The 56,066-nt window shown below is 51.9% G+C and carries 52 protein-coding genes (1 of these 52 running past the window's edge); 22 read left to right on the top strand and 30 right to left on the bottom strand.

All coding sequences use genetic code 11. The features are described 5' to 3' along the window. The 4 genes from PsAD37_RS27430 to PsAD37_RS08335 all read left to right on the top strand — a co-directional run. Positions 1-142: integrase core domain-containing protein (locus PsAD37_RS27430; protein ID WP_153039653.1), on the top strand; the 142-nt coding region annotated here is incomplete at its 5' end. 276 nt (positions 143-418) lie between these two features. After that, the gene (locus PsAD37_RS08345; RefSeq protein WP_063295737.1) at positions 419-739 is read left to right on the top strand and encodes a heavy metal-binding domain-containing protein; all 321 of its coding nucleotides are present in this window, start codon (positions 419-421) and stop codon (positions 737-739) included. Positions 740-881: 142 nt separating this feature from the next. Further along, positions 882-1,880, top strand: coding sequence for a methylmalonyl Co-A mutase-associated GTPase MeaB (gene meaB / locus PsAD37_RS08340; RefSeq protein ID WP_063295736.1), 999 nt, complete (start codon positions 882-884; stop codon positions 1,878-1,880). A gap of 19 nt (positions 1,881-1,899) precedes the next feature. Continuing rightward, the gene (locus PsAD37_RS08335; RefSeq protein WP_063295735.1) at positions 1,900-3,270 is read left to right on the top strand and encodes a TIGR03808 family TAT-translocated repetitive protein; all 1,371 of its coding nucleotides are present in this window, start codon (positions 1,900-1,902) and stop codon (positions 3,268-3,270) included. Positions 3,271-3,307: 37 nt separating this feature from the next. On the opposite strand, the gene PsAD37_RS08330 is transcribed toward PsAD37_RS08335, so the two are convergent. Both PsAD37_RS08330 and PsAD37_RS08325 read right to left on the bottom strand, forming a co-directional pair. Further along, positions 3,308-4,330, bottom strand: coding sequence for an asparaginase (locus PsAD37_RS08330; protein ID WP_057465847.1), 1,023 nt, complete (start codon positions 4,328-4,330; stop codon positions 3,308-3,310). Positions 4,331-4,549: 219 nt separating this feature from the next. Then, a complete protein-coding gene (locus PsAD37_RS08325) occupies positions 4,550-5,722 on the bottom strand; it encodes an aminotransferase (protein ID WP_063295734.1) in 1,173 nt (390 codons plus the stop codon). Positions 5,723-6,698: 976 nt separating this feature from the next. Between PsAD37_RS08325 and PsAD37_RS08320 the strand changes: the two genes are divergently transcribed. Both PsAD37_RS08320 and PsAD37_RS08315 read left to right on the top strand, forming a co-directional pair. Further along, on the top strand, positions 6,699-7,784 hold the full coding sequence (locus PsAD37_RS08320; RefSeq protein ID WP_063295733.1) for a hypothetical protein: 1,086 nt from the start codon (positions 6,699-6,701) through the stop codon (positions 7,782-7,784). A gap of 339 nt (positions 7,785-8,123) precedes the next feature. Continuing rightward, positions 8,124-9,710 (top strand): SulP family inorganic anion transporter, encoded by a 1,587-nt coding sequence (locus PsAD37_RS08315; protein ID WP_063295732.1) that lies wholly within the window; start codon positions 8,124-8,126, stop codon positions 9,708-9,710. Positions 9,711-9,786: 76 nt separating this feature from the next. On the opposite strand, the gene PsAD37_RS08310 is transcribed toward PsAD37_RS08315, so the two are convergent. After that, positions 9,787-10,794, bottom strand: coding sequence for an EF-hand domain-containing protein (locus tag PsAD37_RS08310; RefSeq protein ID WP_063295731.1), 1,008 nt, complete (start codon positions 10,792-10,794; stop codon positions 9,787-9,789). Between the two features lie 274 nt (positions 10,795-11,068). Here PsAD37_RS08310 and PsAD37_RS08305 point away from each other — a divergent pair, with 274 nt between their 5' ends. The 4 genes from PsAD37_RS08305 (at position 11,069) to PsAD37_RS08290 (ending at position 14,832) form a co-directional block, all read left to right on the top strand. Next, complete coding sequence (locus tag PsAD37_RS08305) at positions 11,069-11,797, top strand: response regulator (protein ID WP_063295730.1); 729 nt, start codon at positions 11,069-11,071, stop codon at positions 11,795-11,797. Then, entirely contained in the window at positions 11,794-13,251 is a 1,458-nt protein-coding gene (locus PsAD37_RS08300; RefSeq protein ID WP_063295729.1) for an ATP-binding protein, read from the top strand. The genes PsAD37_RS08305 and PsAD37_RS08300 overlap by 4 nt, the downstream gene beginning before the upstream one ends. A gap of 116 nt (positions 13,252-13,367) precedes the next feature. Beyond that, positions 13,368-14,036: a DUF1906 domain-containing protein gene (locus PsAD37_RS08295; RefSeq protein WP_063295728.1), complete on the top strand. Its 669-nt coding sequence runs from the start codon at positions 13,368-13,370 to the stop codon at positions 14,034-14,036. A 133-nt stretch (positions 14,037-14,169) separates the two neighbouring features. Next, a complete protein-coding gene (locus PsAD37_RS08290) occupies positions 14,170-14,832 on the top strand; it encodes a DUF1906 domain-containing protein (RefSeq protein WP_063295727.1) in 663 nt (220 codons plus the stop codon). Positions 14,833-14,902: 70 nt separating this feature from the next. Here PsAD37_RS08290 and PsAD37_RS08285 read toward each other — a convergent pair whose 3' ends face one another. Next, positions 14,903-17,086: a malate synthase G gene (locus tag PsAD37_RS08285; protein ID WP_063295726.1), complete on the bottom strand. Its 2,184-nt coding sequence runs from the start codon at positions 17,084-17,086 to the stop codon at positions 14,903-14,905. 382 nt (positions 17,087-17,468) lie between these two features. On the opposite strand from PsAD37_RS08285, the gene PsAD37_RS08280 reads away from it, so the two are divergent. Continuing rightward, positions 17,469-18,359 (top strand): DMT family transporter, encoded by an 891-nt coding sequence (locus tag PsAD37_RS08280; protein WP_063295725.1) that lies wholly within the window; start codon positions 17,469-17,471, stop codon positions 18,357-18,359. 224 nt (positions 18,360-18,583) lie between these two features. Further along, complete coding sequence (locus PsAD37_RS08275) at positions 18,584-19,447, top strand: hypothetical protein (protein ID WP_063295752.1); 864 nt, start codon at positions 18,584-18,586, stop codon at positions 19,445-19,447. 7 nt (positions 19,448-19,454) lie between these two features. Here PsAD37_RS08275 and PsAD37_RS08270 read toward each other — a convergent pair whose 3' ends face one another. Next, the gene (locus PsAD37_RS08270) at positions 19,455-20,921 is read right to left on the bottom strand and encodes an ATP-binding protein (RefSeq protein WP_063295724.1); all 1,467 of its coding nucleotides are present in this window, start codon (positions 20,919-20,921) and stop codon (positions 19,455-19,457) included. Between the two features lie 462 nt (positions 20,922-21,383). Between PsAD37_RS08270 and PsAD37_RS08260 the strand changes: the two genes are divergently transcribed. After that, on the top strand, positions 21,384-22,028 hold the full coding sequence (locus PsAD37_RS08260) for a hemolysin III family protein (RefSeq protein ID WP_063295722.1): 645 nt from the start codon (positions 21,384-21,386) through the stop codon (positions 22,026-22,028). Between the two features lie 58 nt (positions 22,029-22,086). Here PsAD37_RS08260 and PsAD37_RS08255 read toward each other — a convergent pair whose 3' ends face one another. Further along, entirely contained in the window at positions 22,087-22,401 is a 315-nt protein-coding gene (locus PsAD37_RS08255) for a cupin domain-containing protein (RefSeq protein WP_063295721.1), read from the bottom strand. A gap of 195 nt (positions 22,402-22,596) precedes the next feature. On the opposite strand from PsAD37_RS08255, the gene PsAD37_RS08250 reads away from it, so the two are divergent. Next, positions 22,597-23,664 carry a dipeptidase gene (locus tag PsAD37_RS08250; protein WP_063295720.1) on the top strand — a complete coding sequence of 356 codons (1,068 nt, stop codon included), beginning with the start codon at positions 22,597-22,599 and terminating at the stop codon, positions 23,662-23,664. 47 nt (positions 23,665-23,711) lie between these two features. Here PsAD37_RS08250 and PsAD37_RS08245 read toward each other — a convergent pair whose 3' ends face one another. Beyond that, entirely contained in the window at positions 23,712-24,206 is a 495-nt protein-coding gene (locus tag PsAD37_RS08245; RefSeq protein WP_063295719.1) for an Lrp/AsnC family transcriptional regulator, read from the bottom strand. 137 nt (positions 24,207-24,343) lie between these two features. Here PsAD37_RS08245 and PsAD37_RS08240 point away from each other — a divergent pair, with 137 nt between their 5' ends. Then, the gene (locus PsAD37_RS08240) at positions 24,344-24,796 is read left to right on the top strand and encodes a DUF2000 domain-containing protein (RefSeq protein ID WP_063295718.1); all 453 of its coding nucleotides are present in this window, start codon (positions 24,344-24,346) and stop codon (positions 24,794-24,796) included. 113 nt (positions 24,797-24,909) lie between these two features. On the opposite strand, the gene PsAD37_RS08235 is transcribed toward PsAD37_RS08240, so the two are convergent. From PsAD37_RS08235 to PsAD37_RS08220, 4 genes are all read right to left on the bottom strand, one after another. After that, on the bottom strand, positions 24,910-26,520 hold the full coding sequence (locus tag PsAD37_RS08235) for an ABC transporter ATP-binding protein (protein ID WP_063293277.1): 1,611 nt from the start codon (positions 26,518-26,520) through the stop codon (positions 24,910-24,912). Positions 26,521-26,529: 9 nt separating this feature from the next. Further along, positions 26,530-27,657 (bottom strand): ABC transporter permease subunit, encoded by a 1,128-nt coding sequence (locus PsAD37_RS08230; protein ID WP_057462784.1) that lies wholly within the window; start codon positions 27,655-27,657, stop codon positions 26,530-26,532. 12 nt (positions 27,658-27,669) lie between these two features. After that, positions 27,670-28,593, bottom strand: coding sequence for an oligopeptide ABC transporter permease OppB (gene oppB, locus PsAD37_RS08225; RefSeq protein WP_063295717.1), 924 nt, complete (start codon positions 28,591-28,593; stop codon positions 27,670-27,672). A gap of 105 nt (positions 28,594-28,698) precedes the next feature. Continuing rightward, a complete protein-coding gene (locus PsAD37_RS08220) occupies positions 28,699-30,285 on the bottom strand; it encodes a peptide ABC transporter substrate-binding protein (protein ID WP_063295716.1) in 1,587 nt (528 codons plus the stop codon). 386 nt (positions 30,286-30,671) lie between these two features. On the opposite strand from PsAD37_RS08220, the gene PsAD37_RS08215 reads away from it, so the two are divergent. Beyond that, a complete protein-coding gene (locus tag PsAD37_RS08215; RefSeq protein WP_063295715.1) occupies positions 30,672-32,492 on the top strand; it encodes an ABC-F family ATP-binding cassette domain-containing protein in 1,821 nt (606 codons plus the stop codon). A gap of 174 nt (positions 32,493-32,666) precedes the next feature. On the opposite strand, the gene PsAD37_RS08210 is transcribed toward PsAD37_RS08215, so the two are convergent. The 5 genes from PsAD37_RS08210 to PsAD37_RS28500 all read right to left on the bottom strand — a co-directional run bounded on the left by PsAD37_RS08210 (position 32,667) and on the right by PsAD37_RS28500 (position 35,787). After that, positions 32,667-32,987, bottom strand: a complete 321-nt coding sequence (locus tag PsAD37_RS08210) for a carboxymuconolactone decarboxylase family protein (protein WP_063295714.1) — start codon at positions 32,985-32,987, stop codon at positions 32,667-32,669. 192 nt (positions 32,988-33,179) lie between these two features. Then, positions 33,180-33,866: a potassium channel family protein gene (locus PsAD37_RS29050; RefSeq protein ID WP_244272495.1), complete on the bottom strand. Its 687-nt coding sequence runs from the start codon at positions 33,864-33,866 to the stop codon at positions 33,180-33,182. A gap of 218 nt (positions 33,867-34,084) precedes the next feature. Further along, positions 34,085-34,606 carry a hypothetical protein gene (locus tag PsAD37_RS28510; RefSeq protein WP_206600060.1) on the bottom strand — a complete coding sequence of 174 codons (522 nt, stop codon included), beginning with the start codon at positions 34,604-34,606 and terminating at the stop codon, positions 34,085-34,087. Then, positions 34,603-35,169 carry an AIPR family protein gene (locus tag PsAD37_RS28505; RefSeq protein WP_206600059.1) on the bottom strand — a complete coding sequence of 189 codons (567 nt, stop codon included), beginning with the start codon at positions 35,167-35,169 and terminating at the stop codon, positions 34,603-34,605. The genes PsAD37_RS28510 and PsAD37_RS28505 overlap by 4 nt, the downstream gene beginning before the upstream one ends. 60 nt (positions 35,170-35,229) lie before the next feature. Continuing rightward, a complete protein-coding gene (locus PsAD37_RS28500; RefSeq protein WP_206600058.1) occupies positions 35,230-35,787 on the bottom strand; it encodes a hypothetical protein in 558 nt (185 codons plus the stop codon). Between the two features lie 503 nt (positions 35,788-36,290). On the opposite strand from PsAD37_RS28500, the gene PsAD37_RS08195 reads away from it, so the two are divergent. From PsAD37_RS08195 to PsAD37_RS08175, 4 genes are all read left to right on the top strand, one after another. Further along, on the top strand, positions 36,291-36,629 hold the full coding sequence (locus PsAD37_RS08195) for a hypothetical protein (RefSeq protein WP_063287419.1): 339 nt from the start codon (positions 36,291-36,293) through the stop codon (positions 36,627-36,629). Between the two features lie 407 nt (positions 36,630-37,036). After that, positions 37,037-37,927, top strand: coding sequence for a GyrI-like domain-containing protein (locus tag PsAD37_RS08185; RefSeq protein ID WP_063295712.1), 891 nt, complete (start codon positions 37,037-37,039; stop codon positions 37,925-37,927). Positions 37,928-38,037: 110 nt separating this feature from the next. Further along, positions 38,038-38,442 (top strand): hypothetical protein, encoded by a 405-nt coding sequence (locus PsAD37_RS08180; RefSeq protein ID WP_063295711.1) that lies wholly within the window; start codon positions 38,038-38,040, stop codon positions 38,440-38,442. A gap of 182 nt (positions 38,443-38,624) precedes the next feature. After that, the gene (locus PsAD37_RS08175; protein ID WP_063295710.1) at positions 38,625-39,080 is read left to right on the top strand and encodes a hypothetical protein; all 456 of its coding nucleotides are present in this window, start codon (positions 38,625-38,627) and stop codon (positions 39,078-39,080) included. A 33-nt stretch (positions 39,081-39,113) separates the two neighbouring features. Here the strand turns inward: PsAD37_RS08175 and PsAD37_RS08170 are convergent, their stop codons facing one another. From PsAD37_RS08170 to PsAD37_RS08160, 3 genes are all read right to left on the bottom strand, one after another. Next, on the bottom strand, positions 39,114-39,812 hold the full coding sequence (locus tag PsAD37_RS08170) for a pseudouridine synthase (protein ID WP_063295709.1): 699 nt from the start codon (positions 39,810-39,812) through the stop codon (positions 39,114-39,116). A 28-nt stretch (positions 39,813-39,840) separates the two neighbouring features. After that, complete coding sequence (locus PsAD37_RS08165; protein ID WP_063295708.1) at positions 39,841-40,884, bottom strand: class I SAM-dependent methyltransferase; 1,044 nt, start codon at positions 40,882-40,884, stop codon at positions 39,841-39,843. Between the two features lie 113 nt (positions 40,885-40,997). Further along, positions 40,998-42,599, bottom strand: a complete 1,602-nt coding sequence (locus tag PsAD37_RS08160; RefSeq protein ID WP_063287413.1) for a peptide chain release factor 3 — start codon at positions 42,597-42,599, stop codon at positions 40,998-41,000. A gap of 175 nt (positions 42,600-42,774) precedes the next feature. Here PsAD37_RS08160 and PsAD37_RS08155 point away from each other — a divergent pair, with 175 nt between their 5' ends. Then, the gene (locus PsAD37_RS08155; protein WP_063295707.1) at positions 42,775-43,593 is read left to right on the top strand and encodes a DUF6058 family natural product biosynthesis protein; all 819 of its coding nucleotides are present in this window, start codon (positions 42,775-42,777) and stop codon (positions 43,591-43,593) included. A 48-nt stretch (positions 43,594-43,641) separates the two neighbouring features. Here PsAD37_RS08155 and PsAD37_RS08150 read toward each other — a convergent pair whose 3' ends face one another. From PsAD37_RS08150 to PsAD37_RS08100, 11 genes are all read right to left on the bottom strand, one after another. Continuing rightward, complete coding sequence (locus tag PsAD37_RS08150) at positions 43,642-44,205, bottom strand: hypothetical protein (RefSeq protein WP_153039692.1); 564 nt, start codon at positions 44,203-44,205, stop codon at positions 43,642-43,644. Positions 44,206-44,275: 70 nt separating this feature from the next. Beyond that, on the bottom strand, positions 44,276-45,061 hold the full coding sequence (locus PsAD37_RS08145; protein WP_063295705.1) for a serine protease: 786 nt from the start codon (positions 45,059-45,061) through the stop codon (positions 44,276-44,278). Between the two features lie 93 nt (positions 45,062-45,154). Continuing rightward, entirely contained in the window at positions 45,155-45,616 is a 462-nt protein-coding gene (locus PsAD37_RS08140) for a nuclear transport factor 2 family protein (protein WP_084407693.1), read from the bottom strand. Positions 45,617-45,885: 269 nt separating this feature from the next. After that, entirely contained in the window at positions 45,886-46,881 is a 996-nt protein-coding gene (locus PsAD37_RS08135) for a LacI family DNA-binding transcriptional regulator (protein WP_063295704.1), read from the bottom strand. 265 nt (positions 46,882-47,146) lie between these two features. Then, positions 47,147-48,787, bottom strand: coding sequence for a signal transduction protein (locus tag PsAD37_RS08130; RefSeq protein ID WP_063295703.1), 1,641 nt, complete (start codon positions 48,785-48,787; stop codon positions 47,147-47,149). Positions 48,788-48,816: 29 nt separating this feature from the next. Then, positions 48,817-50,406, bottom strand: coding sequence for an FGGY-family carbohydrate kinase (locus tag PsAD37_RS08125; protein ID WP_063295702.1), 1,590 nt, complete (start codon positions 50,404-50,406; stop codon positions 48,817-48,819). Between the two features lie 286 nt (positions 50,407-50,692). Next, complete coding sequence (locus PsAD37_RS08120; RefSeq protein WP_057462804.1) at positions 50,693-51,142, bottom strand: ABZJ_00895 family protein; 450 nt, start codon at positions 51,140-51,142, stop codon at positions 50,693-50,695. Positions 51,143-51,154: 12 nt separating this feature from the next. After that, positions 51,155-52,048, bottom strand: coding sequence for a GNAT family N-acetyltransferase (locus PsAD37_RS08115; RefSeq protein WP_208991764.1), 894 nt, complete (start codon positions 52,046-52,048; stop codon positions 51,155-51,157). A 136-nt stretch (positions 52,049-52,184) separates the two neighbouring features. Continuing rightward, entirely contained in the window at positions 52,185-52,952 is a 768-nt protein-coding gene (locus PsAD37_RS08110; protein WP_193778233.1) for a ChbG/HpnK family deacetylase, read from the bottom strand. After that, a complete protein-coding gene (locus PsAD37_RS08105; protein WP_063295700.1) occupies positions 52,945-53,928 on the bottom strand; it encodes a glycosyltransferase family 2 protein in 984 nt (327 codons plus the stop codon). Before PsAD37_RS08105 ends, PsAD37_RS08110 begins: the two co-directional genes overlap by 8 nt. Positions 53,929-53,930: 2 nt before the next feature. After that, entirely contained in the window at positions 53,931-55,484 is a 1,554-nt protein-coding gene (locus PsAD37_RS08100; protein ID WP_063295699.1) for a glycosyltransferase family 39 protein, read from the bottom strand. Positions 55,485-56,042: 558 nt separating this feature from the next. Here PsAD37_RS08100 and PsAD37_RS08095 point away from each other — a divergent pair. Then, a protein-coding gene (locus PsAD37_RS08095) for an MFS transporter (RefSeq protein ID WP_063295698.1) crosses the window boundary here: on the top strand, positions 56,043-56,066 show its 5' portion. The gene runs 1,254 nt beyond the window's last position; 24 of the gene's 1,278 nt are visible here — the first part of the coding sequence; the start codon lies at positions 56,043-56,045; the stop codon falls past the right edge of the window.

The raw sequence follows: 56,066 nt of genomic DNA, 5'->3' as shown, positions 1-56,066 counted from the left end.
TTACTCGTTGCGTGAAGCCCAAATAATCATCGAAAGGTGGAGGATACACTACAATACCAAACGCCCCCATAGTGCGCTGAACTTCCGCCCACCGGCTCCTGAAGTAATCATTCCAGTAGACCAAAGGCCAGTCATGCACTAACTTTCAAACCGGACCACTCAAGTGGGGCTGATCAGCTAAGCTTGACGCGCTTCACGTTGAATTGGCCGAGATGAGACGTGAGTTAAGCAGGCAAAAAGAAAATTCACGCATCTGACTAAGTTAGTTGCCTCTGGCATTTTCCAGATCCTTTCCTACATGAGGTAAGCGCTCATTTGATTTATGGGCTCGGGCACTTCGATCTTGGCTTGTTGGTTTTGATTGAACGGATTGATGTGTGTCTGGCTGAGGGCCATAGCACGGATTTGAGGATGACATATGCTTACTACGACCACTAACTCTCTCGATGGCAAAGAGATTTCCGAGTACAAAGGAATTGTTCACGGTGAAGCAATTCTGGGTGCGAACGTCTTTAAGGATCTGTTCGCTGGTATTCGCGATATTGTCGGTGGTCGTTCCGGCGCCTACGAGGGTGAACTGAAGAAAGCCCGTCAGATTGCGCTGCATGAGATGACTGAGGAAGCATCGCGCTATGGTGCAAATGCTGTGATCGGCATCGACATTGATTATGAAACAGTTGGCAGCAACGGTTCCATGTTGATGGTGACTGCAACTGGTACTGCTGTCACTTATCGCTAACGCATTATTCTTCGCGTATCCTTCCTGAAGAACTGGTGCAGGGTTCTGCCCTGCCCCACAACTTCTCCAAGTCGCTGACTTGCAAAGGGGCGTCATCTGTTCAAGGTTGGCAGAAGAGATTCTTCTGACCGGACTTATTTGAATGAATGCACGCTTCGCTTCTTCCAGAGATAACATTGATGATCTTGCCGAGCGGTTGCTGAATGGGCAGCGTGCAGCACTTGCGCGCGGCATAACGCTTGTTGAATCCAAGAAGCCAGCACACCGGGAGCAGGCCGAAGCGCTGCTGACCAAGGTGATGGGCTCTACCGGGAATGCATTCCGCATTGGTGTGACGGGCGTTCCGGGCGTTGGCAAGTCCACCACCATTGACACCTTTGGCTCCAATCTCACAGCAGCCGGGCACAAAGTGGCCGTGCTGGCTGTTGATCCGTCTTCTACGCGGACTGGCGGTTCCATTTTGGGTGATAAGACTCGTATGGCCCAGTTGGCTATAGATCGTAATGCCTTCATTCGCCCTTCCCCTTCTGCAGGCACGCTTGGCGGTGTGGCGGCTAAGACCCGCGAAAGCATGTTGCTTTGTGAGGCGGCTGGTTTTGATGTCATCCTGGTGGAGACGGTTGGCATTGGGCAATCCGAGACAACAGTTGCGCAGATGGTTGATTTCTTCCTCGTACTGATGTTGCCGGGTGCTGGTGATGAGCTGCAAGGGATCAAGAAGGGCGTGCTTGAGATTGCCGACCTTATTGCCGTGAACAAGGCAGAAGGTGACGGGCTGCTGCGGGCGCGGTCTGCGGCCTCTGAGTATCGTGCAGCTCTCAATATTCTTGCGCCACGTTCCAAGCACTGGTCTCCCCCTGTTCTGACGGTTTCCGGCCTTGCCAATGAGGGCCTTGATGAGGTGTGGGGGCAGCTCGGCATCTTCAAAGAACGGATGCAGGCGAGCGGTGACTGGGACAGTAAACGTGCTGAACAGCAGCTTGCATGGATGTGGGGCTTGCTGAACGAGAAGCTTCAGGCCGCATTGAAGGCAAACCCGGATATTCAAGCGGCGCTGCCTGATGTTGAAAGCGCGGTGAAATCCGGCAATCTGCCTGCAACGGCTGCAGCGAGTAAGCTGGCGAGCTTGTTCGGCATTTAAACCAGCGTTGGGGGACAAGATGACTGAGGATCAAGAGAGACTTTCACGACGTGCCCTGCTTGGTGCTGGTGTCATTGCCGGAGCTGGAACGCTTGTGGCTGCTCAGGACGCGCAGGCAGCAACGCCTTTGAGACCGGTGATCGCGGAGTTTCCTGCACCTCCTTTGCAGCAAGATGTCTCTGATGCGCTGCAAGCCGCAATGAATGAGACCGCAGCGCAAGGGCAGATCCTTCAGCTTGGTGCGGGCAATTTCTTCTGTTCAAACCTCTCTCTGCCCAGTGGGCTGAGCTTACGCGGCGTGCCCGGACATACACGTCTGGTGCTTAATGGAAGTGGCCCTCTTCTGCAGGGTATTCAGGGTGATCGTATTTGCCTGAGCGAACTTGTTTTTGATGGCAACGGCCTGTCACTATCCGACGACGTCTCGGCGCTGCTGTGGTTTTCTCAATGTGAGCGGCTTGATCTCAGTTCCTGTGAGATAACCAAGAGCAGCAAGGCTGGTTTGGTGCTGGAGCAATGTTCAGGGTCTGTTATTGGTAACCAGATCCACGCAATCGGAGATGTTGCTCTTCTCAGCTACAATGCTAGAGCGCTTCAGATTGAGCGGAATATCGTTTCTGACTGCGGAAACGGCGGTATTCTGGTGCATCGGTGGTCTGAAGGGCATGATGGTTCGATCATTTCCAGCAATCAAGTCTCCAACATTCAAGCGCAAAGTGGTGGAACCGGTCAAAATGGCAATGGCATCAATGTGTTTCGGGCGGACAATGTTACCATCTCCAACAACAAGGTGAGCGACTGCACGTTTTCCGCAATCCGCGCCAATGCTGCGTCAAATGTTGAGGTGCTTGGTAATACTTGCCATCGTTCCGGCGAGGTGGCTTTGTTTGTCGAGTTTGGTTTTCAGGGCGCTATTGTCAGCAATAACCTGATTGAGACAGCCGCCAACGGGATTTCCATCACCAACTTCCGTGAGGGTGGTCGTCTGGCCGTGTGCTCCAACAATGTATTGCGCGATATTACTGGCGCTGGGCCTTATGCGAAGGACAATCCGAGTTTTGGGGTTGGTATTGCGGTTGAGGCGGATACCAGTGTGACTGGCAATGTTGTCGAGGATGCGCGGGTTATTGGCATTAATCTGGGTTGGGGCCCGTATATGCGTAATTTGATTGCAGCTCAAAACACTGTGCGCTCTGCCCCGGTTGGCATTGCCGTCAGCTTTGCAGCTGAAGGACAAAGTGCGCTCATTTCCCAGAATATCATTGCGGGCTGCCCCGTGAATATCGCTGGCTTCAAGTGGGATGAGCAGGTGAGCGGGGATCTGGCGATTTCAACGGAGGATCTGCCACACTCCATACGCGTGACAGACAATCTTGTCAGTGCAGCTTAGGTGAGACAGCAGGAAGTGGACTTCCTGCCCTCCATCATCACATGGCGTTCAACAGACGCTTGAAGTCTGCAACGGGGCGCACTTCGCCGACGAGAACATCGCGACGGTTCTTCAGTTGCTGGTGTTCCCAGGCGTTCAGGCCTTTTTCCTCATCATCGGAAATATCCAGAAGCGATCTGATGGTGGATGCCATCATCACTTCTGCACCGCGTACGGAACCGTCTTCACATTTCAACGTTACACCGAAGCCTAGTTCTGGCAGGGCTGCACAGAAGACGCCTTCTGCACCAACTTTCACGAAGACACGACCTTTGAAGATATCCATGATCTCGGTGCAGAAGCGGTTTTTACCTGCGACCATATAAGGTTCGTTGACGCACGCTTCATAGAGTGTTTCTGCTGCACTGGCGCGGACTGGGTCAAGACCAACACCTGTTGCGAAGCGGGCAAAGGCCAGCGCTGTTTTCTGCTGGTCCATGGCGTAGGTCGGGATGGAACACCCATCTGTGCCACATACATCACGTGCCAGGATACCACCGCTCATCTGTTCCAGAACGTTGCGGATCTCCATCTGAACAGGGTGATCAAAATCGATGTAGTTTTCGGTTGGAATACCCAGAGTCTTGGCCATGGCCAGGAAACCGGCATGCTTGCCAGAGCAGTTGTTGTGCAGCTGACATGGGCTGTCATCGGTCTTCACAAGGCCGACGCAATCATCCATGTGCTTTGGCCATTGCGGGCCACACAGCAGGTCTTCTTCTGTCAGGCCCGCTTTGAAGAGCATGATGCGTGCGGAGTTGGCATGGGTCTCTTCGCCGTTATGGGAGGCGCAGGCCAGAGCCAGTTCTGCATCGTCAAAATCGAGGGCTTCAGCCGCGCCGGATTCCACCATTGGAATTGCCTGAAGAGCTTTGATTGCGGAGCGCGCAAAGATGCCCTGCTCCACGTCACCTGCGCTGAATGCCAGCTTACCATCGGCATCAACAATAGCGATTGAACCACGGTGACGGCTCTCGACAGTGGTGCCACGTGTCACTTCAACGAGTACGGGATTATCCATTCACTCAAACTTCCAAGGGTTGGATTACAGGCTAATTGATTATTTGCGGAAGGCTGTCAGTCGTCCTTGCTTGACCAAGCAGCTCCGGTTTGTTGTCGTCTGCATACTCTATTTTTGAGCGCAGAGCTACTTTTGCGAATTTGTCTTTATTTTTACGCGTATTCCCGAAAGCCAGAACTGATTATCAGAGAAGCAGCGTCTTCAGTTTGGTGCGAGCCCTTATGAAACCGCCAGTTCTCCCATCCAGACGCGCAATCGACCCAGAGCTTCTTGCAGGACTTCATCCTTTTTGCAGAAACAGAACCGGACGAAGGTCTGCGGGCCTTTGGTGCCGTAAAATGCTGAGATCGGAACGGCGGCAACGCCTGCCTGTTCCACCATTTTCTGGCAGAACTCCACGTCATTGCCTTTGAAGCCAAGTGGGGAGAAGTCGCAGGTGACAAAGTAGGTGCCTTCGCACGGCAGCACCTTAAAGCCCATGTCTTCCAGTGGTTTGGAGATCAGGTCACGCTTTGCTCTCAGGTCGTCTTCCAGCGAGGTGTAGTAGTCATCTCCTTTGCTCAGACCGTAGGCGACTGCTTTTTGCAGGTTTGGCGGTGTGGTGAAGGTGATGAACTGGTGCGCTTTGGCAATTGGTTCTAACAGGTTTGGAGCGGCTGTGATGTAGCCGACTTTCCAGCCTGTCAGTGAAAACGTCTTGCCCGCAGAGCCGATGCGGATGCAGCGATCACGCATCCCCGGAAGGGTCATGAGTGGTTTGTGCTTGTCGTCGGAAAAGACGATGTGCTCGTAGACTTCATCGCAGATCGCATAGCAATCAAACTCCAGGCACAGGTCTGCGATGAGTTGTAGTTCCTCCGTAGAGAAGACCTTCGCACTTGGGTTCATTGGGTTGTTGAGCAGGATAGCTTTTGTCTTGCTGGAGAACGCCTGGCGCAATGTCTCTTCACGCAGCTCCCAGTTTGGCGGTGTTACCTGCACGAAGACCGGAGTGGCGCCTGCCCCCTTGACCAGCGAGAGATAGCAGTCGTAAAGCGGCTCGATGAGGATGACTTCATCACCCGGCTCAACCAGCGCACAGATGCTGTCTGCCAGCGCTTCAGTGGCACCTGAGGTGACGAGTACTTCGCTCTGCCAATCTACATCCAGATCATAGAAGCGCTTGTTGTTCTCAGCAACGGCTTGTCGCAACGCCGGGACGCCCAACATGGGCGGGTACTGGTTTGGCCCTTCCATCAAGGTGTCAGCCGCAACCTGTCTCACATCCTGCGGGCCGTCTACATCCGGAAAGCCCTGCCCCAGATTGATGGCCTGATGTTCCATTGCCAGACGCGACATGCGCTCAAATACCGTTGTTTCTATTCCGGTAAATACTGAGTTTGTCGGTTTCATCCAGGGTGCTCCTTGCCTGACACGCTTCTTCGCAGGACGACAAGCTAACGATTAGGCGGCATCCTGCAAAGTCTGCATTAGATGCATTTCCTGCGTATTTCCACATAAAGCGGTTTCATCTATTGCGGATTTTTGTGCTCAAACCGTTTCTCAGGTTTCAGCGATACGCTTTGGAAATGCAGAAGCACTAGTAGCACCACATGGCATCCCATGCAGTGGTGAAGCTAGAGTTCCCGATAGTCGGGATGAGCAAGGCGGCAGGCAATGCCTGCGCTATTTGTTAGTAATGAGTCTTCGGCATCAGCTACACGCCTTGCCCGGGCTTTCTTATAATGAACTACGTCGCCTCTTTTGCCTATAAGGCACGATAGCCGGTTTTCCGGAAATACAGTGGCTTATCCAGTCAGGTTTCCCTGCCCGAACAGTTCCTCCGTCTTTGACAAACACATCTGCAAAAGTGGATTTCTCCAACCGGTACATCTGCATCCGTCGCCGCGTGATACCCTATAGTCCTGGGCCCTTCCCCTCAAACCATGCGGTCACGTTTGAAGTTCGGTTCACCGGACCACTGAAAGGTGCGTTACGTCTTCCAATAGCCCCGCCCAACCTACGACAAACTGACGGTCGCTCCGCCAGCAGCCCGTTACGTAGGCATGCGCTTAGTATGGACACGGTTTGAGGCCGGGGGGATAAGTTTTTTTGATTGAGTTGGTGGCATCTGCTCGGCTTTTTCTTCCAAAATCGAGAAGGTGGTGCCTTTGGCTCTGGGTACCGGATCTCCACTCCGTTCCGTCCGGCATGACGGCGGTGGTCCAAGCGAACCTGACAGCTCCCCCTCAGCCGTCTTCCCGCACTTGATGCGGGATCTAGTGAAGCGAGCCAGCAGCTCAACCTTTTGACTTTCAAAAGATTTCCTTGCTCAACATTGGATGGTCAGTTTAGAGTCTACTCGCATTAGTTGTGGGAGCGTATTCTAATGACAGAAACTTCACTTTCAGGATTTGACGATCGCTCAGAGCGTCTGTTTATCCATTTTGATGTTAATGACCACTCTCTTAAGCTCGACACCTTTATTCAAACAGCGGACAGCGTTCGAAACATCATTGATGCGCTAGACGAAACATTCTTCCAAGGTTCTTTACAGTATGAGCTGATCGTCTTCCCCCCTGAAGATGGTAGCTTTCTATCGAAACTGGGCTTCTGTGTGCTCTCCTCTCTTAGCGCTGTGTACGCTTTTATATGCACCGAACCCGGTGCTGCCTTTACAAAAGGCCTTACAGGAGAAACCCCGTCTTATTGGTTTGAGCAAGCAGGGTATAAGGTTCTAGAAGAAGCAAAATGGATTTCAGAGCAACTGACCACCGATGAAGCGAACGCGGCTGAACTAAAAACCGACAGGAACCTTGCAACCATAGCTGATGCATCATCCTGTCAGGCTACCGCACGGGTGGTCATTTCGATGACACGCAGCTTGCTTGAAAAAAACACTGATGAACTAAGCAAACTAGGTATGGAAAGTGGAAGCTTGCCTGATGCCTTGGATGCACGCGCTGATTTTTATGCAGCTTGTATCAATAATAATGTCATCAAACGTATCGGCTTCACACCCAACAATGATTTCCCCATCCACCGCAACTCTTTTCCTGAGCGGGCCCAGAAACCCACACGGAACGATGAAGAGGAAGAGCAGCCTGAATGGTTGATCTCAATCGAAAACATCTATGTCACTTCCCCCAACTGGGACAAGGAAGACCAGAAAACACGACAATGGAAAGGAAAAGATCAGGTTCGCCGCAATTGCTATTTTGTGATTGAAGATGCGGAGTTCTGGCAACTAGTCAAAAAGAAAAACGTGCACGTTGAAGTGTTGAATAATCTCAAAGTGCAATGGGCTCGTCAGTTTATCAATGGCAAGTCTAAGAACCGGCGCGTTCTAAGAGTATTAGAGCTCAATGGGAATAAGCTAGCAGAGCCTCTAACATCAGATGCAATTAAGGCAATACTGGGTGACTACTCATACTCAAATACCCCTCGTGATCAACCATCACTGTTCGATGACTAATACTAGATAGAGCCTCATCAGATAGTGAACGGTCCTTCATCTAAACATGCCTCCATCTTTTACGGATACGCTAATAGCTCCAATGCCCAGTTATTGGATTAACCAAATCCGCACCCCGTGCATAGCTATTATGTGTTGGGGGACTGGTGTTTTTGATGATATTCCCGTATAAGCGCGTCAAAAGGGAGACAAAAACCGCTCAAATTTTAGCGGTCTCCTGGCTGAATAGCTCTTGTCCTTGAGCAGTAAACCTCTTGGTTTCACACGGACTTCACAGTGCGTGCCTAGGATTTGCCCATTACTTTAAAACAGTACCAAGAATCCCATTGGAGGTGCTACTTGCATTCGTCCTCGAAGGCGCACGCGCCCGAAAAGACTGGCTTTACAGCCAATACTATTAAGGTTGAGCTCCTCTCCGGGCTAACCGTTGCTCTTGCTCTGGTTCCAGAAGCTGTTGCATTCGCATTTGTTGCTCAGGTTGAACCGCTTGTCGGTCTGTACGCGGCCTTCATCGTCGGCATTATTACTGCTGTTTTCGGTGGTCGTCCGGGCATGATCTCTGGTGCAACCGGCGCACTTGCCGTTGTTATGGTCTCACTCGTGGTGACCTACGGCGTGGAATACCTGTTTGCGACCGTTGTGCTGATGGGCATCCTTCAGCTGATCTTCGGCGTTATGCGCTGGGGTAAGTTTATCCGCATGGTGCCGCACCCGGTTATGCTTGGGTTTGTGAACGGTCTTGCGATCGTGATCTTTCTTGCGCAAATGGGCCAGTTCCAGACCGTTGATGAAGTGACTGGCACAACAAGCTGGCTTGCAGGCATGGACCTGACGTTGATGCTTGGTCTTGTTGCGTTGACCATGGCTGTGATCTGGTATCTGCCAAAGCTGACCAATGCTATTCCTGCCCCACTGGCAGCTATTGTTGTTGTTTCTGTGATCGTGATTGGCCTTGAGCTTAACGTTCAGACCGTTGGCGATCTGGCTCCGATTTCTGGTGGCCTGCCTGAATTCCACATCCCTATGGTTCCACTGAACCTTGAGACCCTGCAGATCATCCTGCCATACTCCATCATTCTTGCTGCGATCGGCCTGATTGAAAGCCTTTTGACGCTGAACCTTGTTTCTGAAATGACAGATACACGCGGTGGCGCTTCCAAAGAGTGTCTTGCTCAGGGTGCTGCAAACGTTGTGACTGGCTTCTTTGGCGGCATGGGCGGTTGTGCGATGATTGGTCAGTCCATGATCAACGTGAAATCCGGTGGCCGGACACGCCTTGCAGGTATTGCTGCAGCGCTGTTTTTGCTCAGCTTCATTCTGTTTGCCTCTTCTTTAATTGAGCGGATCCCGCTGGCAGCTCTGGTTGGCGTGATGTTCATGGTGGTGATTGGCACCTTTGCGTGGAACACCTTCAAGATCCTGCACAAGATCCCACGGACTGATGCGATTGTTATTGCACTGGTGACTGGTGTGACTGTGTATTCTGACCTTGCTGTTGCTGTTGTGGTTGGCGTGATTGTTTCTGCGCTTGCTTATGCATGGAACGCATCCAAACGTATTGATGCTCACACAACAACTAACTCTGAAGGCCAGAAGATCTACAAACTGGAAGGTCCGCTGTTCTTCGGTTCTGCTGCTGGTTTCCAAGAGATCTTTGATCCTCAGTCTGACCCGGATGATGTGATTGTTGACTTCATCAATTCCCGCGTGGTGGACCATTCCGGTTTGCAGGCAATTGATGCACTGGCAACGCGCTATGAGCAGGTTGGCAAGACCTTGCATCTGCGTCATCTGTCTCCGGATTGTAAAGACCTGCTGCACAAAGCTGGCAGCATGGTTGAGGTCGCCGTTCTGGAAGATCCGCATTACGGTATCGCGGTTGATTATGATGCAGAGATGCAAGAGACCAAACCAGCTACGAGCTGATGCAGGTTTCCTAAGCTGATACAGAAAAGGCGGAGCACGATGGCTCCGCCTTTTTTATTCGCTCAAGCCGTTTGGCTTATCCGCGCTGGCCTTGCGCCTTGCCGTGACCATGACCGTGGCCACCTTTGCGGTCCTTCTGGCCTTTGCGCCAGTCTTTCTTCATCTTCTTGAAGTCTGCGGAGGTGATGACGCCGTCGTTGTTACGGTCCATGCGTTTCATCATCTGAGCAGTTGGTGCAAAGAACTCTTCCTGTGTCACTTTCAGGTCGCCGTCAGCATCCAGACGCTGGAAGGAACGCACGTACATTGGTTCTTTGAACTCAGCTGCGATGGTTCTGAAACCAGCCAGGTCAACAGGGCTATTTGCGAAGAGCTGGTCAGCGAGTTTGTTCAACTCGTCCTTGGAGATCTTGCCGTTCTTGTCCAGATCAACCTTGGCGAACATTGCGCCCATCATTTCACCGCGCATACCTTTGCCTCCGTGCTTGCCAAAGCTCATCATGCCCTGATCGCGTGGGCCATCACCCCAGCCACCTTTGCCTTGCTTGCCGTCGGCTTGCTTACCGCCGCGAGAGCCTTTCTGCCAGCCGTCCTTGCCATCCTTACCTTGTTTGCCATCGCCCCAGCTGCCTTTGCCGCCCTTGCCATCCTGCATCTTGGCCATGCGGTCGCCCATGCGCTTTTTCATCTTGTCCATGCGCGCTGTCATGCGTTCTGCCTTATCAAGGAACTCTTCGCGGGTCACCTGACCATCACCGTTGCTGTCAAAGCGCTGGAAGATGCGGACTGAACGGTCTTTACTGCGCTCGGATGCACGATCTGCGGCAAAGACTTTCCATTCTTCCAGAGTGACTGCGCCTTCGCCAGCTGTGTCTGCTTTTGCAAAGTCTGCTTTGCGTTTTGTTTCAATTTCAGCTGTGGTGACTGAGCCGTCTTTGTTTGCGTCAAAATTTGTAAAGAACTGGGAAGACATCTTCTTGCCAAAGCTTCCGCCAAAACCCGGAGCAGCCATGGCAGGAGACAGAGCGGTACCAGCAATCAATGCAGCTACAGAGCCAGCCATAATAGTTTTTAAATTCATCATGTCGTGTTCTCCTAAAAATCAAAGCCTAAAACGAGGGGAAGGTTTGTGTGAGTGTGCTTCGATAAACAGAAGGTAGGAGCGAAGTGTCGCAAAACTACACCAGAAAACACGCTGTTTTGTCACAGTATTTGCCAGAATATCGGGTTGGGACAGTTTGATACATTTTTGGGTACTGAGAACCTTTCGCAGGCCCCGGGAATACGGCATAAGTTAGGCATCGCATACTATATGGTCTTTCACAGGTAATGGGAGACGAGACTTACAGCGAGGATGCATGTCTCAGAGTACAGCACATATTCTTATCGTCGATGATCATCGGGATATCCGGGAAAGCCTTGCCCGGTATCTGACTAAGAATAATATGCGTACGACCGTGGCAGAAAGCGCAGCTGCTGCGCGTAAAGCTCTGAGGAACTCCTCCATTGATCTTGTGGTGCTGGACATCATGATGCCAGGTGAAGACGGTTTGTCACTCTGCCGGCATCTGGTGGAAACCAATCAGGCCCCTGTGATCCTGCTGACGGCGATGGCTGAAGATACAGACCGCGTTGTAGGCCTTGAGATTGGTGCAGATGATTATGTGACCAAACCTTTCAATCCGCGTGAGCTGCTGGCCCGCATCCGCGCTGTGCTGCGCCGTGCCACCAGTGTTCCGCGGGAACGTGACCCCATCGATACAGAAAAACTGGCGTTTAACGGCTGGGTTCTGGATACTGCACGGCGTGAACTGATTGATCCGGAAGATGTGAGCGTCCCGCTGTCCTCCGGTGAGTTTCAGCTGCTGTTGGCGTTTTTGAAGCGGCCTCGCGTAGTGTTGTCACGCGAGCAGCTGCTTGATCTGACCTCTGGCCGGTCACTGGGTGTGTTTGACCGGTCCATCGACAATCAGGTTTCCCGGTTGCGCCGGAAGATCGAGATTGATCCCAAAAATCCGGAGTTGATCAAAACTGTCTGGGGGGGCGGTTACACCTTTACCGGTGAAGTCAAAGAAGTCACTCAATGAAGTTTCTCAGGTACTTGATCCCGCGCCGTCTCGCACCCCAGCTCATTTTGCTGCTGCTGGCTGCGCTTATCTTTTCGCAGGTCGTCAGTTTTGTTCTGCTGGGACGAGAGCGTCAGGTGGCGCTTGCCAATCTTGCCCGCGACAATGCTTTGTGGCGCACTGCCAATGTGGTGAAGCTGCTCGAAGCGACACCGCCCAAACTGCAAAAGCAGGTTTTAAAAACCGTTTCCAACACACGCACACGCTTTACGATTGGCGACACTCCGGTTGTTGATGAAACAGGCGGTGATGAAAGCATGGAAGCGCGGCTTGCCAATTATCTGAAACGCAAGCTGGATCATGACAGGCAGGCCCGTGTTGCGGTCATTTACAATGAGCGTTTTCAAGGAGACATGAAAGATAAGTGGCGCGAGCGAACTTCTCCGCCTCCAGAAGGACGTGAACGCTCTCCGCATGACTCCATGCAGGCGATGCATGACCGACGGGATGATTATTTCAAAAAATACCGCTGGTTTTCTCTAAAAGGCGTTCAGCTCTTTGCTGCCATTGAGCTGAAGAATGGCCAGTGGCTCAACATCGAGAGCAACTTCCGGCTTCCGAAACCCTCATTTGTGCCGATATTGCTGCCGATCGTCATTATGGCTTTGCTGACCATCCTGATCATCTGGGTCTCAGTGTACCGCCTTACGAAACCGCTTCGAACGCTGGAAGCTGCTGCCAATGATCTTGGCCGCGGTGCTGATGTAAAGCCGCTGAAAGAAGCGGGACCAGCTGAGGTACGAGCTGTGACGCGTTCGTTCAACCAGATGCAGGAGCGTTTGACACGGTTTATTTCTGACCGTACTCGCATGCTGGCAGCAATCAGCCATGATTTGCGTACTCCGATCACTTCACTACGCATTCGGGCCGAGTTTATTGATGATGACGAAGACCGGGAACGCATGATCGCCACGCTGGATGAAATGCAGGCTATGGTGGAGGAAACGCTTGCCTTTACCCGTGAGGATTCCAAGCAGGAAGAACTGCGTTCTGTAGACCTTGGTGGTTTGCTGGAGAGCATCGCCAATGATCAGGAGGACATGGGCAACCATGTGAGCGTTGAGGCGCAAAACCGGGTTGTGCTGAAGTGTCGTCCAATGTCACTTAAACGCGCCTTCCAAAACCTGATTGGCAATGCGATCCGTTATGGTGAGGAGGCTGATGTCTCCTTCCTGATTGATGAGGCTCATGCTGAGGTTCGCATCGCAGACAAAGGTCCGGGCATCCCGCAGAACCGCCTTGAAGACGTTTTTGAGCCGTTTGTTCGTCTGGAGGAATCCAGGAATGAACAGACCGGCGGCATTGGTCTGGGCCTTGCAATCACACGCAGCATCATTCATGCGCAAGGCGGTACTATTCGTCTTGAAAATGGCAAAGAAAAAGGCCTTGTCGCGATTGTGAGACTGCCGCTTTAACACCCACCTTGAGTGAGAGAGATTAAGGCTTCTGTTACCCTAGCAGAAGGCACTCTCTCACGTCACATCTCTCTACTTCGTCACTGCTCTGCATAACAACAAAAAAGCAGAGAACAATGACAGATCCAACCTCTCCTAAACTCTTGCTGCCAGCACTTGATACAGCATCAAATGCCGGTAATTCCGCCGAAACACTTGCTCAAGATGGCTACAAAGCCGTGGGACGTTATTACTCCCAGCACAGCTGGAAACAGTTAACCAGAGCAGAAGCCTCTGAGCTCTTTGCAGCCGACCTGAACATCTTTGTGGTTTATGAAGACAGCAATGATGCTCCGTCCTATTTCTCATCAGAAATTGGAATTCAACAGGCGCTACGAGCACTTTATCAGGCAGATGCCGTCATCCATCAGCCAAGGCAAACCGGCATCTATTTTGCTGTCGATTATGATGCATCAAGCTATGACTACACCCATTACATCAGGCCTTACCTGAGAGCGATCAACGATGTTTTTGCTTCCTTTGGCTATCCCTACCATGTGGGCGTTTATGGCAATGGTCTCGTCTGTTCCTGTGCCAAAGATGATGGTCTTGCCAACCTGACATGGCTTTCTCAGTCAACGGGTTACTATGACTATCAGGAATACAAGCAATCTGGAGACTGGAACATTCTTCAAGGTCCTTACGTGACAATTGCTGGTACTCAATACGATCAGGACACGCTCAATCTGAACCGAGGCTCTTATGGTGGCTTTGGAGGCTTTGCAACTCCTTCCTGCTCCAAATGAGGTCTAAACCTTCCATTGGATCATCCTTCCAAACCCAGCGTATAACTTCGCTAACCATTGGAACTGGTAGGCTCTCACGGTCTTTCTCTCATGTTCGTCATCACTCTGCATAACAATAAGAAGCAGAGAAGCAATGACTGACGATAAAGGCATCAAGACCGAACCTGCCGTTGATACAGCTGAAGGTGTGGAAGTGCTGGCGAGCGCGATCGCCAAGAAAGGGTACAAGGCCGTTGGGCGTTACTACTCTTTTTCCAAGTGGAAGCAGTTGCAGCCAACGGAAGCCCAGCAGTTGATTGCTGCGGGCCTTTCCATCATCACTGTATATGAGGATAGCAACGACAGGCCATCCTCCTTTACGAGTGCTGCAGGAACACAGCAAGCTCAACAAGCGCTGCATCTGGCGCAGGATGTAATCAGGCAGCCCAAAGGCTCTGGCATCTACTTTGCCGTTGACTATGACGCGTCCTATTACGACTACGTGCACTACATCACGCCCTACTTCAAAGAAATCCAGTCAGTCTTTGAAAAGGCCGGAAATCCTTACAAGATTGGCATCTATGGAAATGGATTGGTTGCCGCCAATGCCTTGCAAGACGGCCTTGTGGATCTGACATGGTTAAGCCAGTCACAAGGGTTTCGCGACTACAAGAAATTCCGCGATTCCAGAAAGTGGAACATCCTACAAGGGCCGGCTATAAAAATTTCAGGGACTGAGTTTGATGGTGACACAATCAACCTGACAAACGGCGATTTTGGCGGCTTTACCCACCTTGTACCCAAGGATGACAGCTGAGTTCAGACTCTTAGAGTATCATTTAAGCGAACCCTGCGCAGTTGTTTGGGACTGCGCAGGGTTTTCTCTTTTATGCTGAAACGCCGAACTTGGCTTTTGCTTCCAAACGGCGTTGGTGCAGGACAGGTTCGGTGTAACCGCTTGGCTGGACGCGGCCTTTGAATACCAGATCACAAGCAGCCTGGAAGGCGACAGAGTTGTCGAAGTCCGGTGCCATATTGTGATAGGCCGCATCGCCCGCGTTCTGCTCATCCACCACAGCGGCCATGCGCTTCATTATCTCCATCACTTGCTCTTTTGAGCAGACATTGTGATGCAGCCAGTTGGCGATGTGCTGGGAAGAGATGCGGCAGGTGGCACGGTCTTCCATCAAGGCCACGTTGTGAATGTCCAGCACCTTGGAACAACCAGTACCGTGTTCTACCCAGCGGACAACATAACCAAGGATACCTTGTGCGTTGTTCTCAACTTCCGCCTGAATATCTTCCGGCGTCCAGTTTGGATTGGTCGCAACCGGAATAGACAGAATGTCGTCCAGCTTGGCTGGCTCGCGGCTTGCCAGTTCTTCCTGAACGGCTGGCACACAGACCTGATGGTAATGCATGGCATGCAAGGTTGCTGCGGTTGGAGATGGAACCCATGCGGTGTTGGCACCGGCTTTTGGATGCCCGATCTTCTGCTCCAACATAGCGTGCATCAGGTCCGGCATAGCCCACATGCCTTTACCTATTTGTGCATGCTCTCTCAAACCGCAGGCAAGACCGGTGTCCACGTTGTGGTTCTCATAAGCGTTGATCCATGCTGCTTGCTTCATGTCCGCCTTGCGGATCATCGGGCCAGCTTCCATGGAGGTGTGGATTTCATCACCAGTGCGATCAAGGAAGCCGGTGTTGATGAAGCAGACACGGGCTTTGGCTGCGCGAATGCACTCTTTGAGGTTGACCGTGGTGCGGCGTTCCTCATCCATGATACCCATTTTCAAGGTGTTGCGCGGCAGTTCCAGAACGTCTTCAACGTGGCCAAACAGCTCGTTTGCGAAGGTGACTTCTTCCGGGCCATGCATCTTTGGTTTCACGATGTAAACCGAGCCAGCCACAGAGTTCATGTTGCGGGCTGTTGCACCTTTGCGCAGGCCAATGTCATGCACTGCACAAAGAGCTGTCACCATGGCGTCCATGATGCCTTCGAAGACCTCATTGCCGTCCTCATCAAGGATTGCCGGATTGGTCATCAGATGGCCAACGTTGCGCACCAGCATCAGGGAGCGCCCTTTCAGAGCCAATGCATCACCCTGCGCATCTGTATAGTGGCGGTCAGCATTCAACGTACGGGTGAAGGTTTTGCCGCCTTTTGCGACTTCTTCCTTCAGATCGCCGCTCATCAGGCCCAGCCAATTGCGGTAGGCTAGTGCTTTGTCTTCACCATCGACGGCAGCAACAGAGTCTTCGCAGTCCATGATTGTGGAGATGGCAGATTCTAAAATGATATCGCTGATGCCAGCTTTGTCCGCAGCGCCGATCGGGCTGGAGCTGTCAAACAGAACATCAAAGTGCAGGCCGTTTTTCTGCAGCAGGATAGAGGTTGGCGCGTCTTTGTCGCCTGCATAGCCAACAAACCCGAGCGGATCCTGCAGGCCAGCCATGTCTTCGTTTTCAAGGGTCAGGGCCAGAGAACCACCCATAATGGCGAATTCTTTGACATCAACCCAGCTGCCTTCATCCAACGGCAGAGCTTCATCCAGCTTTTTGCGGGCGTAAGCGATCACTTCTGCGCCGCGCTTTTCGTCATACCCGCCTGCTTGTGGTGTCGTACCCATGGCATCGGTGCCATAGAGCGCGTCATACAGGGAGCCCCAGCGTGCATTGGCTGCGTTAAGGGCGTAGCGCGCATTCATCACTGGCACAACGAGCTGAGGGCCTGCAATCTCTGCGATTTCCGGGTCTACATTGTCTGTCTCAACTTCAAAGCTGTCACCCTCTGGCAAGAGGTAGCCGAGCTCTTTGAGGAATGCCTTGTAGCTTTCAAGATCAATGGTACCGGGATTGGCTTTGTGCCAGTCGTCAATCTTGGTCTGGATATCTTCACGGATCTGGAGCAACTCGCGGTTCTTCGGTGTCAGATCCTTGATGATCTGCGAAAAGCCTTCCCAGAACTGATCGGATGACACACCGGTTCCCGGAAGCGCTTCTTTTTCGATGAAGTCATGGAGCTCTGGTGAAACCTGTAGTGATGCAACACTTACTCTTTGCGACATGGGTCCCCCTCGTATTGTCATTTTTTAGCAGGATATGCCGTCACTTCCTGCCGCTGAGTTTTTCAAACCAAACCCTTGCAAATTCAATCTCAAGTTTCAATGCATCAATTCGTTTCCGGCTCTTTCAAAACACAGGTGATTGAATGACAAGCTTTGGTCACGCGGTCTAATGCTTTGATTTTGGGTGGATTTGCGTGCATTTCAAGACGGCATGCCAAGCAAAACGGCATACTTGATGAAACCTCTACAGCCCTTGCGGAAATTCACCTTGCATTTGTTAGGGGGACGGTGAAGGGTGGCTGCTCCTTTTCAGCGGTGCCTTCTGCCCGCTCACCGACGGACTTTTTACATGCCTATTTTCACCTCGCTGTACAGCAGGCCTATGCTGCTTCTGGTGTTGACCACACTCATGTGGAGCGGCAACGCCGTGGCCAGTCAGCTTGCTGTGGGGCATGTTTCACCTATGGTGATCGTGTTCTTGCGATGGGGGATTGTGGCCGCGCTCATGAGCCTGATTGCCTGGCGGGATCTTGTTGCGTCCTGGGCGGACATCCGCCCTCACCTGATCAGCATCGCCTTGATGGCCGCCTTCGGGTTCTCCGGCTTCAATGGCCTGTTTTATCTGGCAGCTCACAACACCACAGCGGTGAACATGGGCATCTTGCAGGGTTCCATTCCGATGATCGTTGTGATTGGGGCTTACTTCCTGTTTGGCGCTCGGGTGACGCTAATCCAATTCATCGGCATTTTGCTGACATTGCTTGGTGTTTTCGTTGTGGCCAGTCAGGGCAGTCTTCAGGTTCTGCTCAATTTGCACATCAATCCGGGTGATGCGCTGATGCTGGTCGCGGCGGTGTTTTACGCAGGCTACACGCTCGCTTTGAGAAACCGCCCCAAGGTCCCTGCGCTTGCCTTTTTTGCAGTGATGGCCTTTGTGGCTTCCCTGGTGTCACTTCCGATGCTGGCGGTTGAATACAGTCAGGAGACGTTGGTCTGGCCTTCTGTGCAAGGTTGGCTCGTTATTTTGTACATCTCACTTTGCCCATCATTCCTTGCTCAGATTTTCTATATGCGTGGGGTGGAACTGATTGGCCCCAACCGGGCTGGTGTTTTTGTCAATCTGGTTCCGGTGTTTGCATCGGTGATGGCAATTGTGCTGCTTGGGGAACTATTTGCGTTTTATCATGGTGCTGCTCTGGCACTGGTGCTGGGCGGGATCTGGATTGCAGAGAAATTTGCCTGGGAGAAGCGAGCCAACAAGGCGAAAGCCTGACCCATTTGCAACAGACAGGTGCATTACTCACAGACTTCAAAGTCTACCATTTCGGTAGACTTTGTTTTTGTGCTAAGTAACGCGAAAGTGTTGTTGTGTCGTGTTCAGCCAACTGTCAGCCAAACATGCGCGCCTCGTAACTATAAGTTTCAGCGTATCCATTTCGGAAATTCAATTCCACATTCCGGATATGCGCAGTCGTAGATCCAGAGGTTTTGCAGGCAGTGTCCACCGGTCTATCGCCCTCAGATATTCCCACTTTCGAAACGGCGGGTATTCCCGCACGTTTTGCTGGCCTCATTGAAGATGCTCTGCCTGAAGGTGGTGAGCTGGTTGCTGCACGGGCAATCACCGCGCCCGCACCGCATGTAGTGGCTGCAGAGCTGCGGGAATTTTCCGGATTTGACAGCAACTTCGGTCTGGTTGCAAAGCGTATGATTGACTACATCAAGGAAGATCGTGGAGCCCCAACGACAAAGATTGCTGCAAGTCTTGCCTTGAAGACAATCTGCCAGATCCTGCTCAACCGGATATCAGTCAGCTACCTTTTGAGTGGTCGCGCACCGCGTATTGATGAACTACGGTTTGTCCTGCATGGCAAAGGCCCCTGGGTAGAGATTTTCTTTGACCCACGCCTTTCGGAAGAGGATTTCGAGCTTAATCCAGACCAGGGCCCTGCGGAGCTGTTCGCACTTTCCATTTGCTTTGAAGAAATCATTCAGGTCTTCCACCGGGAGCTCGGGCGGCGAAAAGTGGCGCCTTCAGTGTTTTATTCCACCGTGGCTGTTTCCATCATATCGCCGTTTCTTGTCTTGCGTCGTCATGGTGCAAAGCCATCAGATGTGGCGAGCTTGATGCGCGCCTATCTTGCGAGCCTTGGGAAAAAGATCAATGGCGGGATTGTCTGGCGGCAACGTCAGCAAGAGGGGCTGACAGAGTATGCCCCACGGCGTAAGGCGTGTTGCCTGAAGTATGTGCTGCCATCCAAACCGCATTTATGCTCGACCTGCTCGCGGAGCACCGAGACAACCTTTTTTGATGAAGTGGATGGGCCTGCGGGCGGCCACTCCTTGCCGGATGGCCGCTGACTAAGGCTTATTTGGTTGCGGTTTGCTTGCCGATATCCGGCAGGGTCACGATACGGTTTCCACGCAGATCGCTGGCGCAGATGATGAAGCCCTGCTCTTCCATATGGGTGAGCAGCCAGCGCGCTCTGCCCGGTGAGCGGGTGCCATACGCTTTCGCGATATCCAGATCTTCCGGGCACGGCTCATCTGCAAAGGCCGCTTTTGCCAGCAGAAGATAGACGCCGCGCATCTCTTCTGGCAGCTGTCCGGCAATCACTTCTGCTTGCTGCCAATCGCCTTCTTCGACTTCTTTTTTATCAACACCAGCACGGGCCACGGAAAGAAGCTTACGGAACTTGGCAAGATCCTGGGACTTCAGCCGATCAATGCGGCAGCGGACCTGAAAATCCTGATAGAGCTGTGAAACCGGTGCGAAGGCAGCTTCAGGGTCTTCAAGGATCTTGGCGATGATCTCCTGATACTGCTGGTTCTTCTCTTCCAGATTGAAGAGGTCCTCCGGCTCGGCTTCAACAACTTCCCTATGCTGCGCCTGCATATTGCTGGCGGCTGTTTGTGACAGCTGCAGCATAACGTCTTTTGCAGAAGGCGCGGCCACACGGTTGTTGTGTAACACCGGATCATTATCCGTTGCTGTGAAGATCAATTCAGCAGCTGTTTCAACGGGCTGGTTCGGCATTGGCATCAGCTTTGGCGAGCCACCACGGCTGCCAGTGACAACTTCGCCAATAACCACCTTTTGTGGTCGACGGGTCATTGCAGGGCCGAGGGAGATGAACTGTCCGCGTTCCAGGTTACGGAACTGTTCTGCCTGACGCCGGTCCATGCCGAGCAAGTCGGAGGCGCGAGCCATATCAATATCGAGGAAGGTACGGCCCATCAGGAAGTTGGAGGCTTCCGCCGCCACGTTCTTGGCAAGCTTTGCCAGACGCTGGGTTGCGATGATACCGGCCAGACCACGCTTACGACCACGACACATGAGGTTGGTCATGGCCATCAGGGAAAGGCGTCGGGCTTCTTCGCCGTAGTCACCAGAGGCGGAAGGCGCAAACAGCTGGGCCTCATCCACGACAACCAGAACCGGATACCAGTACTGGCGGTCGGAATCGAACAAGCCGTTCAGGAAGGCGGCAGCGGCTTTGAGCTGCTTGTCCGGTTCCAGATGTTCCAGGTTGAGAATGACGGAAATGCGGTGCTGGCGCACGCGGGCGGCGATCATGGTGAGTTCGCGATCATTCATGGTCGCCTCAATCACCACATGCCCAAACTCATCTGCCAGCGAGACAAAGTCGCCTTCCGGGTCAATCACCACCTGTTGCACCCATGGCGCGCTTTGCTCCATCAGGCGGCGTAGCAGGTGCGATTTGCCCGAGCCGGAGTTTCCCTGCACGAGTAATCGCGTTGCAAGCAATTCTTCAAGATCGACAACAGAGGAGGTGCCATTAGGTTTGACACCCATTTCGATGCTGACCGTCATTCAAAATCTCTTGTTGCGCCTCGCAAGAGGCAGGTGATTAACCGGGTATCGGCAATAAACGTTCTTTAAAGTGCGCTGCGGTTCGCTTCTCAGATTTTGACGCTGGCAAGAGCCAACGCTTACAAACCCGAAAATGACATCAACTGCTGCTTGGGAAGTCAGCGCAAAATCTCCGATTCTAAGGAAAATTGCAAAGAAGCTGTTTCGCTTTCGCGTTCTTTCCCACAGAGCCCAATGGGTCCTTCAAATCAGAGCAGCTTCTTTTGGGAAGCCGAGAGAGGCAATGCCACATCTGGGCGAGACTGGCAATTGGATATGCCCGATTTCCAAGGGCATGACCTTCAGAATTGAGAATTGCCCAGTAAATGACCAGATTGCAACTTAGTTACAGTTGAGTTTGCGAGCTTGGACCTGCATTATGGAAGAGGGTATATATTGGATTAATTGGGGGATTGTCCGCGGATGAGGGAAGAAACCTACGCAGAACGAGTGGTTGACGGCGTCATCCACGTTGTGGGCATTGCGTTTGGAGCTGCTGCAACGACAGCCTTTGTTATGGTCTTGTGGGCGGCGGATGATTACGCCCGGCAAATCAGCATCTACATATATGCTGGCACGCTGTTGGCCATGCTTGTCTGCTCTGCGACCTACAATATTTTGCAGAAAGATAATAGGATTGGCATCCTGCGCCGGCTGGACCATTCTGCAATCTATTTCCTTATTGCTGGTACCTACACTCCCCTATGCCTGATGGTTCTTGGCGGATGGCTTGGGATTTCCATGCTCGTTGGGATCTGGATTTGTGCGGTGGCAGGTGCGGCCATCAAGATCTTGCACATTACTTCCATGGATAAGCTGGCTGTGCCTATTTATCTGGCGATGGGCTGGGTGAGCTTCTTTGCGATTGTTCCGATTTACAATGAGCTATCCCTAGCAGGCTTCACGCTGCTTGCGACCGGCGGTGGGCTCTATACGGTTGGCACCCTGTTTTACATCTGGAAGAACCTGCCATTCCAAAACGCAATCTGGCACGGTTTTGTGTTGTCAGCAGCGGCCTGTCATTTCGCAATGATCATGGTAGATGTAGCCTTGCCCGGCTTGGCCTGACCTACTCGCTCAAGATCGAGGACGGGGACAGCAGTCCCCTTCCCCAAATCGCCTGGTATCAGACACTGCCCTCAGTCTCAACGACCAGCACACGCGCCTCATCGCGGGGCTGTGCTAAATGTTCAGTGCCGATTGAAGCATAGAAAATATCGCCTGTGTTCAATAGAGCGGTGAGTTCCTTGCCGTTTTGGCGATACTTCATCTCGACGCATCCAGACAGTACGACAAACACTTCCTCCCCCTCATTCACATGCCACTTGTAGGGTTGATCCGTCCAATGCAGCCGTGTGGTAATGCCATTCATGTTGGCAATCTGCTGTGCACCCCAGGCTTTGTCTGCCGTAAAGTCAGAGCTTCTGATCACTGTCGCCATTGCGCTGTTCCCTCGTAAAACCATCCAGAAATATCCGCTGATCCTATTGATTTTAAGGGTTTAATATTTAACAGTGTAGTTTCAAATTCCGCCAATGTGACCTAGCTTTGTGCCAGTGGCCTTGGGCTTTGCGTAGATCCCTTTTGCTTTTCACATTTGGTTTTTCTCATAGCATTTTCATTTTCGGAGTTCTTCATGACAGATACTGCCTCCAACCTGGTTCCGGTTTTTGACGGCCATAACGATACGCTGCTCTCGTTGGAGCGTCAGTCGAATACTCCCAAGGAACGCAGTTTCTTTGAGGAGGCTGGTCACGATCACATCGATCTGCCACGCGCCCGCAAAGGCGGTTTTGCTGGTGGTCTGTTTGCCATGTTTACCCCTTCTGTCAGAGCAAAGCCGAAAGAAGGTAAAGAGGTTGACTTCAAAAGTCCCGAACACTTCAAAGGCGTGCCGCAACAGGAGGCGCTGGATTATACACTGAAGCTTCTTGATATTGCAGAGGACCTTGAAGCCAAGGGGAATGGCGAGGTGAAGATCTGCCGTTCAACTGCTGCAATCAAGGAGGCAATGGCGGCTGAGCAACTGGCGATGATGCTGCATGTTGAAGGCGCCGAGTGCATCGACAAGGACTTTGAAGCGCTAGAGCTGCTGTATAATCGCGGTTTGCGCTCTATCGGTCCTGTTTGGAGCCGTGAGACCATCTTCGGATATGGCGTGCCGATGGAATTTGAGCATAGCCCAGACATTGGCCCAGGTCTTACTGATGTTGGTAAAGAGCTGGTGCGCCAGTGTAATCACCGTAAGATCCAGCTGGACGTGTCTCACTTGAATGAGAAAGGCTTTTGGGATCTGGCCAAGATCACCGACAAGCCGATCGTGGCGAGCCATTCCAACGTGTTCAAGATCTGTCCGATGAGCCGGAACCTGACAGATAAGCAACTTGATGCGATTGCTGAATCCAAGGGACTGGTGGGCATCAACTTTGCGGTCTTCTTCCTGCGCCCTGATGGACAGCTGAACTCTGACATGCCTTTAGACGTGATCTTGCGCCATGCGGACTATCTAATCAACAAACTGGGTGAAGATGGGGTTGCGCTTGGGTCAGACTATGACGGCTGTCTGGTTGCCAACGACATCAAGGATGTGGCTGGTTTGCCAAACCTGATCGAAGCCTTCCGCAAAGCAGACTTCGGTGAGGACCTGATCGCCAAGATCGCGCATAAGAACTGGATCAGCGTTTTGGAGCGAGCGGGGATTTAATTCCCCTTCCTTGCCGCGAAGATGTGAAAAATGGGTTGGCATGTCAGTCAAACAGGCCAGCCCGTGAGCGGCTTTAGTTCCTTGAGCACAAAGTTGCTTTCCATAGCTTTAATGCCCGGAAGGCGCCGTAGGATGTTCATTGAGAATTCGGCATACGCATCAAGATCTTCGCAAACCACTTGCAGCACGAAATCAACTCCTCCTCCGACTGAGTAGCAGGCAATGACCTGCTCAAGCTTCAGCACAGCCTTTTCAAACTCCACGGCCTGTTCTGCATTGTGCGCGTCAATCTGGATCATCACGACAACGAACACACCAAGGCCTAGAGTTTTTCGATCCAGATGAGCGGCGTAATTACTGATCACCCCTTCCTGCTCTAACCGTCTGACGCGCCGCCAACACGGCGAGGTGGACATACCCACCTTTTCGGCAAGCTCAGTATTTGAAAGGCGCCCCTCCTTCTGCAAAACCTGAAGGATTTTCCTATCCGCAGCATCCAGCTGAACAGCTTTCTTTTGTTGCCCGCTACTTTCAAGAGACATTTTGCACTCCCATTGGTAGAGCATACCTAACTTTGGCGATTTTCAGGTAGCACCTACCTATATATAGCTCATTTTTGGGTAAGATAGATCGACCTTCTCTTCTGCGTCCAGATATTGTCCCCATAAAGGAGACAAGGATGCTTACTAATCAAATCAAGAAACAACCACTTCGAGGTGAACAGGATTTGCGGCTTGCGATTGTGGCGGACCCGGATTTACCTACGGGTCTGCTCGCAAATACGGTCGGGGCCATATCAATTGGGATTGGAACAGAAAACACCGGGCTGGCCGGAGTAACCTTAACGGACCGTGAGGGTGTGTCCTTCAAGTGCAGTGCGGATCGTCCAGTCCCTATCCTGCAGGCAAATGTCGATCAAATGCAGAACTTATTGACGAAGTCCTCCGCACACCTTGACGAAATTACTCTGGTTGTCTTTCCCACCTTTGCCAGATCAATCCATTCTTTCGCTGAGTATGACGCGCTGGTGCCCACGCAGGCTCTGAAGACAGAGAAGATAGACGGGATAGGGATTTGTGGTCCAAGCAAACTGGTGCGCTCACTTGTGGGAGCGCTCAAGCTGTTAAGATAGTTTGAGTGCAAACGATGCGGTGTACTTTGACAGTGAGCCTCTCTCACTTCATGCAAAAAACCCCGGCGCGGTGCACCGGGGTTTTCAATTTTAAAAGCTTTGATCGCTTAGCTTCAAGCTGGCTTCAAGGCAGCAGCTTCGAGCAGTTCTTTGGTGTAGTCTTCTTTCGGGTTGGAGAAGATTTCTTCTGCCAGTCCCTTTTCAACCACTTCGCCTTTCTGCATCACCATCACAGTATCGGACATGGCACGAACCACAGCCAGATCGTGTGAGATGAAGAGATAGGTCAGGCCATGCTCTTTTTGCAGGTTGCGCAGAAGCTCAACCACCTGCTTTTGCACGGTACGGTCCAACGCGGAGGTTGGCTCATCCAGCACAACAAGCTTTGGATTGAGGATCATGGTGCGTGCAATCGCGATACGCTGACGCTGACCACCAGAGAACTCGTGTGGGTAGCGGTTGCGCATGGCCGGGTCCATGGACACTTCTTCAAGCGCCTGGATAGCCCGCAGATCACGTTCCTTGGCTGAAAGCTGAGGCTCATGCACCAACAGACCTTCGGTGATGATCTGGCCCACGGTCATACGTGGAGACAGAGACCCGAACGGATCCTGGAAGATGAGCTGCATTTCTTTACGAAGCGGCTGCATCTTCTTTTTGGCTGCGCCGGTGATGTCGTTTCCGAGGTAGACAACACGGCCACCCGCTGTTGGCAGAAGCTGAAGCACAGCACGGCCCAGAGTGGATTTACCGGAACCGGACTCGCCTACGATGCCGAGTGTCTGGCCTTCACGCACTTCCATGGAAATGTCGTTTACAGCGCGCAGCACGTGGTTTGGCTTGAGGAAACCAGTTTCGGTTTCAAACTCAACGCGCACGTCCTTTGCATCCAGAACAATCGGGTTGGTGTCAGGTACAACGGCTTTAGAACCGGTTGGCTCTGCATCCAGCAGCATCTTGGTGTAGTCGTGCTGAGGATTACCAAAGATTTCTTTGGTGTTGCCCTCTTCAACAACTTCACCGGACTTCATCACATACACACGGTCGGAGATGCGCTCAACAATACCCAGATCGTGGGTGATGAACACAACGGCCATGCCGAGGCGTTTTTGAAGATCTGCCATCAACTCAAGAATCTGAGCCTGAGTGGTCACGTCCAACGCAGTGGTTGGCTCATCCGCGATCAGGATATCCGGATCGTTTGCGAGCGCCATCGCGATCATGACACGCTGGCGCTGACCACCAGACATCTCATAGGGGAACGCCTTCACTTTACGTGCCGGCTCAGGAATACCCACGAGCTCCAGAAGCTCTACAGCGCGCTTTTTAGCTGTTGCCCAGGTGTATTCCCCGTGCTCAACCATTGGCTCACAGAGCTGGCGCTCAATGGAGTAGAGCGGATCCAGAGAAGTCATCGGCTCCTGGAAGATCATGGTCACTTTCGCACCACGGATCTTGTTGAGCTGACGAATGGAAGACCCAAGGATGTTCGTGCCGCGGTAACGGACTTCACCGTGGGTGATGCCGTTGCCTGCCAGAAGACCCATGGCTGCCATCATGGTCTGGGATTTACCAGAGCCAGACTCGCCCACAATCGCAACAGTCTCGCCGGAGTCCACATGGATGTTCACGCCTTTTACTGCGTGAACCATGCCGGTGTTGGTTTCGAAATCAACTTTAAGAGTGTCGATCTCAAGAACAGTGTTTTCGTTAATCTTGCTCATTCTGTCCTCTTATCGATCCTTAGGGTCCAGCGCATCGCGCAGACCGTCGCCGATGAAGTTCAGCGCGAACAATGTGGAGGTGAGGAAGATTGCCGGGAACACCAGCATCCAAGCAGCACCTTGCAGGTTACGCGCACCTTCGGAGATCAACACACCCCAAGAGGTCATTGGCTCCTGAACACCAAGGCCCAGGAAGGACAGGAAGCTTTCCAGCAGGATCACTTTTGGTACCAGCAGGGTCATGTAGATCACAACCGGACCAAGGGTGTTTGGAATGATGTGGCGCTTCAGAATTCCGCCACCTTCAACACCCATAGCTTCCGCAGCCTGTACGTATTCCTGGCGTTTGATGGACAGGGTCTGACCGCGCACAATACGCGCCATATCCAGCCACTCAACAGCGCCCACGGCAATAAACATCAGGACGAAGTTACGGCCAAAGAACACAACAAGCATGATCACGAAGAAGATGAATGGCAGTGAGTAGAGGATATCTACAACACGCATCATCACCAGATCGACCCTGCCACCGAAGTAACCGGAGGCAGCCCCCCAGAACACACCGATGCTGATTGCAACGAAGGTTGCCAGCAGACCGATGGTCAAGGAAACACGACCTGCAATCAGTGTACGGGTGAGCATGTCACGGCCGTTTGCATCCGTACCGAAGTAGAAGTGCATGTACTGAATGTCAGCAGTTACAGTCGCGCTCTTTTTATCTGAAGAGATGTTGCTGATTGCAGCACTCTCAAACAGATCAGAACGATCGAAGTAACGTGCATAACGCTCATCCAGTTTACGACGGGATGTTACTGTTGCAGTCACCTTGCCATCGTTCAGCTCATAGCTGTCGACGGTCATACGAGCACGCTTTGCAATTTTTGCAAAGGCTGGCTGGATCTCATCCTGCTTCGGATAAGCTTCCAGGCTCGCAGGCTGCTTCACGTAATCGCGATAAACCTGATCGTATGGGTGCGGCGTCAGCATTGGCCCGACGACGGACAGCAGTGTGATCACTGCCAGCACGATCAGAGAGGTCACTGCTGCTTTGTTTGCGAGAAGACGATCACGGGCGTCATCCCACAGCGAGCGGCCCATTTTCGGGGCTTCTTTCAGCTGGTCGGAGGTAACACTCATAAATTCGAGTCCTCAGTCAAAACGCACACGAGGATCAAGCATTGCATAGAGCAGATCCACGATGAGGTTGAAGATAATGACGAAACAAGCGACGACTACGACAGTACCCATTACGAGTGTGTAGTCACGGTTCAGAGCGCCTTGTACGAAGTAGCGGCCAATACCCGGGATACCGAAGATGGTTTCGATAACGACGGAACCGGTCAGCAATGCAGCCGCTGCAGGGCCGAGGTAGGACACAACCGGCAGGATGGCACCACGCAGAGCGTGAATGACAACGACGGTGTATCCGGACAGGCCATAAGCGCGTGCTGTGCGGACATGGTTGGAACGCAGTGCTTCAATCATTGAACCACGGGTCAAACGGGCAACAACTGCAATCTGCGGAAGAGCCAGCGTTACGACAGGCAGAACCATGTTGGCGAAGGCGCCACCGCCCCAGCCCCCGACAGGAAGCCAGCCAAAATGCACACCCAGTATGAGTGTCAGAATTGGTGCCACAACAAAGTTCGGGATGGTCACCCCGAGTGTCGCAACGGCCATCACAGAGTAATCGACGCCTTTATTCTGGCGCAGCGCTGCGATAACCCCCAAAAACCCACCAACAGCCAGGGCAAGAGCCAGTGCAGAAAGACCGAGCTGCATGGAGATTGGAAGACTTTGGGCGAAAAGTTCATTGATCGAGAAATCTCGGAAGAAGAAACTTGGACCGAAATCACCGGACAATACGCTCTTGAGATAAATGAGGTACTGCTCCCAAAGAGATTTGTCCAAATTGTAGATCTTGTTCAGATTCTCCATAACCTTTGCTTCCAATGGACGTTCCAGATCGAACGGACCACCTGGCGCTACGCGCATAAGGAAGAAGGAAATCGTAATGATCAAGAACAAGGTCGGTATCGCGCTGAGCAATCTGCTCAGGACATAGCGTAACATGGGCCTTGCTTCTCCAGTTGTTTATCGTTTTTATTTACCGATAGTTCACAAAAATGCCAGCCATGAGCTATCCTGCATGACTGGCATTTTCTGTCGCGTTAAAGATTACTTGTTAATCTTGACGAAGCGGCTTGGATGCACGTCCAACAGGTTGGTTTCGAAACCGGAAACCTTATCAGAAACAAGGTTCTTGGAGCCGTAGTACATCAAAGGCAGGAATGGCAGATCACGCATAAAGATCGTTTCTGCTTTCTTCAGGATTGCTGCACGCTTTTCAAGGTCAACAGTTATCGCTGCTTCGTCCATAAGTCCATCGTACTCAGGGTTGTCGTAGCGAGCGTAGTTGAAGCCTGTGTTGTCGCTTTCAGTCAGGAACAGGAAGTTCTGAGGGTCTGAGTAATCGCCAACCCAACCAGCGCGAGCAACATCGAAGTCACCACGATCACGCAGGTGTGCGTAGTGGGTCTTGGTGTCAGTGTTCAACATGGACACTTCAACGCCAAGAGGCTTCCACATGTCTGCAATTGCAACAGCAGTGTTCTTGTGATTCTCAGAGGTGTTGTAACGGATCTCAACCTTCAGAGGGTTGCTCTGGTTGTAACCTTTGGATTCAAGAATCTTCTTAGCTTCTTCCTCACGGTCGAGCAGATCAGTGTCTGCCCAAGGAGCGTAAGCTGGTTCGCCGTAGTTGTCGATTCCCGGAGGCACGAGGGAGTAAGCAGCAACCATGGTGCCACCCCAGATGTCTTCTGCAAGGAATTCACGGTCGATCGCCATGGACAGAGCCTGACGTATATCAGGGTCTTTCATAGCTTCGGATTCATGGTTCAGCGCATAGTAGTAGTTGCCGAGATATGGTGCGACTTTAAACTGATTACCCAAAGTGCCACGAATAAAGTCAATCTGCTCCAGTGGAGCATCGTTGTTGGTGTCCAGTTCGCCAGCCTGGAAACGGCGGAGAGCTGCACCACGGTCTTCAGTCGGATAGTACTTAACTGCATCCAGAGCAACGTTTGCTGCATCATGGAAGTATGGGTTCTTCGTTGCGGTCACTGCATCGTTTGGTACGAAGCTGGACAGTACGAATGCGCCGTTGGTAACGATGTTGTCTGGCTTTACAAAGTCAGTACCGAACTTTTCAACGGATGCAGGGTGTACCGGAAGACCGGACTGGTGCGCCAGAAGCTGGATGAAGTAAGGAGTTGGAGCGTGCAGCTTGATTTCAAGGGTCTTGTCATCAATTGCTTTAACGCCGAGCTTCTCACCTTCCATGTCGCCTTTGTTAACGGCTTCAGAATTCAGGATAGGGTAGAGAACGTTTGCGTATTTCGCACCGGTCATTGGGTTCATGATGCGGCGCAGGGAATAAACGAAGTCACCAGCCAGAACCGGATCGCCGTTTGACCACTTTGCGTCGTCGCGCATCTTGAATGTGTATGTCAGACCATCGTCAGAAACAGTCCAGCTTGCGGCCGCGCCGGGGATGATTTCACCCTTCGCGTTGTAAGCAACAAGACCCTCATAAAGATCACGCAGGATGTGAGCTTCATAAGTTGTAGATGTCTTATGCTGGTCAAGTGTTTCTGGGTCAGCGGAATTACCACGGTTGTATACGGTTTCAGCCGCGGCAGATAGCGAAGTAGCAGCAATAAGGGCTGCAGCTAGCGCTGACATACGAATGGACTTGATCATGCAGATCTCCCCTCTCCTCAAGTTACATTCCGCCAGATTTGGAGACTGGCAGTTGCCCGCAACATTTCACTGTTGCGTTATTATAGCAAGTGTCGAGGGATCAAAATTTCCTCGTAATCGGAGATTATTTTAATCTCTTATTTAGATTATAAACGATTATGGGAGCATTGTTTCCAATTGAGACTAAAATTAGAAATAATCTTTCAACTTACGTTGCTGAATCTTTTGCAATCGCGTCACTATGACGCCCGGTATTTATAGCTCCCGTTTTTTTCACAGGTGCGGCAAAAAACTTTAACCTTCGCTCTTTTGTGGTAGAGCACTACCAGTAAATCTACCCCTAGCGTTGAAATACGCTGTTTTGGGAATCTGGAAAGACAAGCTTAATGGCGCCACCGCTTCTTCATGTGCGAGACATACACCTTAACTTTGGAACGACCCCTCTTCTGACTGGTACAGAGCTACAAGTCGGGGAAGGCGAGCGGATCTGCTTAGTTGGTCGAAACGGGTCTGGCAAGTCGACACTGCTGAAAATCGCTGCGGGATTAACAGAGCCGGATAAGGGCGAGTATTTTTTGCAGCCAGGGCGGACGATCCGGTACTTGCCTCAGGAGCCGGATCTTTCGGGGTATGCGACAGTTCTTGCCTATGCTGAAGGTGGGCTGGCTCCTGGTGATGATCAATATCGGGCCAAATACCTATTAGAAATCTTAGGCTTAACGGGTGAGGAAGATCCGGATACGCTTTCGGGCGGAGAAGCCAAGCGGGCGGCGATTGCGCGGGCTTTGGCGCCGGAGCCTGATATTTTGCTGCTGGACGAACCGACCAACCATCTGGACCTTCCGGTGATTGAATGGCTTGAATCTGAGCTTAAGCAGATGAAGTCTGCCATTGTTCTGATCTCGCACGACCGTCGTTTTTTGGAGAACCTGTCCCGCGTAACCTACTGGATCGACAGGGGTATCTCCCGCCGTATGGACCAGGGGTTTGCCAAGTTTGAAGAGTGGCGGGACAAGGTTTTTGAAGAGGAAGAAAAAGAGCAAGCGCGGCTGAATGAGAAGATCCGGCAGGAAGAGCATTGGATGGTTTATGGCGTGACTGCGCGTCGTAAGCGGAATATGCGGCGGGTGCGGGAGCTGGCTGATTTGCGTCAGCAGCGCAAGGAGCATAAAGGACCGCAGGGCAGTGTGAAGATGGCTGCCACTGAGGGGGATATCTCCGGCAAGCTTGTTTCTGAGGCCAAGCACATTGGCAAGACCTACGAAGAGCGCCCGATCGTCAAGGATTTCTCCACCCGCATTTTGCGCGGTGACCGGATTGGCTTTGTGGGGCCAAACGGGGCTGGCAAGACCACCTTGCTGAAGATGCTGACCGGCGAGCTTGCACCGGATGCGGGCACTATCCGCCTTGGCGCCAACCTGCAGATGATCACGCTGGACCAGAAGCGCGAGAAGCTTGACCCCAATGACACACTCGTCAATGCCATGACGGGTGGCAGCGGGGACATGGTTATTCTTGGCGACACCTCCAAGCATGTCATGAGTTATCTCAAGGACTTCCTGTTTAAGCCGGAACAAGCGCGCACCCCTGTGCGTGTGCTTTCTGGTGGGGAACGGGGACGCTTGCTGCTGGCGCGCGCGCTGGCTGCTCCTTCCAACCTGATGGTGCTTGATGAGCCGACCAACGACCTGGACCTTGAAACACTGGATCTGTTGCAAGAGCTGATTTCTGATTATCCCGGCACCGTCCTGCTTGTGAGCCACGATCGTGACTTCCTTGACCGCATCTGCACCAGCATCATTACGATGGAAGATGAGAGCGGCAATTGGGGTGAATATGCGGGTGGCTACACCGACATGGTGCGCCAGCGCGGTGAAGGTGTGCAGGCGCGTAAAGTTGCCAAGGCCGACAAGGCTTCCGGTGCTGCGAAGGAGGATAAGTCTCCTGCTGCTGCCAAAAGACAAGAGCCTAAGAAGTCCGGCCTCAATTTTACGCAGCAGCATCGCCTAAAGGACATTCCGGGTAAAATTGAAAAGCTGGAAGCGAAAATCACTAAGGGCCAGAAGGAGTTAGAGGACCCGAACCTGTTCAGCTCCAATCCGGATCGTTTTCACAAAGTGATGACCGCTGTTGGGAAACTGCATGAGGACCTTGCTGCGCTTGAAGAAGAGTGGCTGGAGCTGGAGATGCTTGCCGATGAGGGCTAAGCTCCTCATATACTTATGATTTTAAGAAAGGCTTCGGAGCGTTCCGGAGCCTTTTTTGGTTTGCGTTACTCTGTGCGTTGGTTTGCGTTATTTACGAGAGACTTGCGTTTTTTATGAAATTGATCGCGTGGTACCGCTGACGCTCAGCCCCTGACTTATCCCCCTGCCCTTTTGCTATTCGTCATGATCAATCATATGGGTGCCGTGGGTGATGGCACTGCTGGCTCGGATGGCGGCGGTGATGAAGACGACTTCGGCGAGTTCTTCATCTGTGGCGCCGCAGACCTTGGCGTTCTCACGGTGGATCTCGATACAGTAAGGGCATTGGGTGGTGAGTGCAGCGGCCAGTGAAATGAGCTGCTTGTTTTTTTTGGAGATCACCCCGTCGGACATGGCCTCTGCATTGAAGGCGATGAACATCTTCCAGGTTTTACCGGTTGCCAAAGAACTGAACTTCTTCAGCTTGCGCATATTGTCCATGGAAAACATTGGCATGGGCGACCTTCCGGTTGGCTCAGGTTTTTCCGGGCAATTAAAACAGGCTGCGCTTAATAACCACCAATGAAACCCGTTCAGCTTTAATCAGGATCAGACGGGTCGCTTTCATTCTTTATTTTTTTAAAGGGGCTGCGGGCGCCATTTTGGTAAAGAGCTGCAGGCGTCGTTTTGCAGTAGGCCTGTACAGGTTCAGCCCTTCTTTTTCGGCTGTCTGTATTTTAAAAACTTGCCGACAATGATGGCGGTGAGAACGACCATGTAAAACTGGCCTGCCAGACCCACAATGATCGCAGCCTTTCGGGCGATGGGTGTGAGCGGTACGATGTCGCCGTAGCCGATGGTCATCAGTGTGATGAACGCGGCGTACATGAGTGCTTCCTCCTGCGAGTGGGTCTCAGCATTGTCAATGGGCAGGCCTTTGAAAGAGCCCGGCTGCATATGCTCTATAAGTATAAAGAGAAAGAACGCGACCATGCCGATGGAGATGTAGCCGCTGAGAACACCCAGCACGACACGGTAGTTTTCTTCAAATGTCCTGAGCATCTCATCAATCAGTACGATGGCCACCACAGCATGAAAGGCAAAGAAGATCACAATCTGCGGGACCAAAGGGTCGATTGTTGGAAAGATCGGCGTATCAAGAAAAGACAGGACCAGCGAACACCCGAGCAAAACAGCGACTAGCCTGAAAAACTGCCTCCTCTTCAACGTAATGAGCATGCCGGTGGCTATATTGAAGCTGTAAAACACGTTAAAAACCGGCGCTTCCAGCGTCTGACCCGGTAAGATCAAAGCACCGAACATGAGCAGCAACTGGCTGAAAAGAAACACCTCAACCCGATACTCAAACAGATTCTTTATAGACTTCGATTGCACGTCTACCTTCCTGACTTTTGCGGCAATTTTCGCAAATGAAGGCTAAGGAATGGGAAATCTGAAGGGTGGGTTAGCCCGTGAAATTTGGGAGGTTGGATATGAGGGAACGCCGTGCTCATATCTCAACCAAAATGCAGCAGCAAAATGAAGCTTTGTGGTCGCACCTCATACCCGACCGTGTGATAGCGCTGTCGATGCACTCAAGAATCTGAGCGCGCTCAATGTTCCATGCAATGCTGATAAAGTTCCTTACAGATGGACACATTCTTAAAGAGTGTTCCTAGCACTTTTTCAGGGTATTTTTCGTGAATGAAGCTATTAATCTTTTGAATAGATAACATTACAGACCCTGAAAGACGCTGTTCATCCACGCAATAAGCATAATCCCGGGCAAGTTGTTGAACTCCAGAATCTTTCATCGCCATCAATGCGATAATACGATTTCCATGTACCAGGAGTCCGTATTCTTTTCCGCTCTTCTTTTCTAACTTAGAAATTTCGCCTGAAATAATAGCTTCGATGAAGCGCAAGGCCCTGACTGAGTTCCATACAAATACGCCAGACACCTTTGGATTGAAAATTGTTCGATATGGTGCTTTGGACAAACTCTCATAAAACTTACCAATCTCCCTCTTAGCTTGAACAGCGAGGGAAACATCCCCGCTGACACAAGCCAATGCAATCGTTGCTTCAGAAAGATCAAACGATTTTTCTGTCGGCTTAAATGCATCTGATCTCATAATGTTATAATGTTATAATCGATATCTTCTATGAGAAGCTCTTTCCTGATCCGTATTTGCTCCGGGTCTTGGGAAACAAAATCTCTATTTTCAATTCTGTTTTGTCGGTTATTTGTTTTAGTTACGTTCCCGCCAAACCCATCTTCAGCTCCCTCAAGCGAAATAAGGCGAACAGGAACCTTTATATCTTCAAGGTTGTTAAATTCATTGGCGGCAAATCGGCCAATTGTACTGACTGTTTGCGCGCCGTTTACTATACTGATATTTGCAGCTTTGAATGACCCAAGCTCTCGAGAGTTTCCGCCAACAGCAGATTTCCTGATTGTGTCAGCAACAATAGTTATTCCATTGTTAAAGTACCAAAACTTATCAGGGCTCGTCTCTAACGTGTTACGAATTTCTTCATTTACTTCAGTTGATCCAAGCATTTGCCTTATATTTTGCGCAAACAACCTCTTACCGGTTGTTGTCCACCAGTTCGAGACTTCTTCACCGGCAACCATGCCATAGTAAGCCGTATGAGGTGTATCTATTTTCCCCCATTGTGCTAGACCGATCTCCAAGTCAATAGGTTCGCCATCAATACCACTAGCAAGGCTAGAATGAATAACAGCTTGATTTAATTACTGAAAAGACAAGATATCTTCTTTATTTTCGTCGCCTGTCTCATTCATTTCTTTAAGTAGATCCTCAATTACGCGCATACTATGCTCGCCTAATTGCTGATTGCCTGTATGTATCAAAACCACATCAAAAGTCGTATCGAAAGCAGTCAAAGCTTCGTTCACTGAGACTTGCTTTGCCCTCAACTTCTCATTGAAACGATCAAACTCCATGTTGAAGAGATCAACAACGCCATCTTTGAACTTCCTGATGTCACTGCTTGCAGGTTCACCAGTTCCATTTTTTGACCACTTAGATTGAACTAAGGTCATTTTTTTAGCGTTCGAAGAGTAGTACACAGCATCAATACCATTGTCATCTCCTCCATCAACTACCGCTTCCGCTGCTGCCTTTTCATCTGCATCACCAATTAAATAAACAGCGTACGCGGCCAAGCAACGAGATCTTACCTTAGTGTCATACTCAGCATCAGATTCATTCAGATCTGAAAGGTCGAGATACTGCCTAAACATTCCTTCAATCTTTGATGCAATTTGATTTACATGAATAACGCTCATCTACGCCCTAGACCCCAAACTTTTAGCTGCATATTTTAGGAAAATTCTCGTATAAGTTTATATCTTAAGTAGACCATGACTTCAATGTTAGATTAAATAAAACAAATAGTTACGTGGCTCCACTTTACTGCTAGCTTTGGTTAGCTGGCTTCTTGCCAAATGTGCTCAAAATCCCACTCACGATTTTCTTTCCACCAATCCACACCCCTTGCCTAAATTACCGATTTGACATGGGCAGTGTTTCATTTCACATTCATGTGTGAGGCGTCGAAACCTCGATACAAGCGGTTACCGCTCCCGTACATGGCGGATTTTTTGTGCCTTTTTTCTGAAGGGCGCAAACCCTTTGCTATGAGCGGGAGGACGGTGAATACAACACTTCCTTCGGGAAGGAATAAACCTGCCTGCCTTGTATCAGGTTTCGAACCTCCCGCTCGCCAGTGGGTCGTCGAAAGCCCTTTTGACGTGCGGTCCTTCAACTGCCGTATACAAGGGGCATTGAAATGACCAGTTCCCTCTGCGCATGTAGCGCCACAAATACTTTCCAAAATGAAATAGACGAAGTGCTCGTCGCTGCATCTGATTTGCAGAACCTTGCTTATATGCAGCAGCTGTTGCTGAGCGAGAGGATGCAGGACAGCAGTGAACGGGATGCTTTGTTCACTTTGCATTATGCCTTCCGCGACCGCTTGGAAGCTCTTCAAAAAAGCTGCGGACAGATTATTGACGCGTATTCCTCTCCCATGCCCAAAAGCAGGTTTCGGGAATACGGTCGGGAGCAGGTCGACCAGCCGCAGCCCATAACCAAAACAGTAGTGTTTCCAGACAAAGCCGGTTCCTGATCATCTCAGGCAATCGGCTTTTTTGATGGCCGCATGGGTGTCGTGGCGGGTGTTTTGCCGCGATGAGCCTGTGCAGACCGACTGTGCTTGAGCGTTTGGCGCCGTGCGTGCCAGCCGCTGTGGTGCCGGAGGCGGAACGCGCATACACCCCGCATTGCCGCCAAGGGTGCCTTGCTGGTCTGCGGAGCTGTCATCCCTTCGCAGGCCAGCGCTTTTTCAAGGCATGGCGTTTGGGATGCAAACATAGCAAGAATTGCAAAGAATGGTGCGCGGTGACAGCTTAAGCTTGGCCATGTTTGGTTATGACAGAGCTATGCCCTTGATGTTTCACCTCTTCCCCTCCCCAAATTCAGGCTCCCTTTTTGCACGGGATACTGTAGGCTTCTACCGAGTATGGGAGGCTGACCATGCGGCATGAAGCTTTGCAGAAGAACATCTATACGCAGCGGATTAACCGGGCGATGGATTATATTGAGCAGAACATCTGCGCGGATCTCTCCCTTGCCCAGATTGCTGATGCGGCGTGTTTTTCACCCTATCACTTTCACCGTATCTTCAAGGCCATGACCGGAGAGACGGTCAACCAGTTCACCAGTCGGTTGCGGGTTGAAAAGGCTGCGCGGCGGCTGAAGCAGAACGCCAGCATCTCCATTACCAATGCGGCGCTGGATATGGGCTTTGCCTCCCCCTCCTCCTTTGCGCGTTCGTTTCAGGCGCGGTTTGGCATGTCCGCCAGCCAGTGGCGGCGGGATGCGACTGCGTCCGTTGAGGCGTTTGCTGGTGAGACCATGGTGCTGGAACGGCCTGCAAGCGGGCTGGTGGCGGACAAGGTGGAGGTGTGCAAACTGGAGCCGCGCACGGTGGCTTACGTGCGCCGGACGGGCAACTTTCAGGAACGGCCCGAGATTTTTGGCGAGGCATTTGGCGCACTGATGGCATGGGCCGGACCGCGCGGGCTGATGCATGGGGCGGAGATGATGTGCCTGTTCCACGATGATCCGCAGGTGACCGATGTGGAGCAGATGCGTTTCAGCTCCTGCCTGACGCTGCGCGGGCCAGCGGATGTTGAGGGCGAAGTGGGCAAGATGGTGGTTGGCGGCGGGCGCTATGCCTGCGGGCACTTTGTGATCACCCATGATCAATCACAGGCCGCATGGGAATATATGTATGGCACGTGGTTGCCCTTGAGCGGGTACGAGCCGGAGAACATCCCCTGCTTCCAGCTGTATCCTTCCATGACCGGCGAGGCGGGGCCACAACCTGCGGTGATCTGCATTCCGGTGCGGCCTCTTTCTTAAGCCTCCGTGATTGGTAAGCGGGGTGCGCGCAAGTTGCGCCTGCGGTTTATCGCGGGGTTAAGGAGCGCCGCCTTAGGGTTTGGTGGTGTTGGCTGGTTCGCGAGCGGTTCATGGTTTTCGGCTGGATATTCAGGCGCCTGTTCTTCTATCACCTCCTGACCCTGTTCAGGATGTGGGGGCTCTACCTGTCTTTGCTGCTGTGGGCACGCAAGGGGCTTTATTGGGGGCCGCTTGCGGGTGTTTTGATGACCGTGTTGACGATCATCTATGCCATCGGGATTTACTGGGTAACAAACTGGGTCATTGTGCAATCCGGCGGATATGTGCTGGCTGAGGTCGCCTGCTGGTCGCTGTGGGTTCCGCTGGTGTGGATGGCGGCGCTGGACACCCAGCTTTACATGGTCTGCCTGCGCGCACCCAACCAAAAACTGCTCGGCAACCTGCTCTCCACATGGGCGTATGAGGAAAAGATCCAGGCGCATCTGGACATGGTGCGGGAGAAGGCTGGGCGGTGAAACGACCTCGCTTTAGTCGAGGATTTCGGCACAACTCAAGATTGTTTATTGGTGCTGCTGCTGATGATCATTATGCGTAAATGCACCCTTTGGGGGCAGTTGGATTGACACCCGTCACAGATACAAAAGGATGCTGAAGGGCAGTGTTAGTGGGCTGCAATGATCAGCTTTGATATTGGTACATGGAAGCAAAGCAAGAAATGAATAAGTGGGAAACAAGGTTACAATATGCGAGTATCATAGGTATCATTTTCATACCACCTTGCGCCTACGTGGTTGCCCAATACCTTTTAGTCATCTCACCTGATCCAATGCCGTTTATTGAACAATATGCTTTTATATTTTTTGCCTTGTGGTTTTTCTTTATGACCGTAGCTATTCCAATAGTTTCCGCAAAGTGTAACTTTCGCAAAATTTATGACTTTAACAATAAATCAATAATAACAGCCGCTATTGCTTCTATTATTGGATTTCTATTTCCATTTTATTATGGCGGTTACTACCCACTCAATAAACATATATTAGATGATCCCACCATATTTAATTATATAGTTATTTACGTGGTTCACGCAGTTACTGGAGGGAGCATTTCATTGGCTGTTTTTAGTCTTTTTAGCTTTCAACAGAACCATGAGTAACTAATGTAATTTGATACTTACACAGATCTGCGTTTAACCAAAGATCTTGTCGATGTCGTCTTGTGAGAGCAGTTTCCAGCTCCCCTCTTCCACGCCGTCAAGGGTCAGATTGCCGAGCTGGGCGCGGTGGAGTTTGGTGACGTGGTTGCCGGTGGCGGCGAACATGCGGCGGACCTGGTGGTAGCGGCCTTCGTGGAGTGTGAGGCGGGCTGTTGTTTCGCTCAGGACTTCCAGTTCTGCTGGTTTGAGCGGCTTGGTCTCGTTCTCCAGCATCATTTCACCGGATGCAAACTGATCCGCTTCCCCGCCTGTCATCGGGCGGTCGAGCTCAACCTCATAGATCTTTGCTGCATCTGCCTTGGGTGAGATGATCTGGTGCAAGAGTTTGCCGTCATCAGTGAACAGCAACAGGCCTGTGGTGTCCTTGTCCAGTCTGCCCACAAAGGACAGAGCTGGTTTGCGGACGCGGTAGCGGTCTGGCAGCAGATCAAACACCAGTCGTCCGCGATCCTTCATGGAACAGGTGTAGCCAAGCGGTTTGTTGAGCAAGATGACGGAGCCCTCTGGCGGGTCCAGCGGCTCGTCATCAAACAGGATATCTTCATGAGGCAGCTTGCTATCGGCTTTGATTGGGTTGCCGTCTTTGTCGGTGACCCAACCATTGCGGATGGCGGCCTGCATTTCTTTGCGGCTACCGTATCCCAGATTTGCCAATAGCTTTACAAGTCTCATACTTGGTTCCTAACTCAAAGCCGCAAGTTTACTTATTCGCCTTGATGGCACGAATGACTTTGTAGCCGTTCTGGTCTGCCATGATCTCGTAGGAGGCGAACACCTTATCCAGCGTTGCTTCATATGGCAGGTGTCGGTTGGCGACCAGCCAGAGATGACCGGATGGACGCAAGCCGCGGGCGGCGGACTTGATGAACTCCTGCCCGATATCCGCTCTGTCCTGCTTGCCACCTGCATGGAATGGCGGGTTGGTGAAGATGAAGTCGTAGGTGCGTGCCAGCTTTTTGGTGGCATCCTGCCAGATGAAGTCCAGCGCGACCTCTCCGATCTTACCCTTCAGGTTCTGCTCAGCCAAGTCCAGCGCGCGCTTTTCAGCCTCATAAAGATCAATAGCCTTGACCTTTTCGCGTTTGGCAACTTCACGGGTCAGGTAGCCAAAACCACAGCCCAGATCAGCGCCGCGGCCCGCCAGTTTCTCTGGCAGTGTTGCGACAAGAAGCTGAGAGGCTTTGTCTAGATGGTCCCATGCAAATACGCCCGGACGGCTGACGAACTCGCCCTCCATGATTTCGCGCGGCGCATCCAGTTTGGACCATTCTTCCACCAGCTCGTGGTTGACATTTTCTGGTGTAATTTCAGCCCAGAACACACGGCATTTGTTTTTGGAGACTTTGCCGGTGTTGCCTGCCAGTTTGGTGAGATCACTTTCTGCTGTCTTGGCACCTTCTGTATTGGAGGCGCTGACGACAACAAGGCCGCCCTCTACTGCGGACTTTACAGCCTTTGCCATGAGGGCGCGGGCTTCATCACGCTGGCGCGGTGGCAGCAGCATGACGAGCGGGTACTGGCCGTCAACTTCCGGTGCAACTGTGAAGCCTGCGCGTTCCAGATTGTCTCTGTCTGGAGCGAAGGTCTGCTGGCAGATCAGGCGATCTTTGGCGATGCCATTCATGGCAAAGCCCATGCGTGCACGCAGGAAGAGCGCTTTTTGATCAGCGGCACCTTCCTCAAAAAAGTTGAGCAGGCCATCTTCAAATGGCAGCAGCAATGTATCGAGAGCTGGATCTTTCATCTTATTCTTATCCTTGCTGCCTTGGAGCCTGTCGCGTTCACAAGGTTCACGCGCCGAGCCCAAGGCTTTGTTTCTAGGCGTATTCTAGTCCAAACCGCTTTTCGGAGATAAGCTTAAGACGTATGCACGATTTCGCGAGTTTCGCGGAAGCCGATATCAGGGTTCTTTTCACCGATGTAGCTTACTTCCCAAGCGTTTTTGAAGAGGTAAACAGGCTTGTCGTCCCGGTCCAGTGCCACATGGGCGCGGTTGGTCTCAAGGAACTTATCAAGCTTGAGCTTGTCTTCACACTCGATCCAGCGCGCTGTGTTGTACATGGCGGTCTCAAAGCCGATTTCTGTCTGGTATTCCGCTTTCAGGCGATCCACCACAACGTCCAGCTGAAGCACACCCACAACACCGACAATCCAGTTGGTGCCAATGGCTGGTTTGAAGATCTGCACCAGACCTTCTTCTGCCAGATCTTCCAAGCCACGGCGCATCTGCTTGACGCGCATGGTGTCTGTCAGGCGTACGCGGCGCAGAATTTCAGGTGCGAATGCTGGCAGGCCAGTGACGTGGATTTCTTCGCCTTCTGACAGGGTATCGCCCACACGCAGCTGGCCATGGTTTGGCACGCCGATCACATCGCCCGGATAGGCCTTTTCCGCAATCTCTCGTTCTTCTGCAAAGAAGAAGATTGGGGCGGACACGGTGATTGGCTTGCCAGCACGCACATGCTTGAGCTTCATGCCGCGTTTGAATGTACCGGAGCACAGGCGTACGAACGCGATGCGGTCACGGTGTTTGGGGTCCATATTGGCCTGAACCTTAAACACGAAGCCGGTTACCTTTTTCTCTTCCGGCTTGATGGTGCGGCCACCCGTTGCTGGCTGAGAATGTGGAGGTGGTGCATATGCGGCGATGAAATCGAGGATCTGGTCGATACCGTAATCGCGCAGAGCAGAACCGAAGAAGACTGGGGTCAGATGCCCTTCCAGGAAGCTTTCGTGATCGAACTCAGGGTAACCTGCGCCGCCCAGTTCCACGTTTTCTTCCAGTTCTTCGCGGATGTTGTCGAACAGTTCACCAACCAACTCAGGGTCTTCCAGACCTTTAACATCTTTGATGGTATCCAGAGCACCACCGCGGCCCTCAGTAGAGGTGAAGAAGCGGTTGCCGATATGGTCGTAAACACCAAAGAAGTCGGAACCCATACCAACAGGCCAGCTCATTGGCGTCACATCAAGGGCCAGTGCCTCTTGAATCTCGTCAATGACTTCCATTGGGTGGCGACCTTCACGGTCGATCTTGTTGACGAAGGTGATGATTGGAATATCGCGCAGCCGGCAAACTTCAAACAGCTTGCGGGTCTGGGTTTCAATACCCTTTGCAGCGTCAATCACCATGATCGCTGCGTCAACAGCGGTCAGCGTACGGTAGGTGTCTTCAGAAAAGTCTTCGTGGCCCGGCGTATCAAGCAGGTTGAAGAGAATGCCATCGCGCTCAAACGTCATCACGGAGGATGATACGGAGATACCGCGTTCCTGTTCAATCTTCATCCAGTCAGAGCGGGCGCGGCGGCGCTCACCACGCGCACGCACCTGCCCCGCAGCACGGATCGCACCACCACCCAGAAGCAGCTTCTCGGTGAGTGTGGTTTTACCGGCATCCGGGTGAGAGATGATCGCGAATGTGCGGCGTGCCTTATAGGCTTCCGTGCCTGCTGTGCTCATAGAGCCTCCTTTTGCAGGCAAACTCCTGCGTATTCAAATAGTGCAGATTTGAGGGTATCCATCTGGCGCAAAGTTCTAAGGTGTTCTTTCCGGCTTATGGCCGTCCGCAGCAAGGAACACCTGACACGCGCAAAATCTGCTGAAACTTTTGTCGGATTGGGTCTTACAGAATGTAATGAAGCAATGCCAGCCCTTCGCTGAACTTTTTCCGCAGGGCATGACAGTCCTGACAGCACAACTTAGTTCGATCGGCATGGAAGCATCCTTCCAATATTTCAGGTTATTCATCGTCACAGTTCGGTTTTTATTGCTGCGAGGTATGATTATGCTGCTCAACTATCTTTATTCGGAGTTTTATGAGGAACAGGTGTTTCTGGGTCTGCTTGGCCTTTCCTCCGCGGACTGGCAGAGCCTGCTGGAGCGGCGGGTGATGCCTGCGGCCTCCTATCTGTTTACCAACAGCTCACTGTGTGTCTCGTTCCTCGGTCAGCATCAGGAGCGGGAGCTTTATCGCTTCCACCTGAAGAGCCACCGGCGCTGGTTTGAGGATTTACAGTGCTTTGGCCTGACACAGGAACAGGCTACCAAGGCGTTTTTCCTCTCCCGTTTCCGCAATGCCAAAGAGGCATTTCTTTCCGGAGAGCTGGGATCTCGCTTGCATGTGTCCTACCCTGAGGTGCTGAGCGCGTTTGACGGGGATCTGGAGGAGCGCACATGGGGTCACTTTCTCAACGGCACCTATGGCATCTGCACCCGTGACGGCCAGCCGGACACGATCTTCCAGAAGCAGGTTGGTGTGCGGTACGTTGAGAAGATGACAGAGACCGAGCCTCACTGGTTCCCAGATGACCAGCTCGGGCTGCTGAGGCAAACAGTGGATTTTCTGGATGGTGTGGAATCCGAGTTCGCTCCACACGAGGTAAGTCAGTCGTCGAGACAGCGCTGTATCATTGATGTGCGGGAGCGGTATTTGGCAAAGCGTGTTGCGGCTTAAGACGTCGCCATAGTGGAAGGCGCAGCGTGGTGCTGCGCCCAACTCATTTTAAGGCATCGGAAATGCCGTTCGAATTACCCATTTTTCACCCGTCCATTTCATAACAAACCGGATTTGTGATGGTGTGAAAGATGTCCCTTCCTGGCCACAATACACCCGTGGACCAGCAGCAAATGGATTATTATCAGTGAGGATTGAGCCAGCTTTACAATTGTATCCAATAAATGCAGCCGGTTTAGCTGCAAAATCTGCCTGTACCAGGTCAATCACTACGTTGGCAGCAGAGCCTGTGGTTTCACAATTACCTACACCCCCTGCGAGGAAAATAGCTTCTACGCTTTCATACTGATCTTCATCCAGGAAAAATGTGTCTGTTTGCTTTGCTTGTGCATCTGCATCACTGCTGAAAATGCCTTCGTTGATCACATGCTTTGCGATATGTCCGCCTTGGTCTCGATTTGTGTCCAGCTCAGATGAAGCAATAACGCTGTCAATGGTTCGGCATTGTTGAAGGGCAGCATTTGCCTCAACCGAAATCGATAGGAAAGCAGCAATTGCTGCAAGGATACTCAGAAATCTCATGGGTTTGTCCCTTGTTGTTTTCGTTGGCAACAAGAGACAGGACGGGCTGGATCGGTGTGTGTGAGGCTGTGTTGGGCTTAAGGTAAAGGCAGGCTTAAGCTTATTTACCTTCGCAGGTGGTTTTCTCGAGAAGGTGCGCCCAGGTATTCTTTGGCACTGCGATGGAGAATTTGTTTTGGGCGGAGGCGACCATGATGGCGGTGAGTTTGAGTTCTCCGCCTTCGTCCACCATCACCGGACCGCCGGAGCCGCCGTAGTTGGTGTCGCAACTGGTGAGCCAGAGGTTGCCACGGTCTTTCAGCAGCTTGCAGTTTTTATCGGCGGCCAGCAGGAACGGACGATCCCGAGCATATCCGGCGCTGGTGAGGTCGAGGTTTTGGGTGACTTCCGGCGAATTGCTGATCACCGACATCGGCGGCACGTCCAGCGGTTTTGAGAGTATGATTACGCCTACATCGGTTGCGGCATGCTTCAAAGTCGGGCGGGAGGTGAAGGTGTAGCCATCCAGCAAGTAGGTGCAGGCGGCTGTGGTGTGGGCGATAAACTTATCCCGACGCACCCCGGCCACGAAGTTGATTTTGGAGGGAACGTGCGCTTTGCCGGTACGGGCGTTGTACAGGCAATGAGCTGCGGTGATGACCATTCGATCCGAGATCAGCGTACCGGAGCACATTGAACGGGAACGGAACCCGGCAACATTCACCCGGCCAATGGCGTTCCACGGTTTATCCCAGCTGTCGATGATTTCGCGATTGTCCTCTCCAATGATACCGGGAAAGAATTTTTCGGATTTGCCGGGCTTATCCTGTGCATTTGTTGCGGCTGCGCCCAGCGCGATGAGGAGAGCCGCCCCTAAGGTGCATTTGGAAAGCAAGTTCAGCAGCATAAGCAGGTCCTATCACGCCAGTTACGGCAGTATCACACCTGCTGTTATATGCGGCCTGCGGGCAATCGCCCAGACTAAAAATGCTATTGCTGGTTACTCGGCTTTTTCATCCGCGCGGGCCTGCGCGATCACTGGCAGATCCATGTTGCCATCCTGGAACTTGAAGTTGAACTGGATGCTGCTGATTTTCCATTCCCCACCTTCATGCACCAGCGCGATGTTGTAGGTGCCATAGACCACCCATATATCGCCGCCTTCTGCTCCATCAATAAAGTGGGTGGCGGTGGCATGGACTTTGACAGTGGCTTTTTGCTCTTTGGATTCAACAAGTGCGTTACCGATCTGATGATGGGTCTGATCAAAACCGGGCAGCAGCTCTTTCCATGCGGTCGTGATCGCTTCCGGTGTCAGATCAACGGGTTCCCCTGCCCCGAAGGAGGAATAATCCAGATGAACAAGGCCGGTCATCGCAGCTTCGACAGACGCCCAATTTCGGTCATCGACATCAATAAAGAAACGACTTATGCGATTTTGGATTGGCCCAATAGTATCCATCTACATGCTCCCAGCTGGTCAGGGCATCCGGCAATGCTCTAACTATTTGTTTTCGCGCATATCCATCTGTCGAAATCCGGTGTGCATTTCAGGGATAAGCCCGAGTTCGTCTCCAAAGAGTACCATAGCCGCAGGCAGACTAACGCATTTGCCTGCTCTACATACCTAAGGAATATAACGGTTACGCAGCGGAATGAGCACCTTCTTCCGATCCTATGGTTTTCAGAGGTATAATTCTCCGCCGTATTTCCGCCACAAATAGTGACGGATTACTGATCTTTGGGCCGGTGGATCAGGCGGGTCGCAATGGTTTTGCTGTGTGGCTGCTCACTGCTCATGGTCTGGGTCATGGCCTGCAGCGCAGCTTCTGCCCATTCAGGCTCCTGCTGCTTGATTGACCAGATCTCATTAGGCAGGAAGGACAGCATCTTGTCATCATCAAAGGTGGCAAGGCGTAGCTGAGTCGGGATATGCCCGAGCCTCTCGCGCAAGACTGCTAAAGCTCCCTCCAAAACAGGCAAAGAGGAGGCCATCAGGTTTTGTGGGGCAGTGCCGAGCTTGTCCCAAAGGGTCTGCATCATCTGCTCGCCATCTTGTGTGCGGTTGCGCGCCGACTGGAGTGTCCAGTCATCGCCTGCCTTTTCTGGCATAACATCCAGATATCCGCGTGCACGCTCGATGATTGTGGGTTGATTGCTGCCGCCGATCAGGAAGTAGACCGGTTCATTCCCCGCGGCCTTTGCAATGGCTGCAGTCAGATCTTTTGCACCCTCGAAGTTGCTTGAGGTGATGACGGGGGCGTCGGTGTTGCCGTAGTCGCGATCCAGAAACACCATTGGCTTGGTGATGGTGTTGCCCAGATGTTGCTGGCTGCCAGAGGTGGATGAGACCACAAACAGGCCATCCACATTGCGCTGAACAAGACCGTTTGCCAGCTCCTTCTCCGTCTCCTCATCTGAGTTGGAGCAACTGATGATGAGCTGATAGCCGGTTTCACGGCACCGATGTTCCAGCTCTTCAGAGAGTTTGGCGAAGAATGGATTGGCAAGGCGCGGGATGATCAGGCCAAAGGTGTTGGTGCGTTTGAGCTTGAGGCTGCGGGCGGTCAGGTCGAACTTAACGCCATGCTCTTCCACATATTCACGAATGCGGGCCTGGGTGGCTTTGCTGATGCGGTACTTTTCTGCCTTGCCGCCCAGCACCAGTCGCACTGTGGTGATGGAGACGCCGAGCGCCTTTGCAATTTCATCCGGCTTTTTGGCCATTGCGTCGTTTCTCGCCCTGATTTCTTCAGAGCCCCTCCTCGCTTGCTTGCGGTCGCAGAGTACGCTCTAACCCATTGCTCCGGCGTATATCCTTTTGCGAAGTGCATTCAGCATGCCTCACAAATACGCTTGAATGTCGAGTGGTAGTCAGCCTTCCTCAAATTGCCAAGTAGAATATGGCAGGTGCGGGCTGGTGTCCGTGGATATCCCGCGGCATTTGCGTGAGTTTGAGCACCACGCGATGCTCAAACTCATTTTCAAAGCCTCAAAGCATGTCCTTCGCAGAGCCTGCGATTTTGACATTTATGCCCTGTGTAAGTGCCTGTGCCACGAATGCCTGCAGCACATCGCGCAGCTTGTCTTCCGGCACATAGGCCACCGTGATGTGGTTGGACTGGTGCCCTGCCATCAGGTCGTCACGGCCAACACCATCGAGCGTGCAGTTCATCAATGGCCACTCATAGGTGGTGGCTTTGCGGCGACGCTCGAACTCGTCTTCCGGCAATTCAACCGCATGGCCTGTGCCGATGTGCATGATGACCTGTGTGCCCTCATAATGCGCCCGCGCCCAGAAGAATGCTCCTGCCTTACACTGGCCTGCAATGCTGGAACCGCCTTTCGGGAAGTACATGGCTGGCTGGCGATAACCTGTCGCGCCTGCAACGCCACCTTTGAGGTGCTCAAAGGGAACGGAGCCGGAGATTTCGAAGTCCCAATAGAAGGTGCCTTCATACTCACTGCCCCAGCGCACATCATGTAGCGTGGTTTCTGCTGGCAGGCCCATGGCATCCAGCAGGCGCCACATCATGGTTTGCGGAATGGCAGTGCCCATGTCCACCTCGTTGATGCATGGGATTGGTTTGCCTTCCCAGATGATGGACCCGTCTTCGTCCGGAATCGGGAAGCGCACTGTCGAGCCGATTGCCCCCTCGGCGAAGTCTGAGGCTGCGCAGCTGTCTTTCAGGCCTTGCTGATACTGCACACCAACGGCAGAGAGGCCAAAGCGTGTGGTGAAGCGGGCCATGGCGATCATCATGGCGCATTGTTCCAGCACCTGCTCGCGGGTCAGCTCAGTTGCATCATCGCTGCCGAACTGGAAGGTCATGCCCCGGTCCTCGTAGAACTTCAGACATTCCTCACGCAGTGACTTAGGCACTTTCTCCATTTCTACCAGAAGCGCAGATTGAGAGAGGCTTTCCAGCGGCATGCCGATATCTGTGAGAGCTTTGACCGGGAAGTAGCCGTTCATCATGCCCATGCAGAAGGTATCGAACAGACCAAGGATGGCTTTGTTCTTGAGGATGTACTCGCCTACCTGTTGCCCCGCCTGACCAGCTGGGGTTTGCAAAACCGCATGGTTTACGGAGACATCTTGCAGATAGGAGGTGCCATGGCTGAGTTTGCCGTCCTTCAGCCATGAAGCGAGGCTTGAGTTGAAGAACTCGTCCTCAAACGACTGGGACCACAAACGGGAGTAGTCTACGCCAAGGCTTGTCAAAGACCCTGCCATACAGAGCATGCCGACGAGACCGGGCCATGTGCCATCAAAGTTGGCAAGCAGCAGAATTGGTCCTTTGTGCTTTGCAAGCGATGGCGCGATGTGGTGTGAGTACTGCCATGCAGTGAGCAACACGATGAGCGGGGCTTCCGGATCAATCCGCGCAAACAGCTCCGAGCCTTCTTTTTGCGAAGAAATAAAGCCGTGACCGCGCGCTGCATCAGACTCATGGGCACGCTTCATCTTGAAGCCTTGTGCGGTCAGCGCAGTTTCCAACCGCTGCGCGTAATCCTCAAAGGTTGGCCAACAAGCGACGTTGGCGCTTTCACGAAGGTCGGCATTGGTGACAACAAGGATTTCCTTGTCCGCTACACAGATAGGCGCTGGGGCCTGTGGCAGGTTGAGCACGTGGTGTCCTCCTGAACTTGTTTTGATATTTAAATGGCTTTTTCCATGAGCGCCTTGTGGTGCTGATGGTTGTCGTAAAGATTGAGGTAGACCTGATATTTGGCAGTGTGGAACTCCGCGGTGCTGCGCACCGGCTTGATGAGACCACCAACACGCACCAGCTTTGCGCTGGCTGATGGAATGTCTTTGAAGTCTCCGCAGGCCACCGCACCCAGAATGGCAGCGCCCAGCGTGACGGCATCTTCTTCTTCCGCCAGCTGAATTTCACGGCCCGTGATGTCGGCATATTCTCTGAGCCAGAGCGGATTTTTGGTGGCTCCGCCGCACATGAACAGCTTGGTGATGCTGTGTCCGGCCTTCGTCATTTCCTCGATGATATGCCGCGTGCCATAAGCGATGGATTGCAGTGTTGCCAGATAAAGGCGGGCCAGTGCATCCCGGCCCGTTTCCAGCGTCAGGCCGGAGACAACGCCCTTTGCATGCGGATTGGCACGCGGCGAGCGGTTGCCGTGATGGTCAGAAAGGACATGAAGGCCGCGGGTCGGGTTCGCTTCCCGCGCCTCCAGATCCAGCACCCAGTTGTTGAGGAGTGCGATCTCGTGCATGCCTTGTTTGGCAGCTTCGGCTTTGAGCTCGTCATAGGCGTCAGATTGCCGGATGGTCCATTCCACCAAAGAGCCAGCTGCGCTCTGCCCGCCCTCGCCCAACCAATACCCCGGCAGCATGGCACCCCAGTACGGCCCCCAGACGCCCGGCACCATGACTGGTTTCTCGTTGACGATCATGTGGCAGTTTGAAGTGCCGCTGATGATGGCAAGACCGCCGTCCGGTTCAGCCCCAATAAGCGCCAGACCGCCTGCGTGCGCATCAATGATGCCAGCAGCAACCGGTGTTCCTGCATTGAGGCCGAGATCCTTTGCAGCTTGCTCTGACAGACCGCCTGCGGCTTGCCCCAGATCCAGTACTTTCTCCGGTACTTTTTCCGGCAAATCATGCAGGCCAACGGCTTGCAGCATATCCTCCGCAAAGCGGCCTTCATGTGCCAGATAGTTCCACTTGCAGGTCAACGTACAGGTGCTAGCGGCATCCGCCCCCGTTGCTCTCCAGACCAGATAGTCAGCCAGATCAAAGAAGCGGACTGTGTTGGTGTAACGATCTGGATAATGGGTCTTGAGCCAAAGGATTTTCGGCAGTTCCATCTCAATGGAGACTTCACCGCCCACATACTTGAGTGCCTCATCGCCCGTGGCGTTGATCAGCGCCGTTTCCTCGGCAGCCCGATGATCCATCCACATGATGATGTCCTGATCAGTATCACCATTTTCAGCGACGGAGACAGGTTTGCCCCCCTGCGCTACGGCCACAAGCGAACAGGTGGCGTCCACGCCCAACGAGCGGATCTCGTCTGCGGACACGTTTGCCTTGGCCATCGCCTCTTTCATAGCCGCGCAAATCTGCTGCCAGATGTCTGTGGAGGACTGTTCTACGAAGTTTGTACGTCCATGGAACTGCTTGATGGGCCGGACTGCGAAGGCCAGTCGCTCTCCATTTTCATTGAACAGTCCTACACGTGCACTTGCAGAACCGACATCAATGCCAGCGTAACATGTCTGTTTCATACGCGGCCTCCCCTTTCGACTCGCGATTGTTCTTCTCTCCTGCTAACTACACCTGCTAACTCGTGTTAGCAAGTGCAAAGCAAATGGTATTTATGCAAAAATTCTCATAGTGCAGCGTCTCTTAACGTCAGGATCACCAGGCAGCTTCAGGCTTTTCCTAGACCTGTTCTGCCTCCAACGACCGCGGGTTCTTTTTCGGGAACACGCAGTGGATGCAGACAGCAAAGCAGGCCGAAGGATGGTTCCGCCAGCCACTGATTATCAGGATTTGTGTGGTTCAGGAGAGTTACTTCGGCTCTTTCGAGCGATTTTGCGCATCACACAGCAGACGGGCGAAAAACCCGTAACCGATGCCAAACGCAAGTGCGCGGACCACCAGGTCAATGATGAAGAAGAGCCCCATCTCATCTCCCGCAAAGGACGGGACCGGGCTGAGCGCACCAGCATAATCGCTGCCGGACAGCAGATAGCTGCGCACCATCATGGAAATGGGTATGCTGACGGAGAGAGAGCCGACAAACAGGCCCCAGTACACAGAGCCGGTTGGTGCTTTATGTTCGCGGCGCACAAAGATCAGGCTGACCAAAACCACAGGCAAACCGAGCTCAATGAACAGATTGCCCGCTTCTTTGATGCCATAGTGATAGACCAGCACAGTTACAGCCACCTGCACCATCGTATAGATCACGATGAACGAGCTGAGATAGAACCAGAGAGAGCGGCGCAGTTGTGTCATGAGAATTGCCAGTTAGGGGGTGGTCAGCATGCTCTCTTGACCATGAGCTGTGTTTGTTTGCAATGCTCTATGCATCTCATATTGCTGCAGTGTTTTTGTTGCCCCCAGTTTTGACAGGGCCAGCATGATGGTCTCATCCCCTTCATCCACATTAATGAACGTGAGCGCATCTTTGTTCACACTGTCAAACGCAGCTTTGAGCAACGCAGAGGCATGGCCCTGACGGCGATATTCCGAAGCCACAGCGATTTGCATGATTGCGCCGGTTTTGCGGGTAAACGCGATATAGGCCACCAGCTGCCCATCCTGCTCAATCTTGTAGGTTGCGACGCCCTCTGCAAGTGCGCGGATTGCAAAGGCAGTGTTTTGCCAGCTTGGTGCACACTCCCACAGTTCAGAGGTTTTCGTTTCAATCTCAGCCCAGTCAGTGAGTGCTGGTGTATGCTCAAAGCCCCGTTCAGCAAATGCTGCTTTGTGCAAGCTGAAGCACTGAAAGTTGCGCTGCGTTTGGAAGCCGAGCTTTTCGTAGGCCTTTACGGCTGCCGTGTTGCTGGTGATCACCTCCAGCTGGACGTGATGATAGCCTTGCTGAGCTGCGTGTTCTTCCACTTTGGCAAAGAGCTTGCTCGCAATGCCCTTGCCTCGCGCATCCGGCACTGTACCGGTGGAGACTGCGTAGAGGGTGCCAGGAAAAGCGCCTTGCTTGCCGATGAACCAGAAGCCAACCAGCTGCTCATTGTCGGTGGCCACCCAGGACAATTCCGCGTCAAAGCCTCGAGCCATAATCATCCGCTCAAAGTCACCGAGTGGCATATCCATCTGGATGACATAATCGGAGAACGCCAAAACCATAACCTGATGCAGCTGACTTATCGCAAATTCTGAAGCCCGACGAAATAAAACCACACCTAACCCTCTCACCACACTGAATCACCCGAAGTGACGCCAACACCACCTGAATACCCTGAACAGGGGCTAATGCTCAATGCGTTGGTGTGAGGAGTTGGGTCGCAAGCTGTATCCAGCCTCTTCGTAGCAATTGTTATCGCGTTGCTTCCGACAGGATACGCATCTCGCGTTCGCGCGATTGAGCAATTGGATCTGGAGTGTGTGAGTTAGAATGCGCGACCCCTGGGTGGCACATGCAAACACTATCCTGAGACGCAGTCTGCTGCCATGTTTCCAGCAAGCCGCTAAAATCACTTTTCATCGAAAAATCGTAGATGCCTGCAAAATCCCTGTTATAGCGAATGTCATAACGATCAGCTTGTTTCTTAAACAACCAGCTTAGGTAGTTCAGGAACAATGACTTAAAACGATGAGGCCGCTTCAGAACACCCTTTAACGGCCCCCCGCACTGCCGCACCCAACCTTTAAACCCAGCAGCATGCAGTGCCTTGACGCATGCATTTCGGATTTGGGGGAACAGATGTACATGCTCATGACCATCTACAAAATCGGGAAGACGGCCGAAATCGCGTTGAAAATTCTCAATCTGCGATGCAATCTCTTTCTCGATTTGACAGGTATTCAACTTGCGTAAGTGCGATTTGAGCAAAAGCTGCGGCATTGTTGGGAACGCAGCCCATTCTAAAGCTGAGGATGACGGCTTAAGCCAATCCCCTGTCAACGTGATATGAAGCCCGATCTGGATATCGGGCCTCTGCTCACTCAGCGCCTTTAATGCTGTCACATCCTTTGGCCATGCATCTGTGACCACCATGCACGAGGTGCCTTGAATCTTACCGTTCTCCAACAACCACAGAATGCTTTTGCTGATTTCCGAAGTGTAGGCGTAATCATCAGCCACCAAGCGCATTTGCAACCTCGGTTGTTTGAGCGCTTTGGCTATGTTCTTCTGCGACGATGTAAATCGGACGCTGCTTAATTTCACGCAGCATATGCCCGACATATTCTCCAACGACTCCTAGCAAAATCAGCTGAAGTCCGCCTAGAAAGACTGTTGCGGTGAACAAGGATGAGTATCCTGGTACATTATTGCCAAGCAACAGTGACGACAACACTATCCAAAAACCGTATATCGACGATGGAATAGCGATAGCCACCCCCAGAAACATCGTTGCCCGCAAAGGGACCGTTGAGAACGAGATGACACCTTCGGACGACAAACTAAGCAGTTTCAAAAAGTTCCACTTGGTGGTGCCTGAGATACGCTCTTCTGGTTCATACTCAATCGCGCTCTGCTTGAAGCCAATCCAAGTAGAAAGGCCTTTAAAGAAACGAATGCGTTCCTGACAAGCTTTCAACGCTTCCAAAGCACGAGGAGATAGTAGCTTGTAGTCAGCAGCGTTTGCAGGAATCTCGAACCTGCTCCCTGCATTTATCAAGCGATAAAAGATCCCAACCAGCTTCTGTTTGATCGGATGATCTTGCCGTTTATTATGAACCGCATAGACAACATCATTGCCTTCATCTTTCCAGCGGCGAACAAACTCAGGCAACATTTCAGGTGGATGTTGACCATCACCATCGAGAAAAACAATTGCACCTTTTTGACAACGTTCTATTGCCGCCACCAGCGCAGCTTCCTTGCCGAAGTTGCGGCTAAAGCAAACGGTTTTCACACTGAACCGGCCACTCGAAAGCTGGTTCATAATCGTGGGACTGCCGTCAGAGCTACCATCGTCTACGTAAAGAATTTCGATATTTAACGCGAACTGATCAACGAGCTGCTCAGCAACTTTTCCAAGACGCTGGTGAAAGACCTCCAAAGACTCAGATTCGTTGAATACTGGCACTGCAAGTGTAAGGGTGTTTTCACTCATGGTCACTCGCCCTCACATGTCACAGCATTTGGACCTAATGCAGGTTTCAAAACAGCGATCCAAACTTCAGGGTGTTTTTTGTAAACTCTACCGCCAGGAGCAGGCCAACGTACTTTTTGAGGAGCGATCACACACATGCCAGCAACCTTGGCCTTGGGTTCTTTATAGTCGACGTAGACCGCGCCTTTGGATTGAAGATCTCTTTCATCAACCCAAGGAGAGAAAGTCAGGTTTGCACGTTCAAAAAATGTTGGTCTTACCGCAGCATACCAAGCTACAGATCCACCAGGCCAATGATCACCAACGAGATACTCAAAGGGTTTTGTTTCGTGAGTTACCCAATGCTCTTCAACAAGACGCGTCAATGCTGGACCGTCGTGAAGCATACGTTTTGGATATTTTTTGACGAACGGTGCGATCACCATGATTGCAACAAAAACTATAAGCAGAAGAGCGTAAAGAGTGCCCCACGAGATTAAGAAGCGCCTTTTAAAAGGTTCAACCTCTAACGATGCAGCAGCAACACCAATCAATCCGGCAAAAACTACACCAAGTGGCATAGACCAAACCGTTTTGATTTTTGCCCCCAACACCAATGAAAGAAGCGTTATAATCAGTATCGGTCCTATTGCTGCAAATAAAAAGCTGTCTGCCCAAACACGACTCACACCGCCAATCAAATCAGAAAAACAAATCGACTTTACTTTTTTCCATCCAGCAGCAATTCCGAGCACCAACAGCATTGGCCCAACGGAGTAAGCAAATTCTGCTAAGTACTTGAGGGGCATGGTTATGTGACGATACCATGCAGCATTGCTACTCCCTGTACGCCCCAGAGCATAGTCAATGAGAATAAAATCAGCCTGCACTAACCATATGAGATGCGGCCCAATCGCGGCAAGAAACACCAGAGCAGCAAGGTATGGCCCAGGCCGAACTAATAAGTCCCGTCGACGAGCAAGGACCCAAAGGACTGCACTCATAAGAAATATGGCAGCGGTATACTTTCCCAGCATTCCTCCGGCACTGACCAGACCAAAGACTACCCACCAAACTAGTTTGTCTTTCTCTTCTGCCTTCAAGAAGGCATAAACCATCCATCCCCAAAATGGTAAAAAACCCATATTCACATTGTATTCGACAGCAGACAATGTCGTAAAATGAGATAGAAATGCTGCAAGTACAGTATAACCGCCTGCCTTGGCACTGAAACGCTCCCGCACAATTAGGACTACGGGAAGAACTGCTAGGATTGTGCAAGCTTCAGCGGCTGCAAATATTACCCAATCTGCACGGCCAAATAGTTGAACTACTGCATCAATCATCCATGCAGACATAGGCGGATGTTTAAAATAGCCTAGTTGCCACTCTTTACCCCAATACAGCGATTCAACTGCATCTAAAGGCAAATTGGATGCTACCAATGTCGAAGCAGCAGTATAGATCGCAGCATGGAATAGGAGGATCACCCATACAAACCACATGGAGCTAATGTCAATTTTTGAGAGTATGCCCTTGCTATAAGCATGTTCTTGTTTCGGGTAATGAGCGTCCATGACTACCAATCAAATCTGTATAAACTTTGCAGCGAATTAACGCTTTCTCCCTGCAAACTAGAAAATTTATTGGACACAACTAACAGAGGAATTTCAAAAATTCCAATTTCTTTTTACATAAACTGGAGGATAATTAGGCAACAAATCGAGCCTCGTGTTGTTGTATCGCTTTTGACAATCAAATTACATTTCTTCAAATGACCAGGCGATTAACACCTAACACCTAACACCTTGAAACTTATAACAATTACAGCATACATTTAGAGATCTTTTCTAACGTTGGGCTTCTTCATTTTCTAACAAGCGGCCCAACATCCTGCGAGAATGCAAACCTCAAAACCTTTCACGTTCCGGACGAGCTCTCATTGGGACAACACGCTTCCCGCTTTCCATTACTAGTTTCCGTGATTGTTCTCGCTGTTTCGTGAAAAGGTGTTCTCAAGCAGGGGGGTAGGTATAAAGCTGTCGCGTTTTTGGGGGAGTTGTGCTCTTATCCTTTCTGGTGTTTTTCGGGGTAAGTATTTTCGGGGATGCTTGCCCAGCTTCCGGGTCGTTGCCATGCGTCAGTTTCTGCTTCCTATC

Origin of the sequence: Pseudovibrio sp. Ad37 (assembly GCF_001623075.1) — a bacterium.
GTDB lineage: Bacteria > Pseudomonadota > Alphaproteobacteria > Rhizobiales > Stappiaceae > Pseudovibrio.
This window is presented reverse-complemented; position numbering and strand designations above follow the sequence as displayed.

Coding starts and splice junctions, on each gene's coding strand:
- PsAD37_RS08345 (WP_063295737.1), top strand. CDS start 419: ATGCTTACTACGACCACTAACTCTCTCGATGGCAAAGAGATTTCCGAG.
- meaB (WP_063295736.1), top strand. CDS start 882: ATGAATGCACGCTTCGCTTCTTCCAGAGATAACATTGATGATCTTGCC.
- PsAD37_RS08335 (WP_063295735.1), top strand. CDS start 1,900: ATGACTGAGGATCAAGAGAGACTTTCACGACGTGCCCTGCTTGGTGCT.
- PsAD37_RS08330 (WP_057465847.1), bottom strand. CDS start 4,330: ATGGATAATCCCGTACTCGTTGAAGTGACACGTGGCACCACTGTCGAG.
- PsAD37_RS08325 (WP_063295734.1), bottom strand. CDS start 5,722: ATGAAACCGACAAACTCAGTATTTACCGGAATAGAAACAACGGTATTT.
- PsAD37_RS08320 (WP_063295733.1), top strand. CDS start 6,699: ATGACAGAAACTTCACTTTCAGGATTTGACGATCGCTCAGAGCGTCTG.
- PsAD37_RS08310 (WP_063295731.1), bottom strand. CDS start 10,794: ATGATGAATTTAAAAACTATTATGGCTGGCTCTGTAGCTGCATTGATT.
- PsAD37_RS08305 (WP_063295730.1), top strand. CDS start 11,069: ATGTCTCAGAGTACAGCACATATTCTTATCGTCGATGATCATCGGGAT.
- PsAD37_RS08300 (WP_063295729.1), top strand. CDS start 11,794: ATGAAGTTTCTCAGGTACTTGATCCCGCGCCGTCTCGCACCCCAGCTC.
- PsAD37_RS08295 (WP_063295728.1), top strand. CDS start 13,368: ATGACAGATCCAACCTCTCCTAAACTCTTGCTGCCAGCACTTGATACA.
- PsAD37_RS08290 (WP_063295727.1), top strand. CDS start 14,170: ATGACTGACGATAAAGGCATCAAGACCGAACCTGCCGTTGATACAGCT.
- PsAD37_RS08285 (WP_063295726.1), bottom strand. CDS start 17,086: ATGTCGCAAAGAGTAAGTGTTGCATCACTACAGGTTTCACCAGAGCTC.
- PsAD37_RS08280 (WP_063295725.1), top strand. CDS start 17,469: ATGCTGCTTCTGGTGTTGACCACACTCATGTGGAGCGGCAACGCCGTG.
- PsAD37_RS08270 (WP_063295724.1), bottom strand. CDS start 20,921: ATGACGGTCAGCATCGAAATGGGTGTCAAACCTAATGGCACCTCCTCT.
- PsAD37_RS08260 (WP_063295722.1), top strand. CDS start 21,384: ATGAGGGAAGAAACCTACGCAGAACGAGTGGTTGACGGCGTCATCCAC.
- PsAD37_RS08255 (WP_063295721.1), bottom strand. CDS start 22,401: ATGGCGACAGTGATCAGAAGCTCTGACTTTACGGCAGACAAAGCCTGG.
- PsAD37_RS08250 (WP_063295720.1), top strand. CDS start 22,597: ATGACAGATACTGCCTCCAACCTGGTTCCGGTTTTTGACGGCCATAAC.
- PsAD37_RS08245 (WP_063295719.1), bottom strand. CDS start 24,206: ATGTCTCTTGAAAGTAGCGGGCAACAAAAGAAAGCTGTTCAGCTGGAT.
- PsAD37_RS08240 (WP_063295718.1), top strand. CDS start 24,344: ATGCTTACTAATCAAATCAAGAAACAACCACTTCGAGGTGAACAGGAT.
- PsAD37_RS08235 (WP_063293277.1), bottom strand. CDS start 26,520: ATGAGCAAGATTAACGAAAACACTGTTCTTGAGATCGACACTCTTAAA.
- PsAD37_RS08230 (WP_057462784.1), bottom strand. CDS start 27,657: ATGAGTGTTACCTCCGACCAGCTGAAAGAAGCCCCGAAAATGGGCCGC.
- oppB (WP_063295717.1), bottom strand. CDS start 28,593: ATGTTACGCTATGTCCTGAGCAGATTGCTCAGCGCGATACCGACCTTG.
- PsAD37_RS08220 (WP_063295716.1), bottom strand. CDS start 30,285: ATGATCAAGTCCATTCGTATGTCAGCGCTAGCTGCAGCCCTTATTGCT.
- PsAD37_RS08215 (WP_063295715.1), top strand. CDS start 30,672: ATGGCGCCACCGCTTCTTCATGTGCGAGACATACACCTTAACTTTGGA.
- PsAD37_RS08210 (WP_063295714.1), bottom strand. CDS start 32,987: ATGCCAATGTTTTCCATGGACAATATGCGCAAGCTGAAGAAGTTCAGT.
- PsAD37_RS28510 (WP_206600060.1), bottom strand. CDS start 34,606: ATGAGATCAGATGCATTTAAGCCGACAGAAAAATCGTTTGATCTTTCT.
- PsAD37_RS28500 (WP_206600058.1), bottom strand. CDS start 35,787: ATGAGCGTTATTCATGTAAATCAAATTGCATCAAAGATTGAAGGAATG.
- PsAD37_RS08195 (WP_063287419.1), top strand. CDS start 36,291: ATGACCAGTTCCCTCTGCGCATGTAGCGCCACAAATACTTTCCAAAAT.
- PsAD37_RS08185 (WP_063295712.1), top strand. CDS start 37,037: ATGCGGCATGAAGCTTTGCAGAAGAACATCTATACGCAGCGGATTAAC.
- PsAD37_RS08180 (WP_063295711.1), top strand. CDS start 38,038: ATGGTTTTCGGCTGGATATTCAGGCGCCTGTTCTTCTATCACCTCCTG.
- PsAD37_RS08175 (WP_063295710.1), top strand. CDS start 38,625: ATGGAAGCAAAGCAAGAAATGAATAAGTGGGAAACAAGGTTACAATAT.
- PsAD37_RS08170 (WP_063295709.1), bottom strand. CDS start 39,812: ATGAGACTTGTAAAGCTATTGGCAAATCTGGGATACGGTAGCCGCAAA.
- PsAD37_RS08165 (WP_063295708.1), bottom strand. CDS start 40,884: ATGAAAGATCCAGCTCTCGATACATTGCTGCTGCCATTTGAAGATGGC.
- PsAD37_RS08160 (WP_063287413.1), bottom strand. CDS start 42,599: ATGAGCACAGCAGGCACGGAAGCCTATAAGGCACGCCGCACATTCGCG.
- PsAD37_RS08155 (WP_063295707.1), top strand. CDS start 42,775: ATGAAGCAATGCCAGCCCTTCGCTGAACTTTTTCCGCAGGGCATGACA.
- PsAD37_RS08145 (WP_063295705.1), bottom strand. CDS start 45,061: ATGCTGCTGAACTTGCTTTCCAAATGCACCTTAGGGGCGGCTCTCCTC.
- PsAD37_RS08140 (WP_084407693.1), bottom strand. CDS start 45,616: ATGGATACTATTGGGCCAATCCAAAATCGCATAAGTCGTTTCTTTATT.
- PsAD37_RS08135 (WP_063295704.1), bottom strand. CDS start 46,881: ATGGCCAAAAAGCCGGATGAAATTGCAAAGGCGCTCGGCGTCTCCATC.
- PsAD37_RS08125 (WP_063295702.1), bottom strand. CDS start 50,406: ATGAAACAGACATGTTACGCTGGCATTGATGTCGGTTCTGCAAGTGCA.
- PsAD37_RS08120 (WP_057462804.1), bottom strand. CDS start 51,142: ATGACACAACTGCGCCGCTCTCTCTGGTTCTATCTCAGCTCGTTCATC.
- PsAD37_RS08105 (WP_063295700.1), bottom strand. CDS start 53,928: ATGAGTGAAAACACCCTTACACTTGCAGTGCCAGTATTCAACGAATCT.
- PsAD37_RS08100 (WP_063295699.1), bottom strand. CDS start 55,484: ATGGACGCTCATTACCCGAAACAAGAACATGCTTATAGCAAGGGCATA.